This window comes from Bradyrhizobium sp., from assembly GCF_036009065.1.
In the GTDB taxonomy this organism is placed as follows: Bacteria; Pseudomonadota; Alphaproteobacteria; order Rhizobiales; family Xanthobacteraceae; genus Bradyrhizobium.
In genome coordinates this window covers 1-57,671 of the sequence record NZ_DASYMN010000020.1, presented here as the reverse complement: position 1 = coordinate 57,671, position 57,671 = coordinate 1, and the positions used below count along the sequence as shown (strand labels likewise).

44 protein-coding genes and 1 pseudogene (1 of these 45 running past the window's edge) are annotated in these 57,671 nt (G+C 62.1%); 31 read left to right on the top strand and 14 right to left on the bottom strand.

The features are described 5' to 3' along the window. Positions 1 to 74 carry the 3' end of a malonyl-CoA decarboxylase gene (locus VGP39_RS01215; protein WP_327566281.1) on the top strand. The gene continues 1,276 nt to the left of window position 1, outside the view, so 74 of the gene's 1,350 nt are visible here — the last part of the coding sequence; its start codon lies off the left edge, out of view; the stop codon is at positions 72 to 74. Between the two features lie 151 nt (positions 75 to 225). Here the strand turns inward: VGP39_RS01215 and VGP39_RS01210 are convergent, their stop codons facing one another. From VGP39_RS01210 to VGP39_RS01200, 3 genes are read right to left on the bottom strand one after another with little or no spacing between them, the layout of a single operon-like run. Next, complete coding sequence (locus VGP39_RS01210) at positions 226 to 993, bottom strand: ABC transporter permease (protein WP_327566280.1); 768 nt, start codon at positions 991 to 993, stop codon at positions 226 to 228. After that, positions 990 to 1,775: an ABC transporter permease gene (locus VGP39_RS01205; protein ID WP_327566279.1), complete on the bottom strand. Its 786-nt coding sequence runs from the start codon at positions 1,773 to 1,775 to the stop codon at positions 990 to 992. Before VGP39_RS01205 ends, VGP39_RS01210 begins: the two co-directional genes overlap by 4 nt. After that, positions 1,772 to 2,617: an ABC transporter ATP-binding protein gene (locus VGP39_RS01200; protein ID WP_414644538.1), complete on the bottom strand. Its 846-nt coding sequence runs from the start codon at positions 2,615 to 2,617 to the stop codon at positions 1,772 to 1,774. The genes VGP39_RS01205 and VGP39_RS01200 overlap by 4 nt, the downstream gene beginning before the upstream one ends. Positions 2,618 to 3,044: 427 nt before the next feature. On the opposite strand from VGP39_RS01200, the gene VGP39_RS01195 reads away from it, so the two are divergent. The 5 genes and pseudogenes from VGP39_RS01195 to VGP39_RS01175 all read left to right on the top strand — a co-directional run. Beyond that, entirely contained in the window at positions 3,045 to 3,206 is a 162-nt protein-coding gene (locus tag VGP39_RS01195; RefSeq protein WP_327566278.1) for a hypothetical protein, read from the top strand. A 120-nt stretch (positions 3,207 to 3,326) separates the two neighbouring features. Beyond that, a complete protein-coding gene (locus VGP39_RS01190) occupies positions 3,327 to 4,310 on the top strand; it encodes a hypothetical protein (protein ID WP_327566277.1) in 984 nt (327 codons plus the stop codon). After that, the gene (locus tag VGP39_RS01185; RefSeq protein ID WP_327566276.1) at positions 4,292 to 5,605 is read left to right on the top strand and encodes an HlyD family secretion protein; all 1,314 of its coding nucleotides are present in this window, start codon (positions 4,292 to 4,294) and stop codon (positions 5,603 to 5,605) included. Before VGP39_RS01190 ends, VGP39_RS01185 begins: the two co-directional genes overlap by 19 nt. Then, entirely contained in the window at positions 5,602 to 7,752 is a 2,151-nt protein-coding gene (locus VGP39_RS01180; protein ID WP_327566275.1) for a peptidase domain-containing ABC transporter, read from the top strand. Before VGP39_RS01185 ends, VGP39_RS01180 begins: the two co-directional genes overlap by 4 nt. Before the next feature lie 217 nt (positions 7,753 to 7,969). Next, positions 7,970 to 9,367 (top strand): annotated as a pseudogene (locus VGP39_RS01175) (TolC family outer membrane protein); the annotation flags it as partial. Between the two features lie 239 nt (positions 9,368 to 9,606). On the opposite strand, the gene VGP39_RS01170 reads toward VGP39_RS01175, so the two are convergent. The 7 genes from VGP39_RS01170 to VGP39_RS01140 form a co-directional block, all read right to left on the bottom strand. After that, on the bottom strand, positions 9,607 to 10,776 hold the full coding sequence (locus tag VGP39_RS01170) for a mandelate racemase/muconate lactonizing enzyme family protein (RefSeq protein ID WP_327566274.1): 1,170 nt from the start codon (positions 10,774 to 10,776) through the stop codon (positions 9,607 to 9,609). 120 nt (positions 10,777 to 10,896) lie between these two features. Further along, positions 10,897 to 11,157: a DUF3297 family protein gene (locus tag VGP39_RS01165; RefSeq protein ID WP_327566273.1), complete on the bottom strand. Its 261-nt coding sequence runs from the start codon at positions 11,155 to 11,157 to the stop codon at positions 10,897 to 10,899. Then, positions 11,154 to 11,630, bottom strand: a complete 477-nt coding sequence (locus tag VGP39_RS01160; protein WP_327566272.1) for a glutathione peroxidase — start codon at positions 11,628 to 11,630, stop codon at positions 11,154 to 11,156. Before VGP39_RS01160 ends, VGP39_RS01165 begins: the two co-directional genes overlap by 4 nt. A 32-nt stretch (positions 11,631 to 11,662) precedes the next feature. Then, a complete protein-coding gene (locus VGP39_RS01155; protein ID WP_327566271.1) occupies positions 11,663 to 13,063 on the bottom strand; it encodes an amidase family protein in 1,401 nt (466 codons plus the stop codon). A gap of 75 nt (positions 13,064 to 13,138) precedes the next feature. Beyond that, entirely contained in the window at positions 13,139 to 13,705 is a 567-nt protein-coding gene (locus tag VGP39_RS01150; protein WP_327566270.1) for a c-type cytochrome, read from the bottom strand. Positions 13,706 to 13,855: 150 nt separating this feature from the next. Next, positions 13,856 to 15,139, bottom strand: a complete 1,284-nt coding sequence (locus VGP39_RS01145) for a PQQ-dependent sugar dehydrogenase (RefSeq protein WP_327566269.1) — start codon at positions 15,137 to 15,139, stop codon at positions 13,856 to 13,858. Between the two features lie 193 nt (positions 15,140 to 15,332). Next, positions 15,333 to 15,590 carry a DUF6894 family protein gene (locus tag VGP39_RS01140; RefSeq protein ID WP_327566289.1) on the bottom strand — a complete coding sequence of 86 codons (258 nt, stop codon included), beginning with the start codon at positions 15,588 to 15,590 and terminating at the stop codon, positions 15,333 to 15,335. A gap of 289 nt (positions 15,591 to 15,879) precedes the next feature. On the opposite strand from VGP39_RS01140, the gene pqqA reads away from it, so the two are divergent. The 17 genes from pqqA to VGP39_RS01055 all read left to right on the top strand — a co-directional run bounded on the left by pqqA (position 15,880) and on the right by VGP39_RS01055 (position 35,077). Further along, a complete protein-coding gene (gene pqqA, locus VGP39_RS01135) occupies positions 15,880 to 15,960 on the top strand; it encodes a pyrroloquinoline quinone precursor peptide PqqA (RefSeq protein ID WP_072824652.1) in 81 nt (26 codons plus the stop codon). 131 nt (positions 15,961 to 16,091) lie between these two features. Continuing rightward, a complete protein-coding gene (pqqB, locus tag VGP39_RS01130; RefSeq protein ID WP_327566268.1) occupies positions 16,092 to 17,021 on the top strand; it encodes a pyrroloquinoline quinone biosynthesis protein PqqB in 930 nt (309 codons plus the stop codon). Further along, positions 17,018 to 17,782, top strand: a complete 765-nt coding sequence (pqqC, locus tag VGP39_RS01125; protein WP_327566267.1) for a pyrroloquinoline-quinone synthase PqqC — start codon at positions 17,018 to 17,020, stop codon at positions 17,780 to 17,782. Before pqqB ends, pqqC begins: the two co-directional genes overlap by 4 nt. A 235-nt stretch (positions 17,783 to 18,017) precedes the next feature. Further along, on the top strand, positions 18,018 to 18,335 hold the full coding sequence (gene pqqD / locus VGP39_RS01120; RefSeq protein ID WP_327566266.1) for a pyrroloquinoline quinone biosynthesis peptide chaperone PqqD: 318 nt from the start codon (positions 18,018 to 18,020) through the stop codon (positions 18,333 to 18,335). Next, complete coding sequence (pqqE, locus tag VGP39_RS01115; RefSeq protein WP_327566265.1) at positions 18,332 to 19,540, top strand: pyrroloquinoline quinone biosynthesis protein PqqE; 1,209 nt, start codon at positions 18,332 to 18,334, stop codon at positions 19,538 to 19,540. The genes pqqD and pqqE overlap by 4 nt, the downstream gene beginning before the upstream one ends. Continuing rightward, the gene (gene pip, locus VGP39_RS01110; RefSeq protein WP_327566264.1) at positions 19,530 to 20,525 is read left to right on the top strand and encodes a prolyl aminopeptidase; all 996 of its coding nucleotides are present in this window, start codon (positions 19,530 to 19,532) and stop codon (positions 20,523 to 20,525) included. Before pqqE ends, pip begins: the two co-directional genes overlap by 11 nt. 144 nt (positions 20,526 to 20,669) lie before the next feature. Further along, the gene (locus VGP39_RS01105) at positions 20,670 to 21,356 is read left to right on the top strand and encodes a hypothetical protein (RefSeq protein WP_327566263.1); all 687 of its coding nucleotides are present in this window, start codon (positions 20,670 to 20,672) and stop codon (positions 21,354 to 21,356) included. A 242-nt stretch (positions 21,357 to 21,598) separates the two neighbouring features. Next, positions 21,599 to 23,398, top strand: a complete 1,800-nt coding sequence (locus VGP39_RS01100) for an FAD-dependent oxidoreductase (protein WP_327566262.1) — start codon at positions 21,599 to 21,601, stop codon at positions 23,396 to 23,398. After that, entirely contained in the window at positions 23,368 to 25,218 is a 1,851-nt protein-coding gene (locus VGP39_RS01095; protein WP_327566261.1) for a 2-oxoacid:acceptor oxidoreductase subunit alpha, read from the top strand. The genes VGP39_RS01100 and VGP39_RS01095 overlap by 31 nt, the downstream gene beginning before the upstream one ends. Before the next feature lie 127 nt (positions 25,219 to 25,345). Beyond that, a complete protein-coding gene (locus tag VGP39_RS01090) occupies positions 25,346 to 26,401 on the top strand; it encodes a 2-oxoacid:ferredoxin oxidoreductase subunit beta (RefSeq protein WP_327566288.1) in 1,056 nt (351 codons plus the stop codon). A gap of 27 nt (positions 26,402 to 26,428) precedes the next feature. Continuing rightward, on the top strand, positions 26,429 to 27,316 hold the full coding sequence (locus VGP39_RS01085; protein WP_327566260.1) for a TauD/TfdA family dioxygenase: 888 nt from the start codon (positions 26,429 to 26,431) through the stop codon (positions 27,314 to 27,316). Positions 27,317 to 27,498: 182 nt separating this feature from the next. Then, positions 27,499 to 30,351 carry a bifunctional transaldolase/phosoglucose isomerase gene (locus tag VGP39_RS01080; protein WP_327566259.1) on the top strand — a complete coding sequence of 951 codons (2,853 nt, stop codon included), beginning with the start codon at positions 27,499 to 27,501 and terminating at the stop codon, positions 30,349 to 30,351. 72 nt (positions 30,352 to 30,423) lie between these two features. Further along, positions 30,424 to 31,452 carry a phosphogluconate dehydrogenase (NAD(+)-dependent, decarboxylating) gene (gene gnd, locus VGP39_RS01075; protein ID WP_327566258.1) on the top strand — a complete coding sequence of 343 codons (1,029 nt, stop codon included), beginning with the start codon at positions 30,424 to 30,426 and terminating at the stop codon, positions 31,450 to 31,452. A gap of 5 nt (positions 31,453 to 31,457) precedes the next feature. Next, complete coding sequence (gene zwf / locus VGP39_RS01070) at positions 31,458 to 32,972, top strand: glucose-6-phosphate dehydrogenase (protein WP_327566257.1); 1,515 nt, start codon at positions 31,458 to 31,460, stop codon at positions 32,970 to 32,972. Further along, positions 32,972 to 33,718 (top strand): 6-phosphogluconolactonase, encoded by a 747-nt coding sequence (pgl, locus tag VGP39_RS01065; protein ID WP_327566256.1) that lies wholly within the window; start codon positions 32,972 to 32,974, stop codon positions 33,716 to 33,718. The genes zwf and pgl overlap by 1 nt, the downstream gene beginning before the upstream one ends. A gap of 31 nt (positions 33,719 to 33,749) precedes the next feature. Then, positions 33,750 to 34,268: a gluconokinase gene (locus VGP39_RS01060; protein ID WP_327566287.1), complete on the top strand. Its 519-nt coding sequence runs from the start codon at positions 33,750 to 33,752 to the stop codon at positions 34,266 to 34,268. Further along, positions 34,265 to 35,077 carry a Cof-type HAD-IIB family hydrolase gene (locus VGP39_RS01055; RefSeq protein WP_327566255.1) on the top strand — a complete coding sequence of 271 codons (813 nt, stop codon included), beginning with the start codon at positions 34,265 to 34,267 and terminating at the stop codon, positions 35,075 to 35,077. The genes VGP39_RS01060 and VGP39_RS01055 overlap by 4 nt, the downstream gene beginning before the upstream one ends. Before the next feature lie 102 nt (positions 35,078 to 35,179). On the opposite strand, the gene VGP39_RS01050 is transcribed toward VGP39_RS01055, so the two are convergent. Together VGP39_RS01050 and malQ are read right to left on the bottom strand one after the other, a co-directional pair. After that, positions 35,180 to 36,982, bottom strand: coding sequence for a glycoside hydrolase family 15 protein (locus tag VGP39_RS01050; protein ID WP_327566254.1), 1,803 nt, complete (start codon positions 36,980 to 36,982; stop codon positions 35,180 to 35,182). Between the two features lie 24 nt (positions 36,983 to 37,006). Then, complete coding sequence (gene malQ, locus VGP39_RS01045; RefSeq protein ID WP_327566253.1) at positions 37,007 to 38,956, bottom strand: 4-alpha-glucanotransferase; 1,950 nt, start codon at positions 38,954 to 38,956, stop codon at positions 37,007 to 37,009. Positions 38,957 to 39,123: 167 nt separating this feature from the next. Here malQ and VGP39_RS01040 point away from each other — a divergent pair, with 167 nt between their 5' ends. Genes VGP39_RS01040 through treY form a run of 6 tightly spaced genes read left to right on the top strand, consistent with a single transcriptional unit; the run spans position 39,124 to position 53,212 of the window. Next, positions 39,124 to 41,109, top strand: coding sequence for an alpha-1,4-glucan--maltose-1-phosphate maltosyltransferase (locus VGP39_RS01040; RefSeq protein ID WP_414644537.1), 1,986 nt, complete (start codon positions 39,124 to 39,126; stop codon positions 41,107 to 41,109). Between the two features lie 8 nt (positions 41,110 to 41,117). Further along, complete coding sequence (gene treS / locus VGP39_RS01035; RefSeq protein ID WP_327566251.1) at positions 41,118 to 44,426, top strand: maltose alpha-D-glucosyltransferase; 3,309 nt, start codon at positions 41,118 to 41,120, stop codon at positions 44,424 to 44,426. Then, a complete protein-coding gene (gene glgB, locus VGP39_RS01030; protein WP_327566250.1) occupies positions 44,423 to 46,570 on the top strand; it encodes a 1,4-alpha-glucan branching protein GlgB in 2,148 nt (715 codons plus the stop codon). Before treS ends, glgB begins: the two co-directional genes overlap by 4 nt. A 2-nt stretch (positions 46,571 to 46,572) precedes the next feature. Beyond that, the gene (glgX, locus tag VGP39_RS01025) at positions 46,573 to 48,648 is read left to right on the top strand and encodes a glycogen debranching protein GlgX (RefSeq protein WP_327566249.1); all 2,076 of its coding nucleotides are present in this window, start codon (positions 46,573 to 46,575) and stop codon (positions 48,646 to 48,648) included. Continuing rightward, positions 48,645 to 50,411, top strand: coding sequence for a malto-oligosyltrehalose trehalohydrolase (gene treZ, locus VGP39_RS01020; RefSeq protein ID WP_327566248.1), 1,767 nt, complete (start codon positions 48,645 to 48,647; stop codon positions 50,409 to 50,411). Before glgX ends, treZ begins: the two co-directional genes overlap by 4 nt. Then, positions 50,411 to 53,212, top strand: a complete 2,802-nt coding sequence (gene treY / locus VGP39_RS01015; RefSeq protein ID WP_327566247.1) for a malto-oligosyltrehalose synthase — start codon at positions 50,411 to 50,413, stop codon at positions 53,210 to 53,212. The genes treZ and treY overlap by 1 nt, the downstream gene beginning before the upstream one ends. 166 nt (positions 53,213 to 53,378) lie before the next feature. Here treY and VGP39_RS01010 read toward each other — a convergent pair whose 3' ends face one another. Continuing rightward, positions 53,379 to 53,690: a polyhydroxyalkanoic acid system family protein gene (locus VGP39_RS01010; RefSeq protein WP_327566286.1), complete on the bottom strand. Its 312-nt coding sequence runs from the start codon at positions 53,688 to 53,690 to the stop codon at positions 53,379 to 53,381. A gap of 169 nt (positions 53,691 to 53,859) precedes the next feature. Between VGP39_RS01010 and VGP39_RS01005 the strand changes: the two genes are divergently transcribed. Beyond that, the gene (locus VGP39_RS01005) at positions 53,860 to 54,024 is read left to right on the top strand and encodes a DUF3309 family protein (RefSeq protein ID WP_212223701.1); all 165 of its coding nucleotides are present in this window, start codon (positions 53,860 to 53,862) and stop codon (positions 54,022 to 54,024) included. Positions 54,025 to 54,204: 180 nt separating this feature from the next. Here the strand turns inward: VGP39_RS01005 and ligD are convergent, their stop codons facing one another. Next, positions 54,205 to 56,874 (bottom strand): DNA ligase D, encoded by a 2,670-nt coding sequence (gene ligD / locus VGP39_RS01000; RefSeq protein ID WP_327566246.1) that lies wholly within the window; start codon positions 56,872 to 56,874, stop codon positions 54,205 to 54,207. Positions 56,875 to 56,996: 122 nt separating this feature from the next. Here ligD and VGP39_RS00995 point away from each other — a divergent pair. Next, the coding region (locus VGP39_RS00995) for a Ku protein (RefSeq protein WP_327566245.1) at positions 56,997 to 57,671 on the top strand (675 nt) is incomplete at its 3' end.

The window sequence follows — 57,671 nt, the reverse complement described above, 5'->3', positions numbered from 1 at the left end:
TCGCGGCCTCCAGCGCGGTGAAGAAACTGCTGAAAAACGAAGGCCGGCGGCTGCTGGATATGCGATTATCGTAGACCTCGTTATCGTCCTCCCCGCGAAGGCGGGGACCCATACGCCGTGTCGTCTCGTTTTGGCAATGGAGCGGATGCCTTTTGTCACCATTGACGGCAGGGGTTATGGGTCCCTGCCTTCGCGGGGGACGACGCTGACAATGTGGCGCGCCGCTCACACCTCAGGAAAACCACGCAGCAGATAGCTCCGCAGACCGTGCAGCAGGCCGTTGAGGATTAATCCGAGCAGCGAGATCGTGATCAGCGGCACGAACATGTCCACGGTCTGGAAGGTCCGCGCGGCGACGACCAGAAGGCGGCCGAGGCCGTCGGTCGAGGTGATCATTTCGGCCAGGAACACCACGATGCATGAGATGACGAGGCCGATGCGGCAGCCGGTCAGGATCGACGGCATTGCCGCCGGGAGTACGACCTTGAACAGAATTTGGCGGCGCGGCGTGCCGGCCGCCATCGCCGACCAGATCAGCTTCTGTTCGACCATCGATGCGCCGTAATAGGTCGACAGCAGGATCGGAAACAGCGCGTCGGCGGCGACCAGCGTGATCTTCGAGGCGTGGTCGAAGCCGAGCAGCAGCAGCAGCGCCGGATAGAGCGCCACCTTCGGCACCGGCGCCAGCACCCGCACCACCGGCCGGACCACGGCGTTGACGGCCGGATTGACGGCGGCGGCGAGGCCGATGCCGACGCCGACCACCACCGCGATCGAGAACCCCGCGAACAGCCGGACCAGCGTGGCGCCGATCTCGTGCAAAAATCCGCTGCTGAGGAGTTGCTGCGCCAGCCGCGCGAACACCAGCCCGGGCGGCGGCAACAGCGATACCGGGGCGTAGCCGAATGACACGATCCCCTGCCACAGCGCAATCAGCAGCGCGATCGGCACGACGCCTAACAGAATATCGCTCGAGGCTGCGCGTGCGTTCATGCGAAGCTCAGCGGAATATCGAAGCGCGGCTCGGACCATTTTACCAGCGCGCGGCGCAGTTTTTCAAAGGCCGCATCGAGGATAATCCCCATCGCCCCGATGATGATGATCATCGCGAACACGGTGTCGTACTGCGCCATGTCGAGCGCATTGAACAGGATGTTTCCGGCGCCGGATTGCCGCGCGATCATCTCGCTGGTCACCATGGTGATCAGCGCCAGCACCAGGCCGGTGCGGCATCCGGTAAGGATCTCCGGCAGCGCGGAAGGCAGCACGATGCGGACCATGCGCTGAGCAGCGGACATCCCCATCGCCGCTCCCGACCACAGCATCTTCTCCTCGACCGCCTTGGCGCCCTGAAAACTGTGATAGATGATCGGCAGGCTGACGCCGAGGAAGATCACCAGGGTTTTGGAGACGTCGCCGACGCCGAGCCAGAGCATGATCACCGGCATCAGCGCCGCTTTCGGCACCGGATAGATCACCATCAGCAGCGGGTTGAAGAACGAGGCCACGGCGCGGCTGCGTCCCATCATCAGCCCCAGCGGAATCGCGAGGATGACCGCGAGGCTGAGGCCGATCGCCATGCGGCGCAGCGAGGCGAGGATGTTGATCAGGTCGCCGCGGTCGCTGAGGATCGCCGGAATGGCGCGGATCGCCTCCAGCGCCGAAGGAAAGCTGTCGGTGTTAAGGATCAGCGACGCGACCTGCCAGATCCCGAGCAAGCCGGCAACAGCGAGCAGCGGTGCTGCTTTCGACAGCATGGCGCGCACGGTAATCATGGATGCAGCTCGTCGATGCCAGTGTCGTCGATCAGGCGCTCGATCTCGACGACGTATTTCTGGTAGCGCGAATCGAGCAGCAGCTCGGCGCGGCGCCGCGGACGCGGCAGGTCGATCTCGACGATCGCTTTGATGCGGCCCGGGGCGCGCGTCATCACCACGACCCTGTCCGACAGGAACACGGCTTCGTCGACGGAGTGGGTGACGAACAGCACCGTCTTGCGGTCGCGCTCCCAGATGTTGAGCAGGTCGTTCTGCAGGCGGGTGCGGGTATGCGCGTCCAGGGCGCCGAACGGCTCGTCCATCAGCAGCACCGCGGGCTTGTAAGCCAGCGTGCGCGCGATCGCGACGCGCTGTTTCATGCCGCCCGACAATTCCTTCGGATAGAAGCTCTCAAAGCCCTTGAGGCCGACCATCTCGATCAGCCGCCGGCTCTGCGCTTCGGCTTCCGCGCGCGGCACGCCCTGCTGGCGCAGGCCGTAGGTCACGTTGCCGAGCACGTTCTTCCAGGGAAACAGCGCGAACTCCTGAAACACCGGGCCGCGGTCGGGGCCGGGCCCGGTGATCGCGGTGCCCTTCAGCTTCGCAACGCCTTCGGTCGGATTGACAAAACCCCCGACGATATAGAGCAGCGTCGACTTGCCGCACCCGGAGGGACCGAGGATCGAGACGAAGGCGCCGTCTTCGATAACAAGCGATATATCGGAAATTGCGAGGTGGCTCTGGCGGCCGGAGGTCTGAAAGGTTTGCGACACGTGATCGATTTCGATCATCGCAGGCGCCGTCTCCCGCCCGGACGCAGAATCGGTTTCGAGTTCAGGCCGCAACGGCAGCACGTTCATTCAAGCTCTCTTTTGCTCGATCCGGTGCGACCATAGCGGGTCGATGCGCCCCGTACAGCAAAAATGCAGTTTAATTTGCATATCCGGTTCGCATTTAGCCGCGTCCTCCCCGCGCAGGAGGGCCCATAACCATCGCTGATTGTGATCTGGCCGATGCGTTCGCTGCGGGATGACAATCTCCAACTTGCTGATGATGCAGGCAGCGCACATTCGCGGTGACAGCACCGGCAATCGACATGCAACTACTCACTGCGGCGCAGCGTGATCCTGTTATCCTTAATACCCCAGGATTCCCTACGTTTAATGATTAATTAGCTTAGTGCTTGTCGATCGCGCTTCATCGCAACTAGCGTGCGATCAGCTTCGACATTCGCGTGGGAAATACCTGCGGAAGAGAGTCGAAGCGATTTTAACAGGAGCATTACACATGCGTGATCTCATGATCGACGAACTTTCGCACGTTTATGGCGCAGGCGGCAAAGGCGGCTGCGGCGGCAAGGGCGGAAGCAAGGGTGGCAGCAAGGGCAAGTCCAAGAGCCACAAGTCCAAGAACCACAAGTCCAAGTCGCATAAGTCGAAGTGCCGCTAACACTCGGCATCTGATCCGGCACGAGCTCGGGCCGACAATAACAGGCCCAGCTCACAGTTCGATACTACGGACGCGGATCACGAGGTCCGCGGCCGGAATTTTTAAAACCCGGAGTCGACGATGGATGCCAAACCAGCCTGGTTACCCGGCTTTGCAAAGCAGGCCGCGCATAGCGAAGAGGCGTGGCTGCTGGGCCAGCCGCCGCTGCAACGATATCTCGATTACATGCAGGACACCGCGATTGGCGGCGCGCAGATGTCGCGTTCCGCACTGGTCGACGAATGGCGCACCGCCAATGACTACTGGTACGAGCTCGAGCAGACCGAGGCCGGGATTGCCGATCGGGTTGAAATCCGCGCAATCGATTCCAGCTTGCAACCCAATATCGATGAAGTGATGGCCAGCAGCCGCTACCGGCGCGGCTTCAATGAATTGCCGACCCGCTTTGCCATGGTCGAGCTTGAAAAACTGATCGTGTCGCAGCGCCACGTCGATATTCATCATACAGAGCGGCTCAAGGCGCGGCTGGCCGGCGACAGTTCACTGGAACAATTGTTCTGGTTTTGCATGCCGGTCCGCAGCACCGAGACGCCGGTCGACATGCGCAGGCTTGGCTCGAAACGTTTTCTGGTCTGGTCGAAATCGTCGGACTTCCGCTTTCATGAAGCGGCGCTGCTCGCACCGGGACAAATCTCCGGTTATGATCCGTTCGGGCCGGTCGGCGCCGCGATCGGCATCATGCTCGGCTACGGCTCCAACCTGCTGAACGCGGTTCAATCCGACAATCGCCTGCTTCTGCACAACGGCCATCATCGCGCTTACACGCTGCTGGAAATGGGTTTTACCCATGCACCCTGCATCATCAGGACGGTAACCCGGCGTGACGAATTCAACCTGCTGTCCTCGGCCGATGCCACCAGCGACCCGTCCTTCTATTTTCGCGCGGCGCGGCCGCCGCTGTTGAGGGATTTTTTTGATCCCAGAATCCGAAAAGTCGTCAAGGTGCCGAGGCTGATGCGGCTTCTGGAAATCAACATCGACGTAAAAGAGCACGAAACGCGCGATTTTGGCTCGGTGGATGAATCATGGCTCAGTCAGCCGTAACAGTCGCGCGAGCGCGAGAACCGGCAATTGCCGCTCCACAAGAACTGTTCAGGTCCGAGGTTCTCGTCGAGCGTCAGACGCCGCTGCTCGGCAAGGTTTTGCTCGAACCCAGGGCGTCGCAGTCTTTGCTGGTAGGCATATCGGTTGCACTTGGCCTCGCCGTTTTGGCGTTTTTGGTGTTCGGCTCCTATGCGAGAAAGGCGCGGCTCAGCGGCGTGCTGGTTCCACTGGACGGCATCGCGCGCATCATCGCCCCGCAAGCCGGCGTGGTGACTGACATCTTCGTCGGCGAAGGCGCCAAGGTGAGAAAGGGGACGCCGTTGATTGCGCTGTCCTCCGAAACACAAAGCGAGGCATTGGGATCGACGCGGGAAGAAATCGTTCGCCGCATTACCAGCCGGCGCGACAGCACCGCGGCAAACCAGCGTGTCCAGGAGGAGCTCTTCGACCAGCAGGCCGCCGATCTGCAGAAGAGGGTCGACGCGCTCGCCATCGAGCAAAAGCATCTCGCGCGGGAAATCGAATTGCAACGCGCCCGGCTTCGCATCAGCGCTGACGCGGTGGCGCGCGCCCGCGCCATGCGCGCGCAGGACCTGATACCGCTGCCGCGCCTGCAACGCGCCGAGCAGGAAAGCATCGACGACAAGGCCAAGCTGGAGGCCATGGAGCGAAGCCAGTTTACGCTGCAGCGTGAGCAGATCCAGATCGAAGCCGCGGTTCGGGAAATGCCGATGCGCCGGCGCACGCAATTCGCCGAAATCGACCGCAATGTGTCCGCGCTCGACCAGGAACTGGCCGAAGCGGAGTCGCGCAGGAAGATCGTGATCTCCGCGCCCTATGACGGGGTGGTCACCGCAGTCCAGGCGGAGAAAGGCTCAAGCGCCCAGGCCAATATCCCGCTGATGAGCGTCGTGCCGGCGGGTTCGCATTTGCAGGCAAGCCTGTACGGCTCCAGCCGCGCCATGGGCTTCGTCAAGCCGGGTCAAAAGGTATCGATACGCTACCAGGCCTTTCCGTATCAGAAATTCGGATCCTATGCCGGCACCGTGGCGAACGTGTCGAAATCCGCGATCAACCCCGCCGAACTGCCGCAGCAACTGGCTGGAATCTATACGCCCGCCGAATCGCTTTTCCGGATTAACATCAAGCTCGATCGCCAAACGGCAACGACGTACGGCGAGCCCGCTCCGCTGCAGGCGGGCATGCAGCTGGAAGCCGATGTGATCACCGATTCCCGGCGCCTGATCGAGTGGATGTTCGAACCGCTGTTCACCCTTACCGGCAAGTCACCATGAACATTCTCGAGCGCCTCAACCTCGGCTGGGGAAGCCGGCTGCCGATGGTGCTGCAGACCGAAGCATCGGAGTGCGGTCTGGCCTGCCTGGTGATGGTCACGCAATATTTCGGCAACGCCGCCGACCTGCCCGGCCTACGCCGCCGTTTCGGCATGTCGCTGAAGGGAGCAACACTGAAGGACGTCATGCGGGTCGCCGAGCAGGTCGGCTTCGCCGCGCGGCCGCTCCGGCTGGAGCTTGACGAACTCGCGCAACTGCGGACGCCCAGTATCCTGCACTGGGACCTCAATCATTTCGTGGTCCTCGAGCGGATCGATGGCGATTCGGCCGTCATCCACGACCCTGCGGTCGGCGTCCGCCGCATGCCGATGGCGGAGATATCCAGGCACTTTACCGGCGTCGCGCTGGAATTGATGCCGACCAGCAAATTCGAAACAGCCGAGCCGCCGCCGCGAGTAAAAGTTTCGCAATTACTCGGCAGGGTCAATGGTCTGCGCCGCTCGCTGCTGCATCTGTCGGGCCTCGCACTGACGATCGAAATCTTCGCGATGCTCAGTCCGTTCTTTCTCGGCTGGGTGATCGATCAGGCGCTGGTGAGCGGCGATCGAGACCTGCTTCTCACTCTCGCCATCGGTTTTGCGCTTTTACTGCTGCTTCGCACGGCGGTGACCGCGTTGCGCGGGTGGATGCTGATGGGCATGAACGCTTCCTTAAAAGTGCAATCGCGCGCCAACCTGTTCTCGCATTTGATCCACCTGCCCACTTCGTATTTCGAAGCCCGCCATATCGGCGACGTGATGTCGCGCTTCGGCTCGCAGGAAACCATCCTGCAGGCCATCACCAGCGAGCTTGTCGAGGCCATTCTCGACGGCACGATGGCCGCCGTCACCCTTCTCATCATGTTCGTATTCGCGCCCGACCTCGCCTGCGTGGTCCTGTTCGGCGCGGTGCTCTATGGCGGCTTGCGGTGGGCGTCGTACCGGCCGCTGCGTCATGCAACGTCCGAAGCCATCGTCTGGGGCGCGCGGCGCGACTCGCATTTTCTGGAAACCCTGCGCGGCATGCGCACGGTAAAACTGTTCAACGGCCAGGACGACCGCAAGGTCCACTGGCTGAATCTGCTGGTCGAAACCATCAACCGCCAGCTTACCGCCGACAAGTTGCGGCTGTTGTTCCGCACCGCCAGCCAGCTGTTGTTCGGCCTGCTCGGCATCATCGTGATCTGGCTCGGGGCGCGCCGGGTGCTTGACGGCAGCTTTTCTGCCGGCCTCTTGATCGCGTTTCTCGCCTACAAGGATCAATTCCTCGACCGCATCGGCGAATTGATCAACAAGGCGGTCGATCTCACCATGCTGCGGCTGCATGCCGAACGGCTGGCGGACATCGCCCTGACCGAGCCCGAGACCCGTCAATCCGGTCACTATCCGGCTGATACAGAATATCTGCCCGCGCGCATCGAAGTTCGAAATCTCGGTTTTCGCTACAGCGAACACGAGCCGTGGATTTTTGAAAACGTCAGTTTTCGCATCGAGGCGGGTGAATCGGTTGCGATCGTCGGGCCGTCGGGCGGCGGCAAGACCACGCTGCTCAAAGTGATGGCGGGATTGCTGCAGCCGGCCAAGGGCGAGATTTTGATCAATGGCGAGCCGATCAAGCGGATCGGGCTGGAAGCCTACCGGAACATGCTCGGCGTCGTACTGCAGGACGATCAACTATTTGCAGGCTCGATCTCGGAAAACATCAGCTTTTTCTCGGACGCGCCCGATCAGGGACGAATCGAGGCCTGCGCCATTCTGGCTTCGGTGCACGATGATATCGTCGCCATGCCGATGGGGTTCGGAACGCTGATCGGCGACATGGGGACGGTCCTTTCAGGCGGCCAGAAACAGCGCGTCCTGATTGCGCGCGCGCTCTACCGGCGCCCGGGCGTTCTGCTGCTGGACGAAGCGACCAGCCATCTCGACGTCAAACGTGAACGAGAAGTTAACGAGGCGCTGCGCTATGTCCGCGCCACCCGGGTCGTCATCGCCCACCGTCCGGAGACCATCCGGGCCGCCGACCGTGTCATAGCAATCGGAGCAGAGGACGCCGAGAATCTTCCGATCGGGCGTGAGGCCAATGTCCCGCGTTTGGCGCCGGTCGACTAGCCGCTCTGCGACGGGCACAGGCGACGTCATCCTGAGGTGCTCGCCGTTCTTCACGGCGAGCCTCGAAGGATGGGCCACAAACACCCGGCCATCCTTCGAGACGCCGCGCAAGCGCGCGGCTGCTCAGGATGACGTCCAAAAACGCTTCGTTAACCATAAATCCTTAATTTGAAGGTCCAGTTCAGGGCGTCTCCCGCTAACGCCTAACCGCAGCCGGGTGGTGGCCGTTGTGACGTTAGAGCGTTCGGCATTGAAGGACTTGGCGGACCAGGACGCGGGATCGAAATCCTGTCTACGCCGGTCACGCCGATGGTGGATAGTCGGCTGCGTCCTTGTACTGGGTATCCGCCCGTCCGGGGCGGAGACGTTGCGAGAAGCGCTGGAACTCGCCTATCGCGCAAACCCCGCGCTGAATGCGCAGCGTGCCAGTCTGGCAGCCACCGGAGAAAACCTCGCCAAGGCAAACGCGGGCTTTCAACCGAAACTCAGCGCTGCTGCCGATCTCGGCCTCTACCGGGATTCGACAAAACCTTCGCTGGACGATTGCAGCCGCCCCTTTGTCGGCGACACGCTGACCAATGTGGGATGCGATCCATACACGACCAGGACCACGCCGCGGGGCGTCGGGCTGCAGGTCAACCAAAACCTGTTCGATGGATTCCGAACGACCAATTCGATCCGGCAAGCCAAATCCCAGATTTCAGCGGCGCAGGCGACAACCCGCAGCACCGAACAGAACACGCTGCTTCTGGCAACCACGGCCTATGTCGACGTGCTGGCCGATACCGCCATCGTATCGGCCGCAGCCAAAAACGTGGCGGCCTTGCAGGATCAGTTGCAGCAAACCAAAGCGCGCCATTCGTTCGGAGACGTGACCAAGACCGACGTTGCGCAGATCGAGACGCGTCTGGCCGCGGCGCAGGCTCAGCACAGCCTCGCAATCGCCAACCTTGAAGGCGATGTCGCCGCATACCGGCGGCTCGTCGGCGTGGCGCCGCATCACCTCGTAGCGCCACGCGAAGTCGGCGCGCTGGTGCCGGCCGGCCTTGAAGAAACCGTGGAACTGTCGCTGGAGCGCAATCCGGCCATTCACGCGGCACGTCTCGGCATCGACGTCGCGGTGCTTCAAACCAAGATCATCCGCAGCGAATTGCTGCCAAATGTGTCGCTCAACGGATCGGTGATCCGGCGCTATGACATATCCGGTTCCGGCGACGAGAGGATTGCCGGTGCGCTGACGGGTCTGGTCAGCATCCCGCTTTATGATGGCGGCGACGTCGCGGCGCGATCCCGGCAGTCCCAGTTCGTATCCACGCAGCGGCGCCTTGAAGCCGATTCGGTGCGCGATGAGATTCGGGCGCTTGCGGAAAGGAGCTGGAATCAATACCAGGGCGCGCGGCAGCGCGTGGTCTCGACGCAGGCGCAGACACGGGCAGCGACGATTGCGGTTGCCGGAATCCAGAGCGAATGGTTGTTCGGCGAACGGACGCTGCGCGAAGTGCTGGACGCCCAACAGGATGCCGTCAACGCGCGGATCAACCTGGTGCTGGCGCAGCGGGACCTCGTCGTCAGTTCGTTCACCGTCGCTCAGGCCACCGGCCGCCTGAACCTTCAGGAACTGGACAGGCTGGACCTTACCGCACGGCAGGACAGCGTGTTCGCGACCGACCAGCACAAACTCAGCCTAAAACTGTGGCCGCGAACCAAGAAGGGCGAAGTCAATGTGACGTCGGGCGCCGGCTGCGTGACGGACTGCGCGAGTTTTGCAAGCGGTTGGTCGCTGCGAGGTCAACAGAATCGCGCGTCATCGGAAATGCGCCAGCAAGCCCGCGAGCCTTTGCCGGGCGCACGGCTTTATGACGCCAGCGCCCGCATCTCGGCATGGAGGTCGGCTTTTGCCTCGAATCCGATGCCGGGCAAGTCCGGCATGACGATGTGGCCGTTCTCGACCTTCACGCCGTCCGGAAATCCGCCGTAGGGCTGGAACAGGTCCGGATAGCTTTCATTGCCGCCGAGGCCGAGGCCCGCCGCGATGTTGAGCGACATCTGGTGCCCGCCATGCGGAATGCAGCGGCTGGCGGACCAGCCGTGGCTCCGCAGCACCGCGAGGGTGCGCTGGTATTCGCACAGCCCATACGACAGCGCGCAATCGAATTGCAGCCAGTCGCGGTCCGGCCGCATGCCGCCGTAGCGAATGAGATTGCGGGCGTCCTGATGGCTGAAGAGATTTTCGCCGGTCGCCATCGGACCGGGGTAGAATTCGGCGAGCGCCGCCTGCAGCGCAAAATCCAAGGGATCGCCGGCTTCCTCGTACCAGAAGAGCGGATAGTCGCGCAGCATCTTGGCGTAGGCGATCGCGGTTTCCAGATCGAAGCGGCCGTTGGCATCGACCGCGAGTTGCCCCTCGCTGCCGATTTCCTTCAGCACGGCCTCGATACGTATCCGATCCTCCTCGAGCGGCGCGCCGCCGATCTTCATCTTGACCACGTTGTAGCCGCGATCGAGATAGCCGCGCATTTCGCCGCGCAGCGCCGACAAATCCTTGCCCGGGTAATAGTAGCCGCCGGCCGCATAGACGAACACGCGCGGATTCGCGGTCCTGCCGTGGCGTTCCGCCAGCAGCCGGAACAGCGGTTTTCCCGCGATCTTGGCGACCGCATCCCACACCGCCATGTCGATGGTGCCGACCGCAACCGAACGTTCGCCGTGGCCGCCGGGTTTTTCGTTTCCCATCAGCGTCGCCCAGACCTTGTCCGGATCGAGATTGTCACCGCTCCCGTCGAGCAACGTCTTGGGATCGGCTTCCATCAGGCGCGGCGCAAAACGCTCTCGGATCAAACCGCCCTGCCCGTAACGGCCGTTCGAGTTGAAGCCGTAACCGACCACGGTCTTGCCGTCGCGCACCACATCGGTGACGACCGCGACGAGACTGGTCGTCATCTTCGAAAAATCGATATAGGCGTTGCGGATCGGCGAGGAGATCGGTTTTGTAACTTCGCGGACATCGACGATTCGAAGAGACATGGTGTTTCGGCTTTCTGCGTATTCCGTCATGGCCGGGCTTGCCCCAGCCATCGACGTCTTTTTTGCTGCATTACCGTGAAGACGCGGATGCCGGGGACAAGCCCGGGCCTGACCGAGTTCCTACTTGTCGCGAAAGTACGGCTCGACCGGGCCTTGGACCTTGATGGTGAGCGGGTTGCCGTAGCGATCCCTGGCGGCGCCGGCGGTCACGCGCACCCATCCCTCGCTGACGCAATACTCTTCGACATTGGTTTTCTCGATGCCCTTGAAGCGAATGCCGACGTCGCGCGCAAGAATGTCCGCATCGTAGTAAGGGCTTTTAGGATCGGTCGACAGACGGTCCGGCAGTCGATCGTTGGTCGTGTCGTTGTTCTCGTTCACAGCAGCGCCTCTATTTCTCGTGTCAGACTTTCCGGTCTCGCCGTCGGTGCATGACGCGCGACCACCTTGCCGGAGCGATCGACCAGAAATTTGGTGAAATTCCATTTGATCGATGGGCCGAGCAATCCGAATTTTTCGTTCTGCAGGTATCTGAACAACGGGTGAGCGCTGCTGCCGTTGACATCGATCTTGGCAAACATCGGGAAGGTGACGGCATAATTGCTGGAGCAGAACTGCTCGATCTGCGCGGCGCTACCGGGCTCCTGGCCTCCGAATTGATTGCACGGAAATCCGAGCACTGCAAAGCCGCGCGGCGCCAGCTCCCGATGGAGCGCTTCGAGGCCTTTGTATTGCGGCGTGAACCCGCACGCGCTTGCGGTGTTGACGATCAGCAGGACCTGCCCCTCGAACTGCTTCAGGGCAGTTTCCTGGCCCGAAAGCGATTTCGCCGAAAAATCATAAATGCCAGCCATCGTTATTCTTTCGTCCGGTCAAAGGATTGCGTCTAGCCGGCGGGATCGACAGGGGCCGGCGGCGTTCCTGCGGCTTCGATGGCCTCGCCTGCAAGCAGGCACAAATCCTCGCGGTAACGGCCGGAAACCACCTGGACGCCGACGGGAACGCGCCCGACCATTCCGGTGGAAACCGTTAGCGCAGGCAGTCCCATGAAGGGAATGCCGATCTGCGGGATCTGCGCGCGCCATACCCGCGCGAAGGAGCCGTCGTCGCGCCGGTCGAGGCCGTCGGGGAACGGCAGTTCGCCGGATACCGGCATCAGCAGCACGGCATAGGTTTCGAACAACAGCTGCCATTCCCGCGTCAACGTCGCCCGCCGCACCAGCGCCTTTGAGAATGCGGCCGCATCGAAGGGATGAACTTTTGCCTTGTTGCCACGCAGGCAGGCCAGCGCGCCGGGATCGCCTTCCCGCTCGGCGGCCTCCAGCTGCGCTTCATATCCATCGCCAAGCCACAACTTTGTCTGCAGCTCTGCGGCCTCGCGCAGCGGCGGCGTATTCTCGATCTGTTCGACCACCCATCCCGCGCGCTCCAGCCGCTTGCCGGCATCGGCGACGGCCGCTTTCACGTCGGCAACGGTCTCGAGGCCGTCGGGATTGAGGCACAGCGCTGCCCGCTTTGCCCTTGCCGGACCTTCCTGAGGCGCCGGCGTCCACCAAGGATCGCGCACGTCTTGCTGCGACATCGCCGCAAGGGCGATCCTGAGATCGCCGACGGTGCGCGCCAGCGGACCTGATACCGCCGATATCTGCGGCCCGATGGTGCGCTCGGGCAAGGCGGCGTTAAAAGCGGCGACGCGGCCCAGCGTCGGCCGCAGTCCATGCACGCCACAGGCATAGGCGGGATAGCGGATCGAGCCGGCGATATCGGTGCCGTGCGCGATATGGCCGATGCCCGCCGCGACTGCGGCCCCCGCCCCGCCGGACGAGCCGCCCGGGGTGATGCCGGGATCGCGCGGGTTCTTGGTATCGCCATGGATCAGGTTGGTGGTGAACCAGCGATAGGAAAACGCCGGGCAGTTGGTGCGGCCGAGGATCACCGCGCCGGCTTTGCGCAGGTTGTCGATCACAGGGCTGTTGGTCTTCGCGATGACATCGCGCTGCAACTTGAGGCCGTTGGTGGTGGCAAACCCTTGCTGATCGATGTTGACCTTCACCGTGACCGGCACGCCCGCCAGCGGCCCCGCATCTTCGCCGCGCGCAATCGCCGCGTCGATGCCGCGTGCGTGCGCCAGCACATCTTCCGGGTGGTAATCGACAACCGCATTGATTTTCGGGTTGACCGCATCCAGCCGGGCCAGCGCCGCGGTGGCCGCGTCCATCGCCGAAACCTTTTTCGTCCCGATCAGGGCGGCGAGTTCTTTCGCCGACAGACGCCAGAGATCCTGCATTGCCAACTCCGTTTGACGGTCCGTCTTGTAGCGCCGCGCCGATCGCAGCGCCAGCGCTGGCCATAGACGAAGGGCTCAGCGCACCCGGGCGATAAAATACGCCAGATCGGCGATCTGCTCTGCCGTGACCGGCCCCATCACGTCCGCCATGCTGCCGTCATAGCCGTGGCGGCTGTTGTCCTTGTATTCGCCCAGCGTCTTGGCGAGATAGTCCTCGCGCTGGTTGGCGATGCGCGGGACATTGTCTTTGCCGGAATAATCCGGGTTGTGGCAGCTGTTGCAGCGATGCTGTTGCGCCAGCGCCTGCGCGCGCGCCATCCGCGCGGGATCGCCGGTATTGGCGGGCGGCGCCGGCTTCGGCAATTTGGCGATAAAATCGGAAAATGTGCGCAGATCCTCGTCGGTGAGCGGCTTTGCCATCTCGTTCATCGGCTCGGACACGCGCAGCTTGTCGCGGAACATGAACAGCTGGATCAGCGCATAGGGCGCCGGCTGCGCACCGAGCGAGGGCGTGTTCTCGGTTTCGGACTGTCCCTTCTCGCCGTGACAGGCAAGGCACGGCGCCATGCGTTCTTCGAACGTTTCGGCATTTGCGGGTATGGCAAAAAGAACGAACGCCGCGGCCGTTATTATTTTTTGCATCGGTCGATCCCGGCGCTTTGTCATTGCGAGGAGTGAAGCGACGAAGCAATCCAGTCTTTCTTCGTGGCTCTCTGGATTGCTTCGCGGAGCCTGTCATCGGGCGGCGCTTCGCGCCGACCCGTTGGCTCGCAATGACGCGCTCTTGACTACCTACTGCGCCGCGACTTTCTGCTTGCCGTAGGTGACGCGGTACACCGCGCCGTTGTAGTCGTCCGACACCAGCAGCGAGCCGTCCTTCATCTGCATCACATCGACCGGCCGGCCGATGTAGTTGTTGTTTTCAATGAAGCCGGTGATGAACGGCTCCATCGACTTCATCGTGCCATCCTTGTTCAACTTGACGACGACAACATCGCCGCCAACTTTCTGGGACCTGTTCCACGAACCGCGCCGCGCGATGAAGATGGTATTCTTGTAGGCTTTCGGGAACATGCTGCCGGTGTAGAACCGCATGCCCAGCGCGGCGGAATGCGGACCGAGCAAGCCGACCGGCGCCGTGTAGTCGCCGCAGGATTTGCCCCAGCCAAAGTCGGTATCGAGCAGATTGCCCTGGTGACAATAGGGTTCGCCGAAATGCTCGCCAACCTTGGTGATGCGGTTGAGTTCGTCTTCCGGCATGCTCTCCGACAGCCAGTCGCGTCCGTTATCGGTGAAGTAGAGCTGCTTGTTTTCCGGATGCCAGTCGAAGCCGACGGTATTGCGCACGCCGCGCGCGATGACCTCGGAGCCGCTGCCGTCCAGATTCATCCGGCGAATCAGACCATGGGCATCGCTATGCAGCACGTTGTTGCCGGGCTGTCCAACCGGCACGTACAGCTTGTTGTCCGGTCCGATGGCGATGAACTTCCAGCCGTGGGCTTCGTCCTTCGGCAGGTCGTCGTAGATCATGGTCAGCTTCGCGTTGTCGAGGTTGTCCTCGACCTTGTCGACCTTGGAGACCTTGGAGAGTTCGGCGATGTAGAGCGTGCCGTTCTTGAAGGCGACGCCGTTGGGCCGATGAAGGCCTGAAGCCAGAACCTTGACCGACCGCTTGCCGTCCTTGTTGACGATGGCATGGACCTTGTCCGACTGCCGGCTGCCGACGAATACCGTGCCCTTGTCGCCTTCCGCCAGCGAACGGGCCAACGCGATGCCGGCCGAGTAGACCTCGATGTTGAAGCCCGGCGGCAGCTTGAGCTTCGCCGTCGGCAGCTTGTCGGGGGCGGCTGCGATCGGAGGGGCTGCTATCGGCGCGAGCTTGGCTGCGGCTTCATTGTCGGCGGGTCGTCCGATCAAGGGAGAACCCGGCGGAAGCGGCGCGGCGGCCGGTGCCGCAGCCGGTGCAGGTGACGCAGCCGGAGCCGGAGCGGCAGGCTGCTGCGCCGCAGCGCCGAGCGTAAACGCACTGAGAAAAGCACCCGCGAGCAATGCGCGGCGTGCGGACGAGTAGATCATCTTGAATCCTCCCTTGAGTGGAAGACCTTATCCGCGCCTTGAGCGAGCGGCAGTGGTCTTCCTGATCCGCAGTCTCCAATATTTTACCGCCGCTGCGCAATCGGAAACATCATGGCCGTCTGACAGAAATGCACTCGCCCTGGCGATGTTGCCCGGCAACGGCAAAACGCTATCGAGGCATGGAAATATCCCGTCAGTGTCTGGTCTCGGAATCCTCCGAAGGGTCGATGATCGCTTCGGCAAAGGGAAATTCCAGCACTATCTCCCCGTCATCGTCGGTGACTTCCAGGGTAGCGTTGAGCAGACCCGCCTGCCCGCCTTCGGTTTTCAGGATTTCCCGGATCGTTGTCCGCGCCACATTCCATGCATGATCGGGATCGCGAAGTTCTTCGCCCTCCGGGTCGAGGATCAGCTCATTGCCGATACGCGTGTTGAAGAAATATCGCGGCATCGATGCCATCACATCTGTCAGGCCGGCCGGTCCCGAGGGGTCAGGCGATGGCACAAAAGTACTTTATTGTTTAATTCTCGCCCTCGCCGAAACGCGGTGCAACCTGAACTTTGCGGCAGCAAGACGGAAGTCGTTGATCGGCCAATACTTTACGGCCTGTCCCGCCAAACGTCGCGATCGCGTTTTGCATTGCAACACGAAACCGCGGCAAAATAATGCTAGCGAACTTTTATAACGGCATTACCTTATATCGAGGGCGAAAACCGTCCCGCTCGTGAAGGAGAATGAAATGTCCTGGAAGACGCCGAAGATCGTCGAAGTGCCGGTTGGCATGGAAATCAACATGTATGCCTGCGCGGCCCGCAAATAAGCGCCTGCGATAGCTAGAGCTTTTTTAGACGGAGGTGGACCGCAGCTTGCGGCGACGTGCCCGATATGGGGACGGAGCGCAATGTCGGCGGCCGCCTCCGAAATGCTTGGAAAGCCTCCCGGAGACGCGTCATGCTTCGCATCGTCGTTCTGGGAGCCGCGGCAGGCGGCGGCGTTCCGCAATGGAATTGCGGCTGCGCGGTTTGCACGGCGGCGCGCACCGGGCATCCCGGGCTTAGAAGCACGCAGGCATCGATTGCGCTCAGCGCTGACGGGGAGCACTGGTTCCTGATCAACGCTTCGCCCGACTTGCGACAGCAGTTGATCGCGACGCCGCAGCTTCATCCGAAAGCGGGACAGTTGCGACACAGCCCGATTGCCGGCGTGATCCTGACCAACAGCGAGGTCGATGCGGTCGCAGGGCTGCTGTCGATGCGCGAAGGATCACCGTTTGCGATCTACGCTCATCCGCGCGTGCTTGCGATCCTGAAAGCCAACAGCATCTTCAACGTGCTCAGCGAGATCAACGTGCGGCGTCAGCCCGTTGCCATTGATGAGGCATTCGAGCCGGTATTGCCGGACGGCTCGCCCTCGGGAATCGAAATTCTGGCTTTCGTAGTACCCGGCAAGGGGGCCTGGTACCTGGAAGGGAAAACCCATCCCGCAGGAGACGACGGCGTGGGTGATACGCTTGGGCTTCGCATCGGGGATAAGACGAGCGGCAAGTATTTTTATTTTCTTGCCGCCTGCGCGGAAGTGACGCCCGAACTGAAACGGCGCCTCGCCGGCGCGTCGCTGGTGTTCTTCGACGGCACGGTGTGGCGCGATGACGAACTGATCGCGGCGGGCCTCGGCGCCAAGACCGGGCAGGCGATGGGACATATTGCGATGTCGGGAGAAAACGGCGCGATCGCGGCCCTGGCCGACCTTGGCATCGACAACAAGATTTTTTTGCATATCAATAATTCCAACCCGGCGCTGCTGCAGGATTCTGCCGAACGCAAGACCGCCGAGCGCGCCGGCTGGCAGATTCCCGCCGATGGGACGGAGATCACGCTGTGAATGCGAAGACAGACTTCTCACTTGCCGCAAGCGCTCCGCTGCAAAGTGCGGAACAACTCGAAGCACAACTGCGCCATATCGGCGCGACGCGCTATCACAGCCTGCATCCGTTCCACCATCTGCTGCACGGCGGCAAGCTGAACAAGGGACAGGTGCAGGCCTGGGCGCTGAACCGCTATTATTACCAGAGCACGATACCCATCAAGGACGCCGTGGTGATTTCGCGGTTCCGCGACCGCGGCATCAGGCTCGAGTGGCGGCACCGCATCGAGGACCATGACGGCAATATCGGCACCGAGGGCGGGATCGAGCGCTGGCTGAAGCTGACCGAAGGGCTCGGGCTCGACAATGCTTATGTGGAATCCGCCGAAGGCATTCTGCCGGCGACGCGTTTTGCGGTGGACGCCTATGTGCATTTCGTCCGTGACAAGACCCCGCTCGAAGCCATCGCCTCGTCGCTGACCGAGCTGTTCGCGCCCAACCTGCATGAAGAGCGGATTTCGGGCATGTTGAAGCACTACGGTTTCGTCAACCCGGACATCATGCGCTATTTCAGCCGGCGCATGGAACAGGCGCCGCGCGACGCCAATTTCGCGCTGAAATATGTGAAAGAGCATGCGACGACGCCGGCGGAGCGCGAAGCGGTGTGCAATGCGCTGATCTTCAAGACCAACGTGCTATGGGTTCAGCTCGACGCGCTGTATCATGCCTATGTCGACGGCCACATCCCGCCGGGCGCTTTCGTGCCTGCGGCGAACTAGATCATGATGATGTTAAGACGAAGCGCCATGACGTGCAGGTCACCTCTCCCCGCAGGGGAGAGGTCGGATTGCATCGTCAGATGCAATCCGGGTGAGGGGCTGCCGCAGGTCCTGAATGCGTGGAGGGTCTCCTCACCCGCCGCGCATCTGGCGATGCGCGTCGACCTCTCCCCCGCGGGGAGAGGTGAGCGCGATCCGCTTCAACCCGAATTCGTCACGCTCTGGAGGCGGAGCGATGTCAGAGCCGCGTAGCCGCAATATCAGCGTCAGCGAGGCCAGCCGGCCGATCTTGCCGCGGCATGCCAGGCTGAAGTTCGATGAGACGCGGCAGCGCTGGGTGATCCTGGCGCCGGAGCGCGTGCTCGCGCCGGATGAAACCGCGGTCGAAATCCTGCAGCTTTGCGACGGCGCACGCAACGTCGCGCAAATGATCGACCAGCTCGCCGCCAAATATACGGCCGAGCGCGCGGCGATCGGCGCCGACGTCATTGCCATGCTGCAGGACCTCGCCGACAAGGGATTTTTGACCGAGGCACGGGAGAAGACGTCATGAGCCCGACGCTCACCGATGCCAGCCCCGTCGTTGCCGATCCGTCCGACGGGCTGGCGATCATGGAGCAGCGCGGCTCGACCGCGGAGAGCTTTGGCATTCCGCTCGCGGTGCTGGCCGAGTTGACACATCGCTGTCCGCTGCAATGTCCGTATTGCTCCAATCCGGTGGAACTGGAGCGCGGCGGCTGCGAACTCACCACCGAGGAGTGGAAAAAGGTTCTGACCGAACTTGCCGAAATCGGCGTGCTGCAGATTCATTTTTCCGGCGGCGAGCCGACCGCGCGCAAGGATCTGGTTGAACTGGTGCAGCACGCCAGCGATGTCGGGCTGTATTCCAACCTGATCACCTCGGCCGTGCTGCTGAGCAAAGAGAAACTCAAGGCGCTGGCCGATGCCGGCCTGTGCCACGTCCAGATCAGTTTTCAGGGCAATGAGCCCGTTGTCGCCGATCGCGTCGCCGGGCTGAAGAATTCACATGAGAAGAAGATCGAAGTCGCACGCTGGACGCGCGAACTCGATCTGCCGCTGACCGTCAATGCGGTGATGCACCGGCAAAACCTGCACCAGCTTTCCGATATCATCCAGATGGCGGTCGATCTCGACGCCGACCGGCTGGAGGTCGCCAATGTGCAATATTACGGATGGGCGCTGAAGAACCGCGCCGCGCTGATGCCGACGCTGCAGCAGATCGAGGAAACCAGCCGCATTGTCGAGGAAGCCGCGATCAGGCTGAAGGGCATCCTGGCGATCGACTATGTAGTGCCGGATTATTACGCGCTGAGGCCGAAGAAATGCATGGGCGGCTGGGGACGGCAGTTCTTCAACATCTCGCCGTCCGGCAAGATCCTGCCCTGTCACGCCGCCGAGACCATCACCGGCCTCGAATTCCTCTCGGTGCGGTCAAATCATTCGATCGCCTGGATCTGGCAGAACTCCGAGGCCTTCAACCGCTATCGCGGAACCGGCTGGATGCCGGAGCCGTGCCGCAGCTGCGAATTCAAGGAGATCGATTTCGGCGGCTGCCGCTGCCAGGCCTTTGCGCTGACCGGCGACGCCGGCAATACGGATCCGGCCTGCACGCTGTCGCCGATGCACGAGCAGATTTTCAAGGTCGCCGAATCCGAGGCGGCGGCCGGCAACGGCCGTTTCATCTATCGCAATTTCGCCGGCGGCACGCTGGAGACGGGCGGCAAAGATGGCGCCTGACGCCGATGCGGGAAAATTCAGAAGCAGCCGCTCCGATCCGTTTGCACCGCTGACAAGCCGGCTTCTGCCGGTAAGCGACGGGCACGAGATCTATGTCGAAACCGTCGGCCGGGCCGACGGCATTGCCGCCGTCTACCTGCATGGCGGCCCCGGCAGCGGGTGCCAGCCGGACCACCGGCGGCTGTTCGATCCCGAGCGCTTTCATGTCGTTCTGTTCGATCAGCGCGGCGCCGGGCGAAGCGGTCCGAAAGGACGTCTTGAAGCCAATACACTGCCTCACCTGATCGCGGACATGGAAACGATCCGCGAGAGCCTGGGCTTCAAGCGCTGGATGATCGTCGGCGGTTCGTGGGGTGCAACGCTGGCGCTGGCCTATGCGGAAGCTCATCCGGCGCGAACCAGTGGTGTCGTGCTGCGCGCGACGTTTCTCGGCACCCGCACGGAGCTGGAGCAGGCCTTTCTGCAAAACCTGCCCCGTTTCCATCCCGGACTGAGCGACGATTTCCTCGGCTTGTTGCCTGCGGCGGAACTTGAACACCCGCTCGACGCCTATTGGCGACGCATCCTCGACCCCGATCCTGCCGTGCATGGCCCGGCCGCCCGCGCATGGCATGACACCGAGCGGATCCTATCCGAACATGCGCCTTCACGAATGCGGCTTGATTTGGCGTCGCTGAAGTCGACGCGGGCGCTGCCCGCAACGCCTTTCATGGAAGCGCATTATTTCCGGAATGATTGCTTCATGAAACTAGGTCAGCTGATGGCGCAAGCCGGAAAGCTAACGGGAATCCCGGGCATCATCGTGCAGGGCCGCTATGATTTTCTGTGCCCGCCATCGACCTCGCATGCGCTCGCAGCCGTCTGGCCGGACGCGGAAGTTCGGATCCTCGAAGGCGCCGGCCACTCGCTGTACGATCCCGGCGTCAGGGACGCGGTGATGAAGGCGATCGCCGATCTCGCCTCCAACCCAGGCAGGGGCTTGTAGCAACGCGCAAAACCGTCATCCTGAGGAGCCGCGCGATTGCGCGGCGTCTCGAAGGATGGAAGCAGGCGCGCCGTGGCCATCCTTCGAGGCTCGCCGAAGACGGCGAGCACCTCAGATGACGGTTGAGCAAGGAGATTCGGGAAAATGCCTTTGGCCGGAAAGGGAATGCTGCTGACGTCGATGGACGTCGATCCCGCCGACGAGCGCGAATTCAATCTCTGGTACGATGGCGAGCATCTCGAGGAGCGCGTCGCGATCGACGGTTTTCTCGAGGCGCGACGTTACGTCGCGCATGCAGCCAGCCCGAAATACCTCTGCCTCTATTCCACCGAAACCTTTGCGGTGCTGGACAGCGCGGCCTATCGCACCGTACTGGCCAATCCCACCCCTTGGTCGAAAACGACCATGGCGCGTTTCAAAAACATGATCCGCGCCGTCGCTCATATCACCATCAGCCGTGGCCAGGGCCGCGGCGCGGCGCTGGGCATCGTCCGCCTCCGCCCCTCTGCCGAAGGCAAGGACACGTTGCGCGCGATGCTGACGGATCAACTCGATCCGGCTGGGCTCGACGGAATCATTTCCATGCATCTGATCGAAAGCGATTCCAGGCTTTCCAGACCGATCAACGACGTGCCTTCGGCCGTCAGCCCGGGCGCCGGCGATTGGTACGTCCTGATCGACGGGACGCATGTGAGCGCCGTCTCGGCGATTGTTGCAGCGCGCTTCGCCGATAGCGCAGGGTTCAACCCTGCAACCGTGATCTCAACGAGCATCTACAATCTGATGTGGGATCTGGCCAAGAGCGACATCCCGACTGAACCCAGCACGTGAAATATCAGACATATATTGCACTGCCACATGAACAGCATGGGCATTTAAAGCTGGGGTTCCAGACCAATGGCGAATGACAATTAAGTAAAAATGGCTTTTAACTGCGGCCCCAATCATATTGAATGGCGCCGATTCATTAAGCCCATGATATATCTGAGAAACAACAAGAACGCCGCCATGAGCGTTCGCAGGGAAACATCAAAGGCCGCGTCGACCGTCACGCCCGCGCGGACAAGGTAGGAATGAAACCGACTGATATTTCGGCACCCGATTACTTTCACAAAGTTGTCGACTGCCAATGGGCCTGCCCCGCGCATACGCCCGTGCCCGAGTACATCCGATTGATCGCCGAAGGCCGCTATAGCGACGCCTACATGATCAACTGGAAATCGAATGTGTTTCCGGGAATCCTCGGCCGCACCTGCGACCGTCCATGCGAGCCCGCGTGCCGCCGCGGCCGCGTCGAGGAAACGCCGGTTGCGATCTGCCGGCTGAAGCGCGTCGCCGCCGATTTCAAGGATGACGTCAAGCATCGCATGCCGCGGCCGTCAGCGAAAAACGGCAGGCGCATCGCCCTCGTCGGCGGCGGCCCCGCTTCGCTCACCGTCGCCCGCGATCTCGCGCCGCTCGGCTATCACTGCACGGTGTTCGATTCCGATCCGAAGGCGGGCGGGATGATGCGGACGCAGATTCCGAAATTCCGGCTGCCGGATTCGGTGATCGACGAGGAAACCGATTACATCCTCAACCTCGGCATCGATTTCAAGGGCGGCCATCGCATCGCCAGCCTGAAGAAACTGCTCGGAGAAAATTACGACGCGATTTTCGTCGGCTCAGGCGCGCCGCGCGGCCGTGAGCTTGACATTCCCGGCCGCAAGGAAGCCGCGAAAAATATTCACATCGGTATCGACTGGCTTTCCAGCGTGTCGTTCGGCCATGTCGAGAAGATCGGCAAGCGCGTTATCGTTCTGGGCGGCGGCAATACCGCAATGGACTGCTGCCGCACCGCACGCCGCCTCGGCGGTGAGGACGTGAAAGTGATCGTCCGCTCGGGCTTCGAGGAAATGAAGGCGTCTCCGTGGGAGAAGGAGGACGCGCTGCACGAAGATATCCCGATCCTCAATTTCATGGTGCCGAAGGCTTTCACGCACGACAACGGCAAGCTCACCGGCGTCATCTTCGAGAAGGTGAAGGCCGAGTACGATGCCAAGGGCCGGCGCAATCTGGTGCCGTCGGGCGAACCGGACCAGACCATTGCCTGCGACGACGTGCTGGTGGCCGTCGGCCAGGAGAACGCCTTTCCCTGGATCGAGCGCGACTGCGGCATCGAATTCGACAAATCGAACATGCCGGTGGTCGACAAAACCACGATGGCATCGAGCCACCCAAAAGTGTTCTTCGGCGGCGACGCCGCGTTCGGCCCGAAAAACATCATCTGGGCGGTAGCGCACGGCCACGACGCCGCGCTGTCGATCCACAAGCTTCTCTCCGGCGAGGACATCACCGAGCGTCCGCTTCCCGACGTGCAAATCTCGTCGCAGAAGATGGGCATCCACGAGTGGAGCTACGACAACGACATTTCCGGCGACAAGCGCTTCAAGGTGCCGCACCGCGACAAGGTGATCGCGCTGAAGGACATCCGTGCCGAAGTCGAACTCGGCTACGACGTCAAGCTCGCGCTGGGCGAGGCGCAGCGCTGCCTGAACTGCGACATCCAGACCGTGTTCGCTGCCCCCTTGTGCATCGAATGCGACGCTTGCGTCGACATCTGTCCGATGGACTGCATTACCTTCACGGAAAATGGCGAGGAAGCCGATCTGCGGCAACGGCTGAAGGCGCCCTCGCCGCGTACCGATCAGGACCTCTATGTCGCCGACAGCCTCAAGACCGGGCGCGTGATGGTAAAGGACGAAGACGTCTGCCTGCATTGCGGCCTGTGTGCCGAGCGCTGCCCGACCGGCGCCTGGGACATGCAAAAATATCTCATCGACATGGTTCACGCGGATACATCATGCCCGTCCAAAGCCCGATCAGCAGCGTAAACGACTTCGTCGTCCGCTTCGCCAACGTCAACGGCTCGGGCTCTGCGAGCGCCAACGAGCTGTTTGCCCGTTCGATCCTGCGCCACGGCGTGCCGGTCAGCCCACGCAACATCTTCCCGTCCAATATCCAGGGCCTGCCGACCTGGTACGAAGTGCGCGTGACCGAGGATGGCCATCTCGGCGCGCGCGGCGGCGTCGATCTGATGGTGGCAATGAACCCGCAGACCTGGGACAAGGACGTCGCCTCGATCGAGCCCGGGGGCTACCTGTTCTACGACTCGACCAAGCCGATGCCGACCTCGAAATTCCGCGCCGACATCACGGTGATCGGCGTGCCGCTGACCGCCATCACCAACTCGACCTACACCGATCCGCGCCAGCGCCAGCTGTTCAAGAACATCATCTATCTCGGCGCGCTATGCGCGCTGATCGACATGGATCCGAAGATCATCGAGCAGCTGATCGGCGAGCAGTACAAGGGCAAGGAGAAGCTGCTCCCCTCCAACGTCCATGCGCTGCATCTCGGCCGCGACTGGGCGCTGCAGAACCTGAAATGCCCGATTGGCCTGCGTATCAAGAAATCCGACAAGGTCGGCGACCGCATTTTCATCGAGGGCAACAGCGCGGCCGCGCTTGGCGCGGTCTATGGCGGCGCCACCGTCTGCGCATGGTATCCGATCACGCCGTCATCGTCGCTGGCCGACGCCTTCACCAGCCATTGCAAGAAGCTGCGGCACGATCCGGAAACCGGGAAGGCGAAATACGCCATCGTCCAGGGCGAGGACGAACTCGCCTCGATCGGCATCGTGATCGGCGCTTCATGGAATGGCGCCCGCGCCTTCACCGCTACTTCCGGACCCGGCATCTCGCTGATGACGGAATTCATCGGCCTGTCCTACTTCGCCGAAATTCCCGCGGTCATCATGAACGTGCAGCGCGCCGGCCCTTCAACGGGCATGCCGACCCGCACCCAGCAGTGCGACGTGACCGCCTGCGCCTATGCTTCGCACGGCGACACCAAGCACGTGCTGCTGTTTCCGGAAGACCCGGCCGAAGCCTTCGAATTCGCGGCGCAGTCGTTCGATCTCGCCGAGCGGCTGCAGACCACGATCTTCGTGATGCTCGACCTCGACATCGGCATGAACCACCGGCTTTGCCGCCCGCTGAAGTGGGACGACGCGCGGCAATACGACCGCGGCAAGGTGATGACCGCGGAAATGCTCGACGACGGCCGCGATTTCGGACGTTATCTCGACGTCGATGGCGACGGCATCCCGTTCCGCACCTATCCCGGCGCGCACCCGACCAAGGGCTCGTACTTCACCCGCGGCACTTCCCGGGACCGCTACGCGCGCTATTCCGAGGAAGGCGCGGTCTACGCCGACAACATGCAGCGGCTGCTGCGCAAATTCGAAACCGCGCAGGACATGGTGCCGCGGCCGCTGCAGGCCAATGCGCAGAAACCGACCAAATACGGCGTGATCTATTACGGCTCGACCTCGCCGGCGATGGACGAGGCGATCGGGCTGCTTGAGGCGCGCGGGCACCAGCTCGATCGCCTGCGGATTCGCGCCTTCCCGTTCCATTCCAGCGTCGCAAGCTTCCTTGCCGAACATGATTTTGTCTATGTGGTCGAACAGAACCGCGATGCGCAGCTTCGCTCGTTGATCGTCAACGAAAACGGCATCGACCCGGTGCGGCTGGTGCCGATCCTGCACTATGACGGCACCCCGATCACCGCGCGCTTCATCGCCGGGGCCATCGGCGACCATCAGGATCAGTTGAAGGTGACGCCGCTCCAGCGGAAGGCGGTGTCGTGATGAAGGGCTCTATCTATCCGCTGTCATGGCCGGGCTTGTCCCGGCCATCCACGTCTTGGCCGCAAAGGAAGACATGGATGCCCGGGACAAGCCCGGGCATGACGAGATACCGATATCAGGTGACATCATGACCTACATCGCAAAACCGAAATTCCAGCATCCGGGCCTGCCGAAGAACGAACTCGGCTATACCCATCGCGACTACGAGGGCAAGGTCTCGACGCTGTGCGCCGGCTGCGGCCACGACTCCATCACCGCGTCGATCATCGAAGCCTGCTTTCATCTGTCGATCGAGCCGCATCGCGTCGCCAAGATTTCCGGCATCGGCTGCTCCTCGAAAACGCCGGACTATTTCCTCGGCAATTCGCACGGCTTCAATTCGGTGCATGGCCGCATGCCGTCGGTGCTGACCGGCGCCAACCTGGCCAACCGCGATCTGATCTATCTCGGCGTCTCCGGCGACGGCGACTCGGCCTCGATCGGCTTCGGCCAGTTCGCGCATTCGATCCGGCGCGGCGTCAATATGACCTACATCGTCGAGAACAACGGCGTCTACGGCCTCACCAAGGGACAGTTCTCCGCCACCGCCGACCGCGGCTCGAAATCCAAGAAAGGCATAATGAATACCGACAGCGCCATCGATCTGGTGGCGATCGCGCTGCAGCTCGGCGCGACTTTCGTGGCGCGCAGCTTTTCCGGCGACAAGGCCCAGCTGGTGCCGCTGATCGAGGCCGCGATCCGGCACAAGGGCGCGTCCTTCATCGACGTGATCAGCCCATGCGTCGCCTTCAACAACCACGCCGGCTCGACCAAGAGTTTTGATTACGTGCGCGAGCACAACGATGCCGTCAACCGGCTCGACGTTATCACGGGCCGCGAGCCGATCACGGTCGACTACGCCCCGGGTTCGGTGCAGATCGTCGAGCAGCACGACGGCACCAGGCTGGCGTTGCGCAAGCTCGATGCGGACTACGAGGCGCACGATCGCCTCGCGGCGATGGCCTTTTTGCAAAAGCACGCCGCCAAGGGCCAGGTGGTGACCGGGCTGCTCTATGTCGACCCCGAGGCGGAAGACTTGCACGCTCATCTCGACACTGTGGACACGCCGCTGAACCAGCTGGACGAGAAGGCGCTCTGCCCCGGCTCCACAGCGCTGGAAAAGTTCAACGCAAGCCTGCGTTAAAGGCGTCAACACCGGGAGGACTTGCCGATGGACGTTGTCCCGCTGGGTCCAGGATTCGCCGCCGAGCTGCGCGGCGTAACGCTTGCGGATGTCGCGTCCGATGAACCCGCCTATGCGGCGGCGCGGGCCGTCTTCGAGGAACACTCCGTTCTGGTGTTTCGCGATCAGGACGTGACCGACGAGATTCAACTCGCCTTTTCGCGCCGCTTCGGCCCGCCAGAGGTGACAAAAGTCGGCTCGCAGGGCACCGGCTCGTATTTCGTGATCCTCAGCACCATCGGCCCTGACGGCAAGGTGGTGCCGGGCGACCACCGGCTTTCGCTGCGCGCCAAGGCCAATCAACTCTGGCATACCGACTCCTCGTTCAAGCGGGTGCCGGCGCTGGCATCGATCCTGTCGGCGCGCGTCATTCCCGCGCGCGGTGGAGAGACCGAATACGTCTCCACCCGGCTTGCCTTCGCGCGGCTCGATGCGGCCTCGCGCGACAGACTGCAAAGCTCGTTTGCCTGGCATGACTACGCGCATTCGCGAAAGCAGATTGCGCCGGACCTGGCCAGCCCCGAGGAACGCGCGGCGCTGCCGCCGCAATGCTGGCGGATGGTGTGGACCAATCCCGTGAACGGCCGTGGCGCGATCTATCTCGCCTCGCATGCTTATGCGGTCGAAGGCATGGAAGCGGAGGCGGGGAAAAGGCTGATCGACGAGTTGATGGAAGCCGCGACCCAAGCAGGCACAAGCTATCTGCACCAATGGCGCGGAGGCGACGTCGTCATGTGGGACAACCGCGCCACCATGCATCGCGGGCGGCCATGGCCAGCGCACGAGCCGCGCCTGATGGTACGAACCACGATCTCCGCAACCGCATCGGATGGCGTCGGCAACATGCACTCGCCATCCACGCAGGCAGCGGAATAGCCGCTCCCTTGGTCTCGCCGAACGCTGAGCAGCTGCGCCGATCTGCAGGGATCGAATTTTCGTGAATGGCGTTATTTTGTTCAAACACCATCTTCCGCCCGTCGGCACGCCCAACCATGTGTTGACAACCCGGCTTCCCGCCAGAAAAGGTGTCGGAACGCCAAAATCGAACAGAGCGCATCATGAATCCTGTCAAAGCCCTCGAAGCGCACGGCCAGGCAGTCTGGCTGGACTTTTTGGCCCGCGGTTTCGTCGCCAAAGGCGACCTCAAAAAGCTGATCGAAACCGACGGCGTCAAGGGCGTCACCTCCAATCCGTCGATCTTCGAGAAGGCGATCGGCAGTTCGGACGAATATGACGGCGCCATCGGTGCGGCGCTGAAAGGCGGGGACCGCCCGGTTGCCGAACTGTTCGAGCACCTTGCAATCGAGGACATCCAGAACGCCGCGGACGTGCTGCGTCCGGTGTATGACCAGCTCAAGGGCCACGACGGATTCGTCAGCCTCGAAGTCTCGCCCTATCTCGCCATGGACACCAAGGCGACGATCGCCGAGGCCGAACGTCTGTTGAAGGAAGTCGATCGCAAGAACCTGATGGTCAAGGTGCCGGCGACGCCGGAGGGCCTGCCCGCGATCGAGCATCTGATCGGCGAAGGCGTCAGCATCAACATCACGCTGCTGTTTTCCCAAAAGGTCTATGTGCAGGTGGCCGAGGCCTATCTCGCCGGCCTCGAAAAATACCTCGCCGGCGGCAGCGATCCCTCCCATGTCGCCAGTGTCGCCAGCTTCTTCGTCAGCCGCATCGACAGCGCGGTCGACAAGCAACTCGACGACAGAATCGCGAAAGCCAACGACCCGACCGAGAAGGCGCGGCTGACGGCGCTGAAGGGAAAAGTGGCGATTGCGAACGCCAAGATGGCCTATCAGGACTACAAGAAGCTGTTTTCCGGACCCCGCTGGGACAAGCTCGCAGCGAAAGGGGCAAAACCGCAGCGGTTGCTGTGGGCCTCCACCGGAACGAAAAATAAAGAGTACAGCGACGTGCTCTACGTCGAGGAGTTGATTGGCAGGAACACCATCAACACCGTGCCGCCGGCGACACTTGACGCGTTCCGCGACCACGGCAAGCTTCGTGACAGCCTTGAGGAAAACATCGACGACGCCAGGGGTGTGCTTGCGGGCCTGGCAAAATCCGGCATCTCGCTCGATGCCATCACGGCGGAACTGGTCAAGGAGGGCGTGAAGCTGTTCGCCGATGCGGCGGACAAGCTCTACGGCGCCGTGGCGCACAAGCGCGCGACGGTGATCGCCGGCAGTATCGACCAGCAGAAACTCGCGCTGGGTGCGAGTATTGCCAAAGCCGTAGAGAGCAGCACCGAGGAATGGCGCGCGTCGGGCAAGATTCGCCGGCTGTGGCAACATGACAAGTCGATCTGGACTGGCACCGACGAAGACAAATGGCTGGGCTGGCTGGACAGTGTTTCAACTGAAAAGAGCAAGCTCGCGGACTACCAGGATTTTGCGGCCTGGGTAAAGAGCCAAGGTTTTAGCGACGCCGTCGTGCTCGGCATGGGCGGATCGAGCCTGGGGCCGGAAGTGATCGCGGAAACCTTTGGACAACAGCCCGGCTTTCCGAAATTGCACGTGCTGGATTCGACCGATCCCGCACAGGTGCGCGCGATGACGAATGCGGTGAACTTGGCGAAAACGCTATTCATCGTCTCCAGCAAGTCCGGCGGCACCACCGAGCCGAATGTGATGAAGGATTATTTCTTCGCAGAGGTGAGCGAGGCCATCGGCAACGGCAAGGCAGGCGGTCATTTCGTGGCGGTCACCGATCCCGGGTCGTCGCTGGAAAAGGTCGCGAAGGCGCAAGGTTTTGCCCGTATCTTCCATGGTGATCCGACCATCGGCGGGCGCTATTCGGTGGTGTCGCCATTTGGACTCGTGCCTGCGGCCGCGGCCGGCATCGATCTTGCGAAGTTTCTCGATCTCTCGCTCTCGATGGTGCGGTCCTGCGGGCCGGATGTGCCACCGCAGGAAAACCCCGGGGTGCAACTCGGGCTCGCGATGGGCGTCGCCGGCCTGGAGGGCCGCGACAAGGTCACCATCCTGTCGTCAAGGAAGATCGCCGACTTCGGCGCCTGGGCTGAACAGCTTATCGCCGAGTCCACCGGCAAGGACGGCAAGGGGTTGATTCCGATCGACGGCGAGCCGCTCGGCGAGCCCGCCGTCTACGGCAGCGATCGTTTCTTCATCGACCTTCGCACCGAGGGCGAAACCGACGGCAGCCACGACGACAAGCTCGCCGCGCTCGAAAAAGCCGGCCATCCGGTCGTTCGCATCGCGATGAAGTCGATCGACCATATCGGCCAGGAATTCTTCCGCTTCGAGATCGCAACCGCGGTTGCGGGCGCCGTGCTCGCCGTCAATCCTTTCAACCAGCCCGACGTCGAGGCCGCCAAGATCAAGACACGCGAGCTGACTTCCGCGTTCGAAAAAACCGGCACGTTGCCTAAGGAAGCGCCGGTGATCTCGACCAACGAGGTCGAACTGTTCACCGACGACAAGAACGCCAGCGCGCTGCGCAAGGCCGGCGCCGATGGCGATTTTGCATCGTGGCTAAAGGCCCATCTGGGCCGGACCGGCGCGGGCGACTACGTCGCGCTGCTCGCCTATATCGAACGCGATCATACCCATATCGATACGCTGCAGCACATGCGGCTTGCGGTTCGCGACAGGCGCCATGTCGCGACCTGCGCGGAATTCGGACCGCGCTTTCTGCACTCAACCGGGCAGGCCTATAAAGGCGGGCCCGATAGCGGTGTGTTTCTGCAGATCACTGCCGATGATGCCGAGGATCTCGCCGTGCCCGGCCAGAAGGCCAGTTTCGGCGTGGTCAAGGCCGCGCAGGCCCGCGGCGATTTCGACGTGCTGACCGAACGCGGCCGGCGCGCGCTACGGGTGCACCTTAAGGGCGACCTGAAAACGGCACTGGCGATACTCGACGCTGCGATCGTCAGCGCGTTGAACTAGAGCATGATCCCGAAAGGTGGGAACCCGGCTTTCGGATCAGATCATGCTCAAAGTGAAATAAGGAATCTTCCAATGCAGCTCGGCATGATCGGCCTCGGCCGGATGGGCGGCAATATCGTTCGCCGGCTGATGAAGCATGGCCACACCGCGGTCGTGTATGACAAGGACCCCAAAGCTGTAGCCGCCCTCGTCCCCGACGGCGCGATCGGCGCCAGCGCGCTGGAGGATTTTGTCGGCAAGCTGGAGCGGCCGCGGACGGTGTGGGTGATGCTGCCGGCCGGCAGGATCACCGAGGCGACGATCGATGCGCTGGCAAAACTGCTGCAGACCGGTGACGTCGTCATCGACGGCGGCAACACCTTCTGGCAGGACGACGTTCGCCGCGGCAAGGCGCTCAAAGAGAAGGGCATGCACTACATCGACGTCGGCACCTCGGGCGGCGTCTGGGGCATTGATCGCGGCTACTGCATGATGATCGGCGGCGACAAGGCGGTGGTCGACCGCCTCGATCCGATTTTCGCAGCGCTGGCGCCGGGCATCGGCGATATTCCGCGCACCTCCGGACGCGCCGGGCGCGACCCACGCATCGAGCAGGGCTACATCCACGCCGGGCCGGTCGGATCGGGCCACTTCGTCAAGATGGTGCATAACGGCATCGAATACGGGCTGATGCAGGCCTACGCCGAGGGTTTCGACATCCTGAAGAATGCCAACATCGACGTCCTGCCCGCCGATCATCGTTTCGATCTCGATATAGCCGATGTCGCCGAAGTGTGGCGGCGCGGCAGTGTGATCCCGTCATGGCTGCTCGATCTGACCGCCTCCGCGCTCGCAGAAAACCATACGCTCGACAATTATTCCGGCTTCGTCGAGGATTCCGGCGAAGGCCGCTGGACCGTCAACGCCGCCATCGACGAGGCGGTGCCGGCCGAGGTTCTGACCGCGGCACTGTTCGCGCGATTCCGGTCGCGGAAACAGCATACTTTCGCCGAAAAAATTCTCTCGGCGATGCGTGCCGGTTTCGGCGGCCATAGGGAGCCGCAGCAACATCCGGACCCGGTGCGCCAGAATGCGCCCGATATGGTCAAGCCAAAGGCCTGACGGCGATGACGGACGCTGCCTCGAAGCAGAAAAAGCCCGACCCCTGCTCCTTCGTCATCTTTGGCGTCACCGGCGATCTGGCACATCGGCTGGTGATCCCCGCGCTCTATAATCTTGCGGCCACTGACCTGCTGCCCGACAAATTCTGCATCGTCGGGATCGCGCGCAAGGCGATGCCCAACGAGGCGTTGCGCGACAGCCTGATGAAAGGCCTGCGCGAATTCGCCACCCGTCCGGTGGACGATGCAATCGCAAAACGGCTGCTGGAATGCGTGACCTGCATTGCCGCCGATCCAAAAGACCCCGCGTCGTTCGACCGAATGCGCGAGCAGCTCGAGAGACTTGAAGCAAACCGCGCGACCGGCGGTAATCGTCTGTTCTATCTGGCGACCCCGCCCGGTGCCTTTGCGCCGATCGCCCGCGAACTCGGGCGCACGGAATTGCTCAAGGAGGACGGCGGCGCTTGGCGGCGGCTAATTGTCGAAAAACCATTCGGGACCGATCTCGAATCGGCCAAAGCGCTGAACAACGAACTGCTGAAGATCGTCGACGAGCACCAGATCTATCGCATCGATCATTATCTCGGCAAGGAAACCGTCCAGAACATCCTGGTGCTGCGCTTTGCCAACGGCATGTTCGAACCGATCTGGAACCGCAATCACATCGATCATGTGCAGATCACCGTCGACGAAAAGCTTGGGGTCGGCCATCGCGGCAGCTTTTATGACGCTACCGGGGCGCTGCGCGACATGGTGCCGAACCACCTGTTTCAGCTGCTGTCGCTGGTCGCAATGGAGCCGCCGATCCGGTTCGATGCGCATTCGGTGCGCTCGGAGAAAGCTGACGTTCTCGCGGCGATCCAGACGCAGAGCGAGACCGAGGCGCTGCGGAACTCGGTGCGCGGCCAGTACCAAGGTGGCAAGATCGGTGACGCCGAAATCGAAGACTATCGAACGACCGAAGACGTCAAGCCGGACAGCACGACCGAAACCTATGTCGCGCTGAAATTGACGATCGACAACTGGCGCTGGGCCGGCGTGCCGTTCTATCTGCGCACCGGCAAGGCGCTCGGCGTCAAGCGCACCGAGGTCGCCATAAAATTCAAGCAGGCGCCGTTTGCGATGTTTCGCGACACCCCGGTGGACCGGCTTTCGCAGAATTATCTCGTCATCAGCGTCGAACCGACCGAGGGCATCACCTTGCAATTCAACACCAAGGTGCCGGGGCCCGTGATTTCCATCGACGGCGTCGAGATGAAGTTCCGCTACAAGGATTATTTCAAGGCCGAGCCGAGCACCGGCTATGAGACGCTGATCTACGACTGCATGATCGGCGACAACATCCTGTTTCAGCGCGCCGACAGCGTCGAGGCCGGATGGCAGGCGGTGCAGCCGTTCCTCGATGCCTGGAAGAAAGCCGGCGCCAAAGGGTTGGAGACCTACAAGGCCGGCAGCGAAGGACCGGCCTGTGGCGACGAACTGCTGAGGCGCGACGGCCGCAGCTGGCGGAAGCTCGGCTGATGGTTCTGAACGACAACCGCAGGATTATCGCCGTCGCCGACCCGGTGGCGCTGGCGAAGGCTGCGGCCGAGCGGCTGCTCGCACGAATCGCCAACAACAGCGATCGCGTCGCGATTTGCCTGACGGGCGGGTCGAGCCCGAAACAGCTCTATGAGTTGCTCGGCCACGAACCCTACCGCGGCCAGGTTCCATGGGACCGCGTGCACTGGTTCATCGGCGATGAACGATTCGTCCCGACCACCGATTCCCGCAATAACATGCGTATGGCGCGACAGGCTTTCCTCAGTCGCTGCGCGCCGCTGGTCAACATCCACCCGATGGCAACCGGCGCGGCGGACCCCGTTGAAGCCGCGCATCGCTACGAGGCCGAACTGAAATCGTTTTACGGCGCCGACAGCCTCGACCCGGCGCGGCCACTGTTCGATGCCGTGCTGATGGGCGTCGGGCCGGACGGCCACACGGCGTCGCTGTTTCCGGGTTATCCCGCGTTGGCAGAGACGGAGCGCTGGGTAGTCGGCGTCCCACGGGCCCATGTGGAGCCGCTCGTGCCGAGGGTCACACTTACATTACCGGTGCTTGCGTCGTGCCACGAAATGCTGTTCGAGGTTGGTGGCGCGGACAAACGCGCGATCCTGACCCGGGTGCTGGCGGGCGAGGACTTGCCGGCCGGGCGTGCGGTCTCCGCCGGCGAGACGACGTGGCTTGTGGACAGGGCTGCACTGCCGGAGAATTATCGTGGCCGATGAATCCGGCAGGCTGCCATGCGCGCTCGTTGTGATGGGTGTGTCCGGCTCCGGCAAAAGCACAATCGCAAGTGAACTCGCTGAACGATTGCACTGGACCTTCGAGGATGGCGACCGGTTTCATCCGAAAAGCAATGTCGAGAAGATGAGTGCCGGGCAGCCGCTCACCGATGAGGATCGCTGGCCCTGGCTGAACGCCATCGCCGACGAGATCGAACGGGTTTGCACGGCGCACGGGCACGTCGTGGTCGCATGCTCGGCGCTGAAACGAGCGTATCGCAATGTCCTGTTGCGCGGTCGGGACGACGTGCGCATCGTCTTTCTCAACGGAACCCAGCAGCTTATCGCGGAGCGGCTGGCGCTCCGTAAAGATCATTTCATGCCGCCCGGACTTCTGGACAGCCAGTTCGGGACTCTTGAGCCGCCCGGGCCGGACGAAAATGCCATCGGTGTGTCGATCGATGCGCCGGTTGACAGCATCGTCGACGATATTGTGAGCAAACTGCAAGCAACTAACGCCGGCCACAGTTCCGGCGACAGGAAACAATCATGAACCGCATCGCGCTGGTGGTCTCCGACGTCGACGGCACCCTGGTGACGCACGACAAGCGTTTGACCGATGGCGCCAAGCGCGCGGTGCGCCGACTAAGGGACGCCGGCATCGGTTTTACGATCGTCAGCAGCCGCCCGACAGCCGGCATGCGGTTTTTGATCGAACCGCTCGGGATCACACTGCCGGTCGGGTCTTTCAACGGCAGTTCGATTGTAGATCCGCAACTCGACCCGATCGAACAGCACCTGATCCCCGCGACTGCGGCGCGACGCAGCCTCGATCTGCTTGAGCAATTCGGTGTCGATATCTGGTTGTTCACCAACGATGCATGGCTGACGCGCAATGGCGATGGTGAATATGTCCCGAACGAGAAGCGCGCCATCCGGGCCGATCCAACCATCGTCGAGGATTTTTGCCCTTATCTGTCGAGCGCCTGCAAGATTGTCGGCGCCAGTTCCGATGCGGAACTGCTCCGACGCTGCCAAGCCGCCATACAGGAGGCAGTGGGCGCGCAGGCAACCGCGGTGCAGTCGCAAAGCTATTATCTCGATGTCACCCCACCGGGCCAGGACAAGGGCACGTTTGTCGAGGCGATGGCCAAGCGACTGGATATCTCAACCGATGCGATCGCCACCATCGGCGACATGCAGAACGACCTCGCGATGTTCAAAAAGAGCGGCCTTTCCGTCGCGATGGGCAACGCCACCGAGGACGTCAAGAAACAGGCGTCGCATGTCACAGGCTCCAATGAGGAAGAGGGTTTCGCTGGCGCGATCGAGTTTATTCTGAAGAATCACGGAGGCGGATGAACCGATTTCCGTCATGGCCGGGCTTGTCCCGGCCATCCACGTCTTGACGCGCGACGGTCAAGACGTGGATGCCCGGCACAAGGCCGGGCATGACGAAGACAGTCAACTCGCGCGCTGCACCACGGGCTTCTCGACAGGCTTTTTGGCGTCGCTCAGGTTATGCGCGGTATTGATGAGCGCGATATGGGTCAGCGCCTGCGGGAAATTCCCGGTCTGCCGTCCCTCGCCGGAATCGAATTCCTCCGCCAGCAAACCGAGATCGTTCGCCACGGCGACCACGCGATCGAACAGTTTTTGCGCCTTGTCGATTTCTCCGGACAGTACATAGGCATCGGCCAGCCAAAGGCTGCATGCGAGAAATGCGCCTTCGATCGGTTGCTGTTCATCCGAACTTTCGCGTGGGTCGTGCCGAAGCACAAACCCGTCCCGCATCATGTGCCGTTCGATGGCGTCGAGCGTACCTTTGACCCGCGGATCGGTGGCGGGGAGGAAACCGACCGACGGCAGCAGCAGGACGCTCGCATCCAGCAGCCGGGAGCCGTAGAATTCGACGAACGCATTCTGCTGGGGATCAAAACCCTTGTCGCAGACATCCCGGCAAATGTGGTCGCGCAGCATCTTCCATCGATCGAGCGGCCCCTCGAGACCGAATCTCTCGGCGCTTTTGATGCCACGGTCGAAAGCCACCCACGTCATCACTTTGGAGGAGACGTAGTGCTTGGCCTCGCCGCGCCGCTCCCAGATGCCGTGGTCTGGTTTGTCCCACATCTTGGCGAGATGTTGCAGTACCGTGCATTCCAGCGCCCACGTCCCCTGATCGAGCTCGAGTTTAGCCGTGCGCCATTGGTGAAACGCGTCGATTAGCTCGCCGTAGACATCGAGCTGCAACTGCGCATGCGCGGCATTGCCGACCCGCACCGGCTGCGCGCCTCCGTAGCCTGGCAGCCACGCCGCTTCCCATTCAAGCAGGCGCCGTTGCCCGGCGATGCCGTACATGATCTGCATGTCGGCCGGCGATCCCGCGACGGAACGCAGCAGCCAGTTATGCCATGCCAGAGCCTCCTCGGTGTAACCGCTGTTCATCAGCGCCAGCAGGGTGAAGGTCGCATCGCGCAGCCAGCAAAACCGGTAGTCCCAGTTGCGGGCGCCGCCGAGTTTTTCCGGTAATGAGGTGGTCGGCGCCGCGACGATGCCGCCGGTCGGCGCGTAGGTCAGCGCCTTCAGCGTGATCAGCGAGCGTATCACGAGGCTACGATTGTCGCCCTCATAGGTGCAGCGCCCGGACCATTCGGACCAGAAGTCCTCGGTGTCGCGCAACGCCTGCTCGGGATCGATCGGCTCGGGAAGCGGCAGGTGCGACGGGCCGTAAGTCAGAACGAACGGGATGATTTCGCCGACGTTCACCTCGAAATCAGCCACCGTAGTCATGTGCTCGCCGCGCGTCTCAACCGGCGTGCGCAGCACCGTCATGTCGGGACCGCAAATCGCAAGCAGCGCGCCATCTTCGGTGCGCTTGACCCAGGGAATATCCCGGCCGAAGCCGAAGCGGATGATCAACGCCATCCTCATCTTCACGCGGCCCGTCTCGCCGCGGATGAGCCTGACAACATCCGAGGCTTTTCCGCGCGGCGGCATGAAGTCGATCAGGGTGACGGCCCCGTCAGCCGTTTGGAAGCGGGTTTCCAGAATCAGCGTGTCGCCACGGTAGCGGCGCGAGCATTTTTCAACATCGCCCGAGGGCGCGATCTGCCATCGGCCATGCTCGTGCGTTCCGAGCAGCGCGGCAAAGCACGCATCGGAGTCGAAGGCAGGCCAGCACAGCCAGTCGATCGAACCGTCGCGGCCGACCAGCGCTGCGGTTTCGCAGTCGCCGATCAGGCCGTAATCTTCAATCCTGCAGGACACGTTTCTTCACCGGAGTTCCGCGAATCACGCTGTTCTTCCCTGCGTCGCGTCTTTTAGTGCCGCGAGATCGATCGCAGCCGCCATCTCGTCGATCGCGACCGGCAACCGCCGGCGCCAGTTTGGATGTTCGTCGACGGTACCCGGGATATTGGGCTGGTCGATCACCCCCAACAGGTCCTCGAGCGATATCGCGAGCAGGCGCGATCGGGTCTGCGCAAGAAATTTCACGACCGCATACAAATCGTCATTGTCGATGGCATGATGCCTGAGAACGTCGGTCAGCATCGCCAGTGCATGCCATCGCGCATCGTCGCTTTCGCCGGGGTCGATTCCGAGCGACCGTTTCAACGCGAGATCGCTGAAGCAACGCCAGCCCGCATAGGTCGACAGATCGTGCGTATTGAATGTGACAAGGGCATTGGGCGTGTAGTGATCGACACCTCGAAACGACCCCCGATCGTCGCGTTCGAACATCATCACCAGATAAGACCAGATGCCCCAATCGGCCATCTGCTCGCGAAAGCCTTCCGGAACGGTGCCGAGGTCCTCGCCGATCACCACGCAGCGCTGCGCCACGCTTTCCTGCGCGGTGAGCGCCAGCAGCGCCTCGAAGGGCATTTGCACATAAACGCCGTTGCGCGCGGCAAAGCCGTGCGGCACCAGATAGAGCCGCTTGAGGCCAAGCACATGGTCCAGCCGGATCGCACCGGCATGGCGCATCGAAGCGCGGAGCATGTCCCGAAACGGTTCGAAGGACTGCACTTCGAGACCGGCAGCGTTGAACCCCGCCAGCCCCCAGTTCTGGCCGGCTGTGTTCAATGGATCGGGCGGCGCGCCGACGGCCAGATGTCGCGAAATCGCCACCTGTTCATTCCATGCGTCGAACCCGTCGGATTGCACGCCGACCGCCACGTCGAGATAAAGGCCGACTTTCATACCGAGTTTCGTCGCCAATTCCCGGCATGATTGCAGTTGCTGATCCGCCGCCCATTGAACGAATTCGACGAATTCGATCTCGGCAGCGTCCCCACCGGCGCGCAGCTTCGCGCATCGGGTGTCGTCCGGGTGCCGCCACTCTTCCGGCCACTCCCACCACGGCGCCTTGAATTTATGTCTAAGGACTTCGAAACAGGCGAAGCGCGACAGCAAAGGTCCGCGCTCGGCGCGAAATTTCGTGAAAGCCGCCTGACGATTGGTTTTAATATCGGCCTTGAAAGCCGCAAAGGCCGAGCGCAGCACCCGCCATTTCAATTCCGCAACGGCGATATAGTCGACGATTTCGCTCTGTCTCAGTCGGGCGATCGTGTCGTTGCTGTCGGCGGAAGCGAGCGCTGAAAACTCCGTAAGTTTTTCGACGTCGATATAGAGGGCATTGAGAAACAGCCGGCTGTTCGGCGAATAGGGGCTGCAATCGGCCGGCCGATCGTCGAACAGCGCATGCAGCGGATTGAGGCCGACCCCGCCGGCGCCGAGGCCCGCCGCCAGTTCGATCAGGCCTTCGAGGTCGGTAAAATCGCCCATCCCCCAGTTGCGCGACGATCTGACGCCATAAAGCTGCACCGCCAGTATCCAGGACCGGTCGAACTCGCCGCCGAAGGCTTTTGGCGGGGCGACAATGAACGGGACCTCTTCGCTCAATAAGGAGGCATCGGTCAGATGCAGCCGGTACGATCCGACGGGTAGATTGGCGGGCCATGTAATGGTGCGACCGCCTGTCTCGCCTTGCGCGATAACCTTAAGACCGGCAACGATTTTCCATCTCAGAGGCAATGTGACAGCCTCGCGAAATTCGGTCTGTGCGGGCTGCCCCGGCCGCAGCACGACCGGTCGATCCAGAAAACGGTGCGGGGCCCGGACCGGCAGGGCGTTAAGGATGATCTCGAGCGCCGCCGCCTCCGTCACGTGCCGGTGGCCCTGACCGTCTATAAATTCGGTCTGAATTCCGAGTTCGGCGGCTTTGGTGAAAAGGTCCATTCGGCACGCTGTTTGCACGCAACGATGCGAGGCGTTGCGAGATTCTGTAGATGCGGGAAGAGGATAGCCGTGTTTAACTCTGGTCCGGCCCCAACGGTTCCCGGGGAACCAATGCTTCCGCGAGGCTTTGTATATATGTCCGGAACGTCTCCTTTCCCACAAATGAAATGGGACGCCATTTCCATATCAATGGCATCACCGTGAACAGAACAACCCAAGTCGAGAGCGTCGCAGGCGGCGGTGCTTTCCATATTGAAGACGTTTATCCGATCATCGATGGCGGCCGCTTCCCCGTAAAGCGTGTCGTCGGCGAGCGCATCGACGTCTGGGCGGATATTTATCGCGACGGGCACGAGGTCGTCGCTGCGGCGCTGGTGTGGCGCCCCGAGCGAGACCGCGACTGGCAACGCGTGCCCATGACCTTCCACAGCAACGATCGCTGGGGCGGATCGTTCGTCCCCGACGAGATCGGACGCTATGTCTATGCGATCGAAGCCTGGACCGACGAGTTTGCCACTTGGCGGCACGGTTTTGAGCTGAAGCAGAAGGCCGGCGTGGACCTCACGCTGGACGCGATCGAGGGCGCGGGCATGCTGACGAAAGCCCAGAGCGGAAGCAAAGCTGCCGCCGCGGTGATCTTGCGCCAGTGTGAGGACTACCTCCAGACCGGGGAAGTCGCACCTCTGCTGATCCCCGAACTGAAGGACGCGATGGCCGAGAGCCAAGTGCACTCCGACCTGACGCGGTCGCAATTGTTTCCGCTGATGGTCGACCGGCCCCGCGCCCGCTCCGGCGCCTGGTACGAAATGGTGCCGCGAAGCCAAGGCCAGACTCCCGGGCAGCATGGCACGTTCGGGGATTGCATCGCGCGGCTGCCGGATGTCGCGGCGATGGGTTTTGATGTGGTCTATTTTACACCGATTCATCCCATCGGGCGGACCAACCGCAAAGGACGCAATAATGCGGTGACGGCCGCGGAAGGCGATCCCGGCAGCCCCTATGCCATCGGCGCAGCCGAAGGCGGTCACGACGCCGTGCATCCGGAACTGGGAACGCTGGAAGATTTCCGTGCGTTTGTGTCGGCATGCAAACACCTCGACATGGAAGTCGCGCTCGACTTCGCCGTGCAATGCTCACCCGATCATCCTTGGCTGAAGCAGCATCCGCAGTGGTTCAAGCGCCGGCCCGACGGCTCCATGCGCTATGCGGAAAATCCGCCCAAGAAGTACGAGGACATCGTCAATCCGGATTTCGCTTCCGAAGATGCCGGCGCGCTGTGGAATGCGCTGCGTGACGTCGTGTTGTTTTGGATCGACCAGGGGGTTCGTATTTTCCGCGTCGATAATCCACACACAAAACCGTTCCGGTTCTGGGAGTGGCTGATTCACGAGGTTCAACTGCACCATCCCGGCGTGATCTTCCTCGCGGAAGCCTTTACGCGGCCGAAATTGATGAAGGGTCTCGCCAAGCTCGGCTTCACCCAGTCCTACACGTATTTTACGTGGCGCACCCAGAAGTGGGAGCTGGAACAGTATCTGACCGAACTGACGGCATATCCGGAACGCGACTTTTATCGCCCGAACTTCTTCGTCAACACGCCGGATATCCTGCCCTATCACCTGCAGAGCGGTGAGCCATGGATGTTCAAATCGCGCGTCGCGCTCGCTTCGACATTGTCGAGCACCTATGGCGTGTACAACGGTTTCGAGTTGCTTGAGCACGAGCCGATCCCGGGCAAGGAAGAATATCTGGATTCCGAAAAATACGAGATCAAAGTGCGCGACTGGGACAAGGCGGGGAACATAAAACCCTACATCCGCGATCTCAATCGTGCCCGCCGGGACAATCCGGCGCTGCAGCAGACCAGCAATCTGCGCTTCATCCCGGTCGATGACGGCAACGTAATTGGCTTTGTGAAGGAATCCGTGGATGGCGCCAATACAGTCGTTGCAGCGATTGCCTTGTCGCGCGATCCGCACGAGTTCTGGTTTCCGATCGGCGACATCCAGATCGACGTGAATGGTGAACGCAAACATGTCGCCGCCGTCGAAGACCTGATCAGCGGCGAGCGCCGTCCCGTGCAATGGGGCGGCATCCATCTGCGGATCGATCCGACGCGCGACCCCGCCTTGCTGTTTCGTTGCCTGGCGTGAGGGGCGCCATGAACGTGATGTCATCGATCGATACGACAGAGTTACCGAACGCAGCCGGTAACACCGATGAGCTCTGGTACAAGGACGCCATCATCTATCAGCTGCACGTCAAGGCGTTCGCCGACAGCAACAATGACGGCATCGGCGACTTCGCAGGCCTCACCGAAAAGCTGGACTATCTGCAGGACCTCGGCGTCACCGCACTGTGGCTGCTGCCGTTCTATCCCTCGCCCGGCCGCGATGACGGCTATGACATCGCCGACTACGGCGCGATCAATCCCGATTTCGGCTCGATGAAGGATTTCCGCCGCTTCATCATTGAAGCCAAGCGGCGCGGCTTGCGGGTCATCACCGAGCTCGTCATCAATCACACATCCGATCAGCACGACTGGTTCAAGCGCGCGCGGCGCAGCGACCCGAAATCCTCGGCGCGCAACTGGTATGTCTGGAGCGATACCGACCAGAAATACCCGGGCACCCGGATCATCTTCACCGATACCGAGAAATCCAACTGGACCTGGGATCCCGAGGCCGGCGCATTCTACTGGCATCGCTTCTTCTCACACCAGCCGGACCTCAACTTCGACAATCCGCGCGTGGTCAGCGCCGTCGTGCAGGTGATGAAGCGCTGGCTCGACACCGGCGTCGACGGCTTCCGGCTGGACGCGATTCCCTATCTGTGCGAGCGCGACGGCACCAACAACGAGAACCTTCCCGAGACCCACGTCGTCATCAAGAAGATCCGCGCCGAACTCGATGCCTATGCCAAGGGCAAGGTGTTGCTGGCGGAAGCCAATCAATGGCCGGAGGACGTGCAGGAATATTTCGGCCAGAGCGACGAATGCCATATGGCCTATCACTTCCCGTTGATGCCGCGCATCTACATGGCGATCGCGCAGGAAGACCGCTTTCCGATCACCGATATCCTGCGCCAGACGCCGGACATCCCAAGCAATTGCCAGTGGGCGCTGTTTCTGCGCAACCACGACGAACTGACGCTGGAAATGGTGACCGACGTCGAGCGCGATTACCTGTGGTCGACCTACGCCAACGATCCCCGCGCGCGCATCAATGTCGGCATCCGCCGCCGGCTGGCGCCACTGATGGACAACGACCGGCGCAAGATCGAATTGATGAACTCGCTGCTGCTGTCATTTCCCGGCACGCCGATCATCTATTACGGCGACGAAATCGGCATGGGCGACAACATCTATCTCGGCGACCGCAATGGTGTTCGCACCCCTATGCAATGGACGCCAGACCGCAACGGCGGCTTCTCCCGCGCCGATCCCGCGCGCCTCTACGCCCCGACCATCATGGATCCGGTCTACGGCTATGAGTCGGTCAATGTCGAAGCGCAGTCGCGCAGCCTGTCGTCATTGCTGAGCGCCACCAAGCGGCTGATCTCGGTGCGAAAGTCGACGCTGGCGTTCGGCCGCGGCGCCATGACGTTCATCCGCCCCGTCAACCGTTCGGTGCTGTGCTACGTCAGGCAATACAAGGACGAGGTCATTCTTTGCGTCGCCAATCTATCCCGATCCGCGCAGGCGACCGAGCTTGATCTGTCCGCCTGGAAGGAACGCGTGCCGCTGGAAATGCTGGGCCGGACGAACTTTCCGGCGATCGGCGAATTGCCCTACATGATTACGCTGGCGCCTTACGGCTTCTACTGGTTCCAGTTGCGCGAAAAGGAAGAGCCGAAACACGTCGCAACCACCGCGGTTCCCGAGTTTGAGACGTTGGTGGTCCCGGTCGGCTCCACCTGGATGTCGCTCACGCGCACCCGGGGCGTATTCGAACGTGACGTATTGCCGCCCTATCTGGCGCGAACGCGCTGGTATCCGGAACGTTCGGCAAAAGCGATCGAGCCAACTTTGACCGCGGCGATCCCGTTCTGCGATATCGGCGACAATCGGCCCTATTTGGGCTTTTTCGAAGCAAGCCAGCGCGGAACGACTACGCGTTACGTGTTGCCGATGCAGATCGAGTGGGTGCGCTTCGATCGCGAACGCTACAACCCCCGTGCGCTTGCCGCGGTGCGCCAGGGCGCGCGCGAGGGAACGCTGCTCGACGTCGCCACCGACCAGATTTTCATCGCGCTCCTGCTGCGCAATCTGCGCAACTCACTGACCGTCGAAGACGAAAATGGCATGGGCCTGCGTCTCGAATTCAGGCCGACGGCAAAATTTCCCGATGGGCCGGTCAAGCAGCCGGAACACATCCGCGCCGTCGAAACCGAGCAATCCAACAGTACGTCGCTGGTAGACAACGACTACGTCGTCAAAATCTATCGCAAGCTCGAAGCCGGTATCAATCCCGAGGTCGAGGTAGGACGCTTCCTGACCGAGGTCGCCGGTTTCGCCAACTCGCCGGCGCTGCTGGGCAGCGTCGAATTCGTCGAAGGCGAGCGCAGGAGCGCGGTTGCGGTCGTGCATGCGTTGATCCAGAACCAGGGCGATGCCTGGACCGTGACCTCGGCCTACCTCGACCGCTTCGTCGATGAACAGCGCGTACTCGCAAGCGGCGACGCGCCGGTCGAGAGCGAGGAGCGGACGGCGTATCTGCGCTACATGTCGCAGACCGGACGGCGCGTCGCCGAGATGCACATGGCGCTGGGCAGCCGTGACGAAGATCCGGCGTTCGCTCCGGAGCCGGCGACGCCGGCCGACATCGACCAATGGATAGCCGATTTCGCCGCGCGCGCCACGCGGGTGTTCGACGCATTGAAGCAGCGACGCGATGCGGCAAAGGACTACGAGCGGATGCTGATCGACGAGATGCTCGCGCATGCGCCGACGCTGCAAGGGCGACTCGGCGCGCTGCTTTCCGATCCGGCGCAAATTCTCAAGATTCGTCATCATGGCGATTTCCATCTCGGCCAGATGCTGATCGCCAAGGACGATATCTTCATCATCGACTTCGAAGGTGAGCCGCGCCGCACGCTTGATGAGCGCCGGCGCAAGGCGCCGGCCGCCCGCGACGTCGCAGGCCTGATCCGCTCGATCGACTATTCGACGACCGCGGCACTGGACCGCGCGCTCAAGGTATCTTCGGATGAGCAGGGTAAGCTCGCCGCCGCGCTGAATACCTGGCGGGACCGTGCAACCGGGACCTTCCTCAGCGGCTACCGGGAAACCATGGGACAGACGCGGCATTGGCCCGCCGACCTCGCGGCCGCAGGCCGCCTGCTTAACTTCTTCCTGCTCGAGAAGGCGATTTACGAAATCGAATATGAACTCGCGCACCGGCCGGACTGGCTGCGCGTACCGCTTACGGGGGCGCTCCGTATCCTGTCACAACAACTGGAAGCCTCATGACGAAATTGTCCCCAGAGGCCTATGCCATCGTGGAAGGCCGCCATTCCGATCCGTTTCATTATCTCGGCCTGCACAAGGAGGACGACAAAACGGTGGTACGCGCATTTTTGCCGGAAGCCTCGAACGTCGAAGCGATCGGCGAGCACGGCGAGACGGCGGCGCTCGCGCGCATCCACGATGCCGGACTATTTGCCGGCGCGCTGCCGAACGGATCGACGCGTTACCAGTTGCGCGCGCGTTTTGGCGACAAGACGGTTGATCTCGACGACCCCTACCGCTTTCCGCCGGTTTTAACCGACTTCGATCTGTATCTGCTCGGCGAAGGAACCCAGCAGCGGCTGTATGACAAGCTCGGCGCGCATCCGATGACGCTGGATAGCGTACCCGGCGTCGCGTTCGTCGTGTTCGCCCCGAATGCGCGGCGGGTTAGTGTCGTCGGCGATTTCAACTTCTGGAATGCGCGGCGTCACCCGATGCGCGTGCGCGGTAACGGCTACTGGGAATTGTTTATCCCGCACGCCACGGCGGGCGACCATTACAAATTCGATATTGTCGGGCCGCAGGGCCAGCAGCTTCCGCTAAAATCCGATCCGATGGCGTTTGCCGCGGAAGTGCGGCCGAGCACGGCCTCCATTGTACTTGACGAGACAAAACTGCCGCATCCACGCCCGGCGCCGGCGAACGTCAATGCGCTGGGCGCGCCGATGTCGATCTACGAGGTTCATCTGGGTTCGTGGCGGCGCAGGGGCAACAATGAGTGGCTGAGCTATCGCGAACTGGCGGAACAATTGCCGCGTTACGTTCGTGACCTCGGCTTCACTCACCTCGAGTTCCTGCCCGTCAACGAGCACCCGTTTGACGGCTCCTGGGGCTATCAGCCGACCGGCATGTACGCGCCGACCAGCCGGTTCGGCACCCCGGAGGATTTTTGCGCGCTGGTCGACGCCTGTCATCGTGAAGGCCTTGGCGTCCTGCTGGATTGGGTGCCCGGCCATTTCCCGGACGATCCGCACGGCCTCGCCAATTTCGACGGCACCGCGCTGTACGAACACGCCAATCCGCTGCAGGGCCGCCATCTCGATTGGGGCACGCTGATCTACAATTACGGGCGCACCGAAGTGGTGAATTTTCTGGTGTCCAACGCACTGTTCTGGCTTGAACGTTACGGCATCGACGGGCTCCGGGTCGATGCGGTCGCCTCCATGCTTTATCTGGACTACAGCCGCCCGGCGGGCGGCTGGATCCCGAACAAATACGGCGGCCGCGAAAATCTCGAAGCCATCGATTTCCTGCGCCGCTTCAACACCGAGGTCTACGCTCGCTTTCCGCAGGCCACCACCGCGGCCGAGGAATCGACTGCGTGGCCGCAGGTGTCGCGCCCGGTCGAATATGGCGGGCTGGGATTTGGCTACAAATGGAATATGGGCTGGATGCACGACACGCTGAATTACATCAGCAAGGACCCGATCCACCGCAAGCACCATCATGGCGATATCCTGTTCGGGCTGCACTACGCCTTTTCGGAAAATTTCATCCTGCCGCTGTCGCATGACGAAGTTGTCCACGGCAAACGGTCGCTGCTGGGCCGCATGCCGGGCGATGAATGGCAGCGTTTTGCCAACCTGCGCGCTTATTACGCGTTCATGTTCGCCCATCCCGGCAAGAAGCTGATGTTCATGGGTTGCGAGTTCGGCCAGGAACGCGAATGGAACCATGACCGTTCGCTGGACTGGCATCTGCTGGACCAGAAAACACACGCCGGCATCCAGTCGCTGATCCGCGACCTCAATAAGCTTTATCGGTCGCTGCCGGCCCTGCACGAAATGGACTGCGATCAATTGGGTTTCGAATGGATCGTTCCCGACGACGCCAATCGCAACGTGTTTGCCTGGATGCGGAAAGGCAACGAGGCGCGTGCCCGTTGCCTGGTCGTCGCCAATTTTTCACCAAATGTATATCATGACTATCGTGTCCGGGTGCCGTTCGCCGGCAAGTGGCGCGAGGTGCTCAATTCGGACTCTGCGCATTACGGCGGCAGCAACGTCGGGAACGTCGGTGAAGTCAGAACGTTGGGTGGCCTGGTGCCTGAGCTCAATCTCACCATCCCGCCGCTGGCCGCCATATTTCTCGTACCGGAAAACTGAGCATGCGATTGTCCACTGGTACACCCTCACGCCTCGGTGCAAGCTGGGACGGCAGGGGCACCAACTTTGCCTTGTTTTCCGCCAACGCTCAAAAGGTGGAGCTCTGCCTGTTCGAAGGCCAGGGCCGCAAGGAACTGGAACGCATCGAGCTTCCGGAGCGCACCGAAGACGTCTGGCACGGCTATCTCAACGACGTAGCGCCCGGACAGCTTTATGGCTATCGCGTCCACGGGCCCTATACGCCCGAGCAGGGCCACAGGTTCAATGCCAACAAGCTGATGCTTGACCCCTACGCCAAACGAACGGCCGGGCGGCTGGTGTGGAGCGACGCGCATTTCGCCTACCGCACCGGAAGCCCGCGCGAGGACCTGTCATTCGATCGCCGCGACAATGCCCGCGGCATGCCGAAGGCGGTCGTGGTCGACGAGACCTTCAACTGGGGCCGCCGCGAGATCGTTCGTCCCAACATCCCATGGGAAGACACCATCATCTACGAAGCGCACGTCAAGGGCCTGACGCAAAAGCGCGAGGACGTGCCGCCGGGCCTGCGCGGCACCTATGGCGGCCTTTCGTCGCCGGCGATGATCGATCACCTGAAACGGCTTGGCGTCACCACCGTCGAGTTATTGCCGGTCCACGGATTCGTCGACGACAGGACCCTGATCGAAAAGAAGCTGGTGAATTACTGGGGCTATAACACGCTGTCGTTCTTCGCGCCGGAGCAGCGCTACACCCAGGACAATCCGCTCGATGCGTTCCGGACCACCGTCGCACGGCTGCACGATGCCGGCATCGAGGTGATGCTCGACGTGGTCTACAACCACACCGCCGAGGGCAACCATATGGGGCCGACGCTGTCGTTCCGCGGCATCGACAACGCCTCCTATTACTGGCTGAAAAACGATAATCCGCGTTTCTACGACGACTTCACCGGCTGCGGCAGTTCGGTCAATCTCACCCATCCCCGCGTGCTGCAGATGGCGATGGATTCGCTGCGCTATTGGGTCGAGGCTTGTCACGTCGATGGTTTTCGGTTCGATCTGGCCACCACGCTCGCGCGCGCGCCGGACGGTTTTGACCGCAACAGCGCATTCCTCACCGCCGTTCGGCAGGACCCGGTGCTCGCCTCCGTAAAACTTGTGGCCGAACCGTGGGATCTCGGCTTGGGCGGCTATCAGGTCGGCGCCTTTCCGTCGCAATGGTCGGAATGGAATGACCGCTATCGCAGCGCGATGCGGCGCTACTGGAGCGGCGAAGGCAGCCTGATCGGCGAAGTATCAAGCCGTGTGACCGGCTCATCCGATCTGTTCCACCACGACGGCCGCACGCTTCGCGCCGGCGTCAATCATGTCACCGTGCATGACGGTTTCACGCTGGCCGACCTGTTCAGCTACAACGAGAAGCATAATGAGGCCAATGGCGAGAACAATCGCGACGGCTCCAGCGACAATCTCAGCAACAATTGCGGCCACGAAGGCCCGACCGACGACCCGGCGATCATCGCGCTGCGGCGCCGGCTCCGAAAAAATCAGCTCGCATGCCTGCTGTTGGCGCAAGGCCTGCCGCTGATCCTGGCCGGCGACGAGGTCGGCAATACCCAGAACGGCAACAACAACGCGTATTGCCAGGACAACGAGATCGGCTGGGTCGGCTGGGAAGGCCTCGGCCGCGAGGGCGACGACCTGACCGATTTCATCGGTCATATGACGAAACTGCGGCAGCGGTTTGCGCAAATCCGCTCGCGGCGCTGGCTCGACGGACGGCGCGCGGACGGCTCGTATGGCGTGCTGTGGCTGACCCCTTCGGCAGATGAGATGACGGAGCAGGACTGGAATTTTCCCGAAGGAAGGTTTCTTGCCTATGTGCTCGGTCCCGTCGAGCAGGGCCAGCCGCCGATCTTTATCGTGCTGAACGCAACCCCCGAAGCCATCGCGTTCAAATTGCCGAAAATGCCCGACAAGAATTGGGAGCAGGTGCTGAACACGGCGGATGACGAGCAGATCACGGCAAGCTTCGCCTCCGGAGCGGATGCCGAGGCGCCTCCCCGTTCGGTTCTTGCTTTTGCGGGTTCGGCATGAATGGGCGGCATTTTGGGGTAAGGCTGACATCGGATGGCGCGACGTTCCGGTTATGGGCGCCCGCGGCGAAACGCGTAGACGTGCTGCTCGACAAACCGCAAGCCTTGCGTCGCGGAGATGACGGCTGGTTTTCGGCGGATATCGCCGGCATCCAGGCCGGCACACGCTACAGATTCCGCATTGACGACGCGGTCGATATTCCAGATCCGGCCTCGGCATTCCAGCCGCAGGACGTCGCCGGACCAAGCGAGGTAATCGATCACAACTCATATCGATGGCGCGCGCAGGATTGGCGCGGACGGCCGTGGCACGAAGCTGTCCTGATCGAAACCCATGTCGGCACCTTTACGCCGGAGGGCACCTATCGCGCCCTGATCGACAGGCTCGATCATCTGGTCGCGACCGGATTTACCGCGCTGGAATTGATGCCGCTTGCCGATTTTCCCGGCAGGCGCAACTGGGGTTATGACGGTGTGTTATGGTATGCGCCCGACAGCGCCTATGGGCGTCCCGACGACCTCAAGGCGCTGATCGACGAAGCCCATCTGCGCGGGCTGATGGTGTTTCTCGACGTGGTCTACAACCACTTCGGGCCCGAAGGGAATTATCTCAGCCAATATACGCCTTCCTTCTTCACGCAGGCACAGACGCCGTGGGGCAGCGCGATCGATTATCGGGTGCCGCAGGTTCGTGCCTTCGCCATCGAGAACGCATTGTATTGGCTGCGCGAATATCGCTTCGACGGGCTGCGGCTCGATGCGGTACACGCGATTCCGGAACAGGGCGAGGTTTCGGTGTTGCACGACCTCAGCCGCGCGGTCGGCGAACTCGCCGCGGAAGCCGGCCGGCACATCCATCTGGTGCTGGAAAACGACGACAACCGCGCCAGCCTGCTCGATCCGGATGAAGACCCGCCGCGCGGCAAATATCGGGCGCAGTGGAACGATGACTATCATCATGCCTGGCATGTGCTGCTGAGCGGCGAGCGCCATGGCTATTACAGCGACTACGCCAACGCTCCGCTGCGGGATATCGCGCGCGCGCTGGGGTCCGGCTTTATCTATCAAGGCGAGGCATCCGCACATCGCGACGGGCAATTGCGCGGCGAGCCAAGCGGTGCGCTTGCGCCAACCGCCTTCGTCAATTTCCTGCAGAATCACGACCAGATCGGCAATCGCGCGCTCGGCGACCGGCTGGAAAGCCTCGCTGCCGAGAAGGCGGTCGAGGCGGCGCTGGCGATCACGCTGTTGGCTCCCATGGTCCCGATGCTGTTCATGGGAGAAGAATGGGGTTCGACCGCGCCCTTCCCGTTCTTCTGCGATTTTCAGGGCGACCTCGCTGATGCCGTGCGCAAGGGCCGGCGCAAGGAATTCGCGGGAGCCTACGCCCGATATGGCGACGAGGTTCCCGACCCACTCGGTGAGCCGACCTTCCGGTCCGCTGTTCTGGACTGGAATGCGCGCGATCTGCCGCAAGCGCGGCGACGCCAGACGCTGGTGCGAGAACTGCTTGCGATCCGCCGCCGTCAAATCGTTTCGCGGTTGACCGGCGCAGGTTTCGGCGGTGCATCTGTTGAGGACAACGGCTTGTTGTCAGCCCACTGGCGAATGGGCGACGGCGCATCGCTTCACCTTTCGGCGAATCTCTCCGATCAAGTCGTCGTGCACAAAACAAGTCAGTCGAGGGGCACCAGAATCTGGGGCGGCGATGCCGAAGACACCATCGCGCCGTGGTCGGTGTTCTGGCACATCGGAGCGCCTTGATGCCCCCTGCCATTCCGATCGCGACCTATCGCGTGCAACTCACCGCCGATTTCAATTTCGATGCTGCCGCGGCTATCGTCCCCCATCTGAAATCGCTGGGCATTACCCATCTTTACGCATCGCCCTTCATGAAGGCGCGCAAGGGCAGCACCCACGGCTACGACATCGTCGACCATACCCAGTTCAATCCCGAACTCGGCGGTAAGGCCGCGTTCGAGCGGTTGAGCGAGGCGTTAAAGCGGCACGACCTCGGCCTGATCCTGGATTTCGTGCCCAATCATGTCGGCGTTCATTTCGCCGACAATCCGTGGTGGCTCGACACGCTGGAATGGGGAGCGGCTTCGCCGCACGCCGTTTCGTTCGACATCGACTGGGACATGCTGCCCTATCGCGCCCGGGGCGGCGTGCTGCTGCCGATTATCGGCTCGTCCTATGGCGAAGCGCTGGAGAAAGGTGAGATCGAACTGCGTTACGAGCTTGGCGAGGGAAGTTTTTCGGCATGGTATTTCGAACACCGGCTGCCCATCGCGCCGGAACGCTACGGTGAAATGCTGCGCACCATCGTGAGGGAAGCGGGCGCCGAAAGCGAGCCGGCCGGTAAGCGGCTGTCAGACCTCGCGTCGCGCCATACGGGGCCGCGTCGTCCTTCGCGCGATGACGCTCCCGCGTTCAAGGCCGAACTGAAGGGCGTCGCGGGGGGCGCAGAGATTATCGCGCGCGGACTGGACGCCTACCGCGCCGGCCCGGACCGCGCCTCGCAAACGCTGGCGCTGCATCATTTGCTGGAGCGGCAGCACTACAAGCTCGGCCAATGGCGGCTCGCCTCCAGCGAGATCAACTACCGGCGCTTCTTCGACGTCAATACGTTGGCTGGATTGCGAGTCGAGGATGCCGGCACGTTCGAGTCCATTCACCGCCTGGTCGAACGCCTGGTCGCGGACAACAGGCTGCAGGGCCTCCGGCTCGACCACATCGACGGCCTGCGCGATCCCGCGCAGTATTTCCAGCGGCTGCGGCGGCTGATCCGTGAAGCGCAAGGCGATGCCAGCCAGCCGTTCTACATGGTAATCGAGAAAATTCTCGGCGAGAGCGAGCAGTTGCATCGTTTTGCAGGCGTGCAAGGCACCACCGGCTATGAATGGCTGAACGTGATTTCGCAGGTTCTGGTCGACGGCAGAGGGCTGGAAGCGCTTGACGAAACCTGGCGGCAGGTCAGCAATACGTCACCCAAGCTCGAGCCGGTGCTGCTGGCGGCCAAGCGCCGGGTTCTCGAGACGTTGCTGACCAGCGAATTCACCGTGCTGACCCGCCTGCTCGCGCGCATCGCCGGCGGACACTACTCGACCCGCGACTTTTCCGCCGACAGCCTGCGGCAAGCGCTTGAGCTCTATGTTCTGCATTTCCCGGTCTATCGCACCTACCTCACGCCCGCCGGTGCCTCCGCGCACGACCGTGCGCTGATTTCGGAAACCATCGAGAAGGCGCGGGCAAACTGGTTCGGCGCCGATGAAGGCCTCTTCGACTTCTTGCGCGATACTCTGACACTGGATCTGATCGGTCCCGGCCGCGCGCCGCACAGCAAGCCGCGAGTGCGCCGCTTTGCGTTGAAACTGCAGCAATTCACCGGGCCGATGATGGCGAAGTCGCTGGAAGACACCGCCTTCTATCGCTACCACCGGCTGCTGGCGCTCAATGAGGTCGGCGGCGATCCCGCGGCCCGGGCGCTTCCGGTCGGGACGTTCCACAACATAATGCAGCAGCGCGCGAAAGAGTGGCCGCACGGCATGACCGCGACCGCCACCCACGACACCAAGCGCGGTGAGGACGCCCGCGCGCGGCTGCTGGCGCTGGCGGAACTGCCCGGGGAATGGGCCAGCGCGATCGGACGATGGAAAATCCTCAACGCGCCGCACCTTGTCGTCGAAGGAAGCCTGCGCAGTCCGTCTGCGGCCTTCGAATACATGCTGTATCAGGCGCTGGTCGGCGCCTGGCCGCTCGATGCGCGCGACGCGTCGTTTCTCGAGCGGATGCAGGCCTACGCGCTGAAAGCCGCCCGCGAGGGCAAGCAGGAAACCAGCTGGCTCAATCCGCACGCGGCCTACGAGGCCGGTTTGCGAACCTTCCTTGAGCGCATTCTGGACCCGACATTGTCGGCTGAATTTCTCGCCTCGTTGCGTTCGTTCACGCAGCGCACCTCCCTGCTCGGCGCATTGAACTCACTGATCCAGATCACGCTGAAGGCGACGCTGCCCGGCGTGCCCGACTTCTATCAGGGCACCGAGTTCTGGGACTTTTCGCTGGTCGATCCCGACAATCGGCGGCCGGTAGATTTTGCAGCGCGCCAGTCGGCGCTAGCTGCCCTCGAAACGCCGGACTGGACAAGCCTCGCGCAACACTGGACCGACGGCCGCATCAAGCTGGCCTGGACGCGCCATCTCCTAAAGCTGCGGGCTGAGCTTGCCGACGTTTTTACCCGCGGGGATTACCAGCCGCTGGAGGTCGTCGGCCCGCATCGCGATCACGTGCTTGCCTTCGCGCGACAGTATGGCGGTAACGCCGCCATTGTAGCGGTTGGGAAATCGCTCGCGCCGCTCACCCAGGGCGGCCGGCTGTGGCCCGGCGCTGGTGCTTATGAGGGCGCAATCGTCGTGAGCGGATATTCACTCGAGGGCACCGGTGGAAACGAGCTGCCGCTGGCCGATGCGTTCAAACATCTGCCCGCCGCGATGCTGAAGGCGAAAGTTGCGGGCAGGCGCGGAAAAACCTTGAGGCCAACTGAAAGGCCGCCCGGGATCGATTGAAGGCCGGGCGGCCTGGCGGATATCGTGCCGACTCGAATCAGAGGTCGGTTCCCTACCCCCGCGACGCCGATATTCCCAGAAAATTGGTTAGCATCAAGTTACCGCATCGCATATGCAGTGCATTTTTCACGATTCATTTGCGCTGTTGCAAAGACGCACCTGTCCCTCAGTCGCGTTTGGTCAGCAGCAGACGACCGCGATTCTTGATCGCGCTTTGAGCGACCTCGGCAAAGCGCTGCAGCAGCCAAGGCAGCGTGACCTCCACCCGGACGTGATCGTCCTCGACATCCACATGGCCGCCCGCCGCCTGCCCAAGGGCGCGAACGCGAAAGACCATGCGGTCGCCGTTCCATTTCTCCTCGTCGACTTTCAGGACCGGCACGCTTGCTGCGGCGCGGGTCAGCCCCGTCTGCAGACGGCGGCGTGCCTCGTCGCGTCCGAGGCGATGGGGAATGGAAATGACGAGAGGTGCCGGCATCGCTTGAATCCTTCCGAAATGTTCAAGTGCACGTAATTGCGGAATTTCCGGGAAAAAGAGGGCGGCGAACAACCTCGGGTTCCGGGATGGAACTTTATCGGTTCCCGGTCGTTTTCAGAGCTGATGGCAGAGCAACAACGGCCGGCTGCCGGGCTGAGGAGGAAATTACATGTCAATCGGAACGATCATCCTGATTATTCTCATCATCGCCTTGCTCGGTGGCTTCAGCGGCATCGGCGGCGGACCGTTCTATGGCACCGGCTATTACGGCGGCGGCGGCCTCGGGCTCATCATTGTCATCCTGTTGATCCTGCTGCTGCTCGGAAAACTCTGACACCACCACTGTCATCATCCGCGCAAATGACCGTTATCCTGAGGTGCCGCGCGCTTGCGCGGCGTCTCGAAGGATCGCCGCGGCACAGGCGCTTGTGCCATCCCTCCGAGGCTCGCCGCCAAGTGCGGCGAGCACCTCAGGAGGACGGCATTGTCGGTCTGGCATCAGCAAAACTGACCGTTAGCATGCGGCGAGCTTCTTGATCGCCGGCTTGATCGAAACGGCGGCCTTGTCATACCCCTCCCACGCCTTGGTTTTTGCCAGCAGCGCCGGCACGGTGCGGACCGTATAGCGCCGGGGATCGAGGTCGCTACGTACCTGCGCCCATGTCACGGGCATGGAAACCGTCGCACCCTCGCGGGCGCGCGACGACAATACCGCCACCGCCGTCGACATCCGGTCGTTGCGCAGATAATCGAGAAAGATCTTTCCCTTGCGCAGCTTCTTGGCCATGTTGAGCAGATAGCGCTCCGGGTCATCGTTCGCCATCCACTGGCAAACGCCTTGCGCGAACGCTTTTGCTGTTTTCCAGTCGACCTTCTCTTTCGCGCCGTATAGAAGCGGCGTTACCACGTGCAGGCCCTTGCCTCCCGTCGTTTTGCAAAAGGATTCCAGGCCCAGGCTGGTCAGCCGTTGCCGCATGTCCTTGGCGGCTTCGATCACCTCACTGAATTCAACGTCCGGCGCCGGATCGAGATCGAATACCAGCCGGCCGGGGATGTCCGGGTGGTCCGGCGCGCAGTTCCAGGGATGCAGTTCGAGCCCGCCGATCTGCGCAACGGCCGCCAGGCCCTCGACGCGATCGATCTGCAGATAGGGCTTGCGGTCGCCGGAGACTTTTACCGTATCGAGAAGATCCGACATGCCCTGCATGGCATGGCGTTGAAAGAACCGTTCGCCGCCGATGCCGTCGGGTGCTCGCACGAGCGAACTCGGTCGCCCCTTGATATGGCCGATTATCCACTCACCGACGGCCTCGAAGTAGTGCGCCAGGTCCAGTTTCGTAACCGGCTTGCCGTCTCCGGCGTCGGGCCACAGCGGCTTGTCGGGTTTTGAAATAACGACGCCCATCACCTCCGCGGATTTGCCATTGCTTCTCGCCGGCCGCGCGCCGTTTGATCCGGCGCCGCCCCTTGCGGCCGCCGGTTTCCTGATTTCCGTTGTCACCGGGCGCTCGGCCTGAACCTCTTTTGCCGGCTTGTCCTGACGAAGGCCCTTGAAAGAAGCCTGCCGCACATTGCCGTCGCCGGTCCAGCCGGCGAACTCGATTTCGGCAACAAGCTCGGGCTTTAGCCAGTGAACCTCTCGCGCCTTTCTGGGCGCATTCTTGCCGCCGAACGGGCTCGTCTTGGATTCCGCCTTCTTCAACGCCGGCATCAGGCGTTTCACCTTGTCCTGACCGAAACCGGTGCCGACCATCCCGACGTAAGCGAGATGATCGCCGCGATAGACGCCTGCCATCAACGAGCGGAATTTTCCGTTGGTGGTTTTCCACCCTCCGATCACGACCTCGTGGCCGGCGCGGCACTTGGTCTTGGTCCAGCTCTCGGCACGGCCGGATTGGTACGGTGCATCCAGACGCTTTGAGACGATACCCTCGAGCGACATCTTGCAGGCCGACTCCCACACCGCCTCGCCGCCGGTTTCAAGATGATCGAGGTAGTGAATGACGCCGCCGCCGTGCTGGCTCTTGCCCTGCAACAATTCACGCAGCCGCCGCTTGCGTTCGACCAGCGGCTGGCGGCGGAGGTCGAATTCATCGACGAACAGCAGGTCAAAGGCATAGAACATCAGGTTGTCAGTCTTGCCGTCGGACAGCGCCGCCTGCAACGCGGCAAAATTGGGCTCGGCCTTGTCGTCAAGCGCCACGACCTCTCCGTCGACCAGAACGTCGGGCAGCGAACTCGCAGCTTCCACGATGGTCGAAAATTTTTCGCTCCAGTCGAGGCCCTTGCGGGTCTTCAACGTCGCCCGGCCGTCCTCCACCCGAAGCTGCATCCGATAGCCGTCCAGCTTGATTTCGTGACCCCACCCGGTGCTGCCGGGGGGCCGCTCGACCAGCGTGCAGAGCTGCGGCGCGACGAAGCCCGGTATGGCGGCAACTGTCCGCGCAGCAGCCGGTCCAGCCGCCTGCTTATTTTTGTCGGCGTGGCCGTTGGACTTTTTTTTTGCGCTGCGGGCTTCGGCGGCGTCGCCCCGATTGGAATTCCACACCGCATCGGCCTTGCCGCCGGCATTTTTAGCCGACATGAACGGTTTTGGCGCCTTGCCCTTGCCGACCGCGATCTGCGCCATGGCGCGGCCCGATGCAACGGAGCGATCCTGCTCCAGGATATCGTTCGCCTTGCCTTCGCGCGCATATTCGTCGCGATGCTTGATCAAGAGCCAGTTGGTGCGTTTTCCGCCATTGCGGTCGTTGCGCATGCGCACCAGCACCCAGCTGCCGTGCAGCTTCTCGCCGTCGAGCGTGAATTTGAGATCGCCCTTCTTGAAGCCTTTCTCCGCGTCAGGCGATTCCCAGTAGCCGCGATCCCATAGCTGTACTGTGCCGCCGCCATACTGGCCCTTCGGTATGGTGCCTTCGAAATCCCCATAGTCGAGCGGGTGATCCTCCACTTCCACCGCAAGCCGCTTGTCATGCGGATCGAGCGATGGTCCTTTGGTCACCGCCCAGGACTTGAACACGCCGTCGTGCTCCAGGCGAAGGTCGTAATGCAGCCGGCTGGCGTCATGTTTCTGGATAACGAAACGGGGGCGCTCCGAGGGCGCGACCGCCAACTCGCCGCTCGGCTCCGCGGTCTTCTCGAAATCGCGTTTCTTCCGGTAAACCGACAGCTTTTTCTTGGCCACGGCAATTCCTGCGCTGCTATTCGGAGCCACCTTAGGGCCCGGAACCAAAACCCTCAATTGCCGTTGAAGTTCCCAGACGCGTTGCCGAATTTGCTAAGACGCTCAATGATTTGGAGATTGCGATGGCCCCCCGCGCCTATTGGAAAGGCTCCTTGAAACTGTCCCTCGTGACGTGTCCGGTGGTGCTCTACCCGGCCTCGACCAGTGTCGAGAAGACGCGTTTCCACATGATCAACAAGGAGACCGGCAACCGGCTGAAGCAGCAGATGGTCGACTCCGAGACCGGCGACGTCGTTGAAAGCGGCCAGAAGGGCCGCGGTTACGAGGTGAGCAAGGGCGAATATGTCGAGGTCGAAAAGGAGGAATTGGAAGCCGTTCAGGTCGAGAGCAACCACACCATCGACATCGACAGCTTTGTGCCGCGGGACGAGATCGACAAGCGCTATCTCAACCATCCCTATTATATCGCGCCCGACGGAAAGGCGGGCATCGACGCTTTCGCCGTAATCCGGGATGCCATGAAGGACAAGGACCGCGTGGCGCTGGCGCGCATCGTACTGTCGAATCGGGAGCACGTGATCGCGATCGAGCCGCTCGGCAAGGGCTTGCTCGGCACCACGCTGCGCTACCCTTACGAATTGCGCGACGAGCACGATTATTTCGATGACATCAAGAATCCGAAAATCTCCAAGGACATGATCGAGCTTGCCAGCCACATCCTGGACAGCAAGGCCGCGCATTTCGATCCCTCGAAATTCAAGGACGAGTACGAAACCGCCTTGAAGTCGCTGGTGAAG

Bases quoted from the DNA above. Each gene is read 5' to 3' on its own strand.
- zwf (WP_327566257.1), top strand. From the start codon at position 31,458: ATGACGGACGCTGCCTCGAAGCAGAAAAAGCCCGACCCCTGCTCCTTC.
- treS (WP_327566251.1), top strand. From the start codon at position 41,118: ATGAACGTGATGTCATCGATCGATACGACAGAGTTACCGAACGCAGCC.
- treZ (WP_327566248.1), top strand. From the start codon at position 48,645: ATGAATGGGCGGCATTTTGGGGTAAGGCTGACATCGGATGGCGCGACG.
- VGP39_RS01140 (WP_327566289.1), bottom strand. From the start codon at position 15,590: ATGCCGCGATATTTCTTCAACACGCGTATCGGCAATGAGCTGATCCTC.
- pgl (WP_327566256.1), top strand. From the start codon at position 32,972: ATGGTTCTGAACGACAACCGCAGGATTATCGCCGTCGCCGACCCGGTG.
- VGP39_RS01105 (WP_327566263.1), top strand. From the start codon at position 20,670: ATGCCTTTGGCCGGAAAGGGAATGCTGCTGACGTCGATGGACGTCGAT.
- VGP39_RS01085 (WP_327566260.1), top strand. From the start codon at position 26,429: ATGGACGTTGTCCCGCTGGGTCCAGGATTCGCCGCCGAGCTGCGCGGC.
- VGP39_RS01190 (WP_327566277.1), top strand. From the start codon at position 3,327: ATGGATGCCAAACCAGCCTGGTTACCCGGCTTTGCAAAGCAGGCCGCG.
- VGP39_RS01180 (WP_327566275.1), top strand. From the start codon at position 5,602: ATGAACATTCTCGAGCGCCTCAACCTCGGCTGGGGAAGCCGGCTGCCG.
- VGP39_RS01150 (WP_327566270.1), bottom strand. From the start codon at position 13,705: ATGCAAAAAATAATAACGGCCGCGGCGTTCGTTCTTTTTGCCATACCC.
- VGP39_RS01170 (WP_327566274.1), bottom strand. From the start codon at position 10,776: ATGTCTCTTCGAATCGTCGATGTCCGCGAAGTTACAAAACCGATCTCC.
- glgB (WP_327566250.1), top strand. From the start codon at position 44,423: ATGACGAAATTGTCCCCAGAGGCCTATGCCATCGTGGAAGGCCGCCAT.
- VGP39_RS01090 (WP_327566288.1), top strand. From the start codon at position 25,346: ATGACCTACATCGCAAAACCGAAATTCCAGCATCCGGGCCTGCCGAAG.
- pqqE (WP_327566265.1), top strand. From the start codon at position 18,332: ATGAGCCCGACGCTCACCGATGCCAGCCCCGTCGTTGCCGATCCGTCC.
- pqqD (WP_327566266.1), top strand. From the start codon at position 18,018: ATGTCAGAGCCGCGTAGCCGCAATATCAGCGTCAGCGAGGCCAGCCGG.
- gnd (WP_327566258.1), top strand. From the start codon at position 30,424: ATGCAGCTCGGCATGATCGGCCTCGGCCGGATGGGCGGCAATATCGTT.
- VGP39_RS01060 (WP_327566287.1), top strand. From the start codon at position 33,750: ATGGGTGTGTCCGGCTCCGGCAAAAGCACAATCGCAAGTGAACTCGCT.
- VGP39_RS01010 (WP_327566286.1), bottom strand. From the start codon at position 53,690: ATGCCGGCACCTCTCGTCATTTCCATTCCCCATCGCCTCGGACGCGAC.
- treY (WP_327566247.1), top strand. From the start codon at position 50,411: ATGCCCCCTGCCATTCCGATCGCGACCTATCGCGTGCAACTCACCGCC.
- VGP39_RS01080 (WP_327566259.1), top strand. From the start codon at position 27,499: ATGAATCCTGTCAAAGCCCTCGAAGCGCACGGCCAGGCAGTCTGGCTG.
- VGP39_RS01200 (WP_414644538.1), bottom strand. From the start codon at position 2,617: ATGAACGTGCTGCCGTTGCGGCCTGAACTCGAAACCGATTCTGCGTCC.
- pqqB (WP_327566268.1), top strand. From the start codon at position 16,092: ATGCTTCGCATCGTCGTTCTGGGAGCCGCGGCAGGCGGCGGCGTTCCG.
- VGP39_RS01210 (WP_327566280.1), bottom strand. From the start codon at position 993: ATGAACGCACGCGCAGCCTCGAGCGATATTCTGTTAGGCGTCGTGCCG.
- pip (WP_327566264.1), top strand. From the start codon at position 19,530: ATGGCGCCTGACGCCGATGCGGGAAAATTCAGAAGCAGCCGCTCCGAT.
- VGP39_RS01195 (WP_327566278.1), top strand. From the start codon at position 3,045: ATGCGTGATCTCATGATCGACGAACTTTCGCACGTTTATGGCGCAGGC.
- VGP39_RS01040 (WP_414644537.1), top strand. From the start codon at position 39,124: ATGGGACGCCATTTCCATATCAATGGCATCACCGTGAACAGAACAACC.
- pqqA (WP_072824652.1), top strand. From the start codon at position 15,880: ATGTCCTGGAAGACGCCGAAGATCGTCGAAGTGCCGGTTGGCATGGAA.
- VGP39_RS01055 (WP_327566255.1), top strand. From the start codon at position 34,265: ATGAACCGCATCGCGCTGGTGGTCTCCGACGTCGACGGCACCCTGGTG.
- VGP39_RS01160 (WP_327566272.1), bottom strand. From the start codon at position 11,630: ATGGCTGGCATTTATGATTTTTCGGCGAAATCGCTTTCGGGCCAGGAA.
- VGP39_RS01145 (WP_327566269.1), bottom strand. From the start codon at position 15,139: ATGATCTACTCGTCCGCACGCCGCGCATTGCTCGCGGGTGCTTTTCTC.
- VGP39_RS01155 (WP_327566271.1), bottom strand. From the start codon at position 13,063: ATGCAGGATCTCTGGCGTCTGTCGGCGAAAGAACTCGCCGCCCTGATC.
- VGP39_RS01100 (WP_327566262.1), top strand. From the start codon at position 21,599: ATGAAACCGACTGATATTTCGGCACCCGATTACTTTCACAAAGTTGTC.
- glgX (WP_327566249.1), top strand. From the start codon at position 46,573: ATGCGATTGTCCACTGGTACACCCTCACGCCTCGGTGCAAGCTGGGAC.
- VGP39_RS01005 (WP_212223701.1), top strand. From the start codon at position 53,860: ATGTCAATCGGAACGATCATCCTGATTATTCTCATCATCGCCTTGCTC.
- VGP39_RS01095 (WP_327566261.1), top strand. From the start codon at position 23,368: ATGCCCGTCCAAAGCCCGATCAGCAGCGTAAACGACTTCGTCGTCCGC.
- VGP39_RS01185 (WP_327566276.1), top strand. From the start codon at position 4,292: ATGGCTCAGTCAGCCGTAACAGTCGCGCGAGCGCGAGAACCGGCAATT.
- malQ (WP_327566253.1), bottom strand. From the start codon at position 38,956: ATGGACCTTTTCACCAAAGCCGCCGAACTCGGAATTCAGACCGAATTT.
- VGP39_RS01205 (WP_327566279.1), bottom strand. From the start codon at position 1,775: ATGATTACCGTGCGCGCCATGCTGTCGAAAGCAGCACCGCTGCTCGCT.